At 72.2% G+C, this 54,531-nt stretch carries 56 protein-coding genes; 35 read left to right on the plus strand and 21 right to left on the minus strand.

The genetic code is table 11. The annotated features are described in order from the left end of the window. Window positions 1–104 precede the first annotated feature (104 nt). The 3 genes from AMR74_RS08600 to AMR74_RS08610 form a co-directional block, all read right to left on the minus strand. Window positions 105–845, minus strand: coding sequence for a protein sorting system archaetidylserine synthase (locus tag AMR74_RS08600; protein ID WP_053771661.1), 741 nt, complete (start codon window positions 843–845; stop codon window positions 105–107). Window positions 846–935: 90 nt separating this feature from the next. Beyond that, complete coding sequence (locus AMR74_RS08605) at window positions 936–1,988, minus strand: Brp/Blh family beta-carotene 15,15'-dioxygenase (RefSeq protein WP_053771662.1); 1,053 nt, start codon at window positions 1,986–1,988, stop codon at window positions 936–938. 104 nt (window positions 1,989–2,092) lie between these two features. Continuing rightward, window positions 2,093–2,467, minus strand: coding sequence for a SlyX family protein (locus AMR74_RS08610; RefSeq protein ID WP_053771663.1), 375 nt, complete (start codon window positions 2,465–2,467; stop codon window positions 2,093–2,095). Window positions 2,468–2,645: 178 nt separating this feature from the next. Here AMR74_RS08610 and AMR74_RS08615 point away from each other — a divergent pair, with 178 nt between their 5' ends. Together AMR74_RS08615 and AMR74_RS08620 are read left to right on the plus strand one after the other, a co-directional pair. Then, the gene (locus AMR74_RS08615) at window positions 2,646–3,428 is read left to right on the plus strand and encodes a bacteriorhodopsin (RefSeq protein ID WP_077152273.1); all 783 of its coding nucleotides are present in this window, start codon (window positions 2,646–2,648) and stop codon (window positions 3,426–3,428) included. Between the two features lie 65 nt (window positions 3,429–3,493). Continuing rightward, complete coding sequence (locus AMR74_RS08620; protein WP_053771665.1) at window positions 3,494–3,718, plus strand: hypothetical protein; 225 nt, start codon at window positions 3,494–3,496, stop codon at window positions 3,716–3,718. 40 nt (window positions 3,719–3,758) lie between these two features. Here AMR74_RS08620 and AMR74_RS08625 read toward each other — a convergent pair whose 3' ends face one another. Next, window positions 3,759–5,843 (minus strand): AAA family ATPase, encoded by a 2,085-nt coding sequence (locus AMR74_RS08625; RefSeq protein WP_053771666.1) that lies wholly within the window; start codon window positions 5,841–5,843, stop codon window positions 3,759–3,761. A 294-nt stretch (window positions 5,844–6,137) separates the two neighbouring features. Here AMR74_RS08625 and AMR74_RS08630 point away from each other — a divergent pair, with 294 nt between their 5' ends. From AMR74_RS08630 to AMR74_RS08645, 4 genes are all read left to right on the plus strand, one after another. Then, window positions 6,138–8,141: a bacterio-opsin activator domain-containing protein gene (locus tag AMR74_RS08630; protein ID WP_053771667.1), complete on the plus strand. Its 2,004-nt coding sequence runs from the start codon at window positions 6,138–6,140 to the stop codon at window positions 8,139–8,141. Between the two features lie 31 nt (window positions 8,142–8,172). Beyond that, window positions 8,173–8,661, plus strand: coding sequence for an SRPBCC family protein (locus AMR74_RS08635; protein WP_053771668.1), 489 nt, complete (start codon window positions 8,173–8,175; stop codon window positions 8,659–8,661). A 98-nt stretch (window positions 8,662–8,759) separates the two neighbouring features. Then, window positions 8,760–9,896 (plus strand): SPFH domain-containing protein, encoded by a 1,137-nt coding sequence (locus AMR74_RS08640; RefSeq protein ID WP_053771669.1) that lies wholly within the window; start codon window positions 8,760–8,762, stop codon window positions 9,894–9,896. Window positions 9,897–9,986: 90 nt separating this feature from the next. Then, window positions 9,987–10,598, plus strand: coding sequence for a winged helix-turn-helix transcriptional regulator (locus tag AMR74_RS08645; protein WP_053771670.1), 612 nt, complete (start codon window positions 9,987–9,989; stop codon window positions 10,596–10,598). Between the two features lie 16 nt (window positions 10,599–10,614). Here the strand turns inward: AMR74_RS08645 and AMR74_RS08650 are convergent, their stop codons facing one another. The 3 genes from AMR74_RS08650 to AMR74_RS08660 form a co-directional block, all read right to left on the minus strand. Continuing rightward, a complete protein-coding gene (locus AMR74_RS08650; RefSeq protein WP_053771671.1) occupies window positions 10,615–10,869 on the minus strand; it encodes a DUF7123 family protein in 255 nt (84 codons plus the stop codon). Window positions 10,870–11,034: 165 nt separating this feature from the next. Further along, on the minus strand, window positions 11,035–11,607 hold the full coding sequence (locus tag AMR74_RS08655; RefSeq protein ID WP_053771672.1) for a DUF84 family protein: 573 nt from the start codon (window positions 11,605–11,607) through the stop codon (window positions 11,035–11,037). Beyond that, entirely contained in the window at window positions 11,604–12,401 is a 798-nt protein-coding gene (locus AMR74_RS08660) for a cobalamin-binding protein (RefSeq protein ID WP_053771673.1), read from the minus strand. The genes AMR74_RS08655 and AMR74_RS08660 overlap by 4 nt, the downstream gene beginning before the upstream one ends. Before the next feature lie 238 nt (window positions 12,402–12,639). Between AMR74_RS08660 and AMR74_RS08665 the strand changes: the two genes are divergently transcribed. The 6 genes from AMR74_RS08665 (at window position 12,640) to AMR74_RS08690 (ending at window position 17,011) form a co-directional block, all read left to right on the plus strand. Beyond that, window positions 12,640–13,614, plus strand: a complete 975-nt coding sequence (locus tag AMR74_RS08665; RefSeq protein ID WP_004596489.1) for a transcription initiation factor IIB — start codon at window positions 12,640–12,642, stop codon at window positions 13,612–13,614. Between the two features lie 84 nt (window positions 13,615–13,698). Continuing rightward, window positions 13,699–14,406: a type I 3-dehydroquinate dehydratase gene (locus tag AMR74_RS08670; RefSeq protein ID WP_053771674.1), complete on the plus strand. Its 708-nt coding sequence runs from the start codon at window positions 13,699–13,701 to the stop codon at window positions 14,404–14,406. 56 nt (window positions 14,407–14,462) lie between these two features. Beyond that, on the plus strand, window positions 14,463–14,660 hold the full coding sequence (locus tag AMR74_RS08675; RefSeq protein ID WP_053771675.1) for a hypothetical protein: 198 nt from the start codon (window positions 14,463–14,465) through the stop codon (window positions 14,658–14,660). A gap of 136 nt (window positions 14,661–14,796) precedes the next feature. Continuing rightward, on the plus strand, window positions 14,797–15,780 hold the full coding sequence (locus AMR74_RS08680; RefSeq protein ID WP_053771676.1) for a rhomboid family intramembrane serine protease: 984 nt from the start codon (window positions 14,797–14,799) through the stop codon (window positions 15,778–15,780). Further along, the gene (locus AMR74_RS08685; protein ID WP_053771677.1) at window positions 15,780–16,655 is read left to right on the plus strand and encodes an endonuclease V; all 876 of its coding nucleotides are present in this window, start codon (window positions 15,780–15,782) and stop codon (window positions 16,653–16,655) included. The genes AMR74_RS08680 and AMR74_RS08685 overlap by 1 nt, the downstream gene beginning before the upstream one ends. 86 nt (window positions 16,656–16,741) lie before the next feature. Further along, window positions 16,742–17,011, plus strand: coding sequence for a DUF7385 family protein (locus tag AMR74_RS08690; RefSeq protein WP_053771678.1), 270 nt, complete (start codon window positions 16,742–16,744; stop codon window positions 17,009–17,011). A 33-nt stretch (window positions 17,012–17,044) separates the two neighbouring features. Here the strand turns inward: AMR74_RS08690 and AMR74_RS08695 are convergent, their stop codons facing one another. Continuing rightward, window positions 17,045–18,352, minus strand: coding sequence for an MBL fold metallo-hydrolase (locus tag AMR74_RS08695; RefSeq protein ID WP_053771679.1), 1,308 nt, complete (start codon window positions 18,350–18,352; stop codon window positions 17,045–17,047). A 150-nt stretch (window positions 18,353–18,502) separates the two neighbouring features. Between AMR74_RS08695 and AMR74_RS08700 the strand changes: the two genes are divergently transcribed. The 7 genes from AMR74_RS08700 to AMR74_RS08730 all read left to right on the plus strand — a co-directional run bounded on the left by AMR74_RS08700 (window position 18,503) and on the right by AMR74_RS08730 (window position 26,474). Next, the gene (locus tag AMR74_RS08700) at window positions 18,503–19,270 is read left to right on the plus strand and encodes a nucleotide-binding protein (protein WP_053771680.1); all 768 of its coding nucleotides are present in this window, start codon (window positions 18,503–18,505) and stop codon (window positions 19,268–19,270) included. Beyond that, the gene (locus AMR74_RS08705; RefSeq protein ID WP_240471140.1) at window positions 19,267–20,004 is read left to right on the plus strand and encodes a hypothetical protein; all 738 of its coding nucleotides are present in this window, start codon (window positions 19,267–19,269) and stop codon (window positions 20,002–20,004) included. Before AMR74_RS08700 ends, AMR74_RS08705 begins: the two co-directional genes overlap by 4 nt. Before the next feature lie 76 nt (window positions 20,005–20,080). Beyond that, window positions 20,081–20,848: a DUF7344 domain-containing protein gene (locus tag AMR74_RS08710; protein ID WP_082356861.1), complete on the plus strand. Its 768-nt coding sequence runs from the start codon at window positions 20,081–20,083 to the stop codon at window positions 20,846–20,848. Window positions 20,849–20,981: 133 nt separating this feature from the next. Continuing rightward, the gene (locus AMR74_RS08715) at window positions 20,982–21,611 is read left to right on the plus strand and encodes a hypothetical protein (protein ID WP_053771682.1); all 630 of its coding nucleotides are present in this window, start codon (window positions 20,982–20,984) and stop codon (window positions 21,609–21,611) included. Between the two features lie 560 nt (window positions 21,612–22,171). Continuing rightward, a complete protein-coding gene (ppsA, locus tag AMR74_RS08720) occupies window positions 22,172–24,568 on the plus strand; it encodes a phosphoenolpyruvate synthase (RefSeq protein WP_053771683.1) in 2,397 nt (798 codons plus the stop codon). A gap of 76 nt (window positions 24,569–24,644) precedes the next feature. Further along, window positions 24,645–25,739: a tyrosine decarboxylase MfnA gene (gene mfnA / locus AMR74_RS08725; RefSeq protein ID WP_053771684.1), complete on the plus strand. Its 1,095-nt coding sequence runs from the start codon at window positions 24,645–24,647 to the stop codon at window positions 25,737–25,739. Between the two features lie 96 nt (window positions 25,740–25,835). Next, window positions 25,836–26,474, plus strand: a complete 639-nt coding sequence (locus tag AMR74_RS08730) for a halocyanin domain-containing protein (protein ID WP_053771685.1) — start codon at window positions 25,836–25,838, stop codon at window positions 26,472–26,474. Window positions 26,475–26,513: 39 nt separating this feature from the next. Here the strand turns inward: AMR74_RS08730 and AMR74_RS08735 are convergent, their stop codons facing one another. Next, a complete protein-coding gene (locus AMR74_RS08735; RefSeq protein ID WP_053771686.1) occupies window positions 26,514–27,563 on the minus strand; it encodes a glycosyltransferase in 1,050 nt (349 codons plus the stop codon). A 142-nt stretch (window positions 27,564–27,705) separates the two neighbouring features. Here AMR74_RS08735 and AMR74_RS08740 point away from each other — a divergent pair, with 142 nt between their 5' ends. Further along, entirely contained in the window at window positions 27,706–29,511 is a 1,806-nt protein-coding gene (locus AMR74_RS08740; protein WP_053771687.1) for a S9 family peptidase, read from the plus strand. An 86-nt stretch (window positions 29,512–29,597) separates the two neighbouring features. Continuing rightward, the gene (locus tag AMR74_RS08745) at window positions 29,598–31,043 is read left to right on the plus strand and encodes a PAS domain-containing sensor histidine kinase (RefSeq protein ID WP_053771688.1); all 1,446 of its coding nucleotides are present in this window, start codon (window positions 29,598–29,600) and stop codon (window positions 31,041–31,043) included. A gap of 30 nt (window positions 31,044–31,073) precedes the next feature. On the opposite strand, the gene AMR74_RS08750 is transcribed toward AMR74_RS08745, so the two are convergent. The 5 genes from AMR74_RS08750 to AMR74_RS08770 form a co-directional block, all read right to left on the minus strand. After that, window positions 31,074–31,859 carry an aldo/keto reductase gene (locus AMR74_RS08750; protein WP_053771963.1) on the minus strand — a complete coding sequence of 262 codons (786 nt, stop codon included), beginning with the start codon at window positions 31,857–31,859 and terminating at the stop codon, window positions 31,074–31,076. A 142-nt stretch (window positions 31,860–32,001) separates the two neighbouring features. Beyond that, window positions 32,002–34,548: a heavy metal translocating P-type ATPase gene (locus AMR74_RS08755; RefSeq protein WP_053771689.1), complete on the minus strand. Its 2,547-nt coding sequence runs from the start codon at window positions 34,546–34,548 to the stop codon at window positions 32,002–32,004. Between the two features lies 1 nt (window position 34,549). After that, window positions 34,550–35,386 carry a sulfite exporter TauE/SafE family protein gene (locus tag AMR74_RS08760; RefSeq protein ID WP_053771690.1) on the minus strand — a complete coding sequence of 279 codons (837 nt, stop codon included), beginning with the start codon at window positions 35,384–35,386 and terminating at the stop codon, window positions 34,550–34,552. 139 nt (window positions 35,387–35,525) lie between these two features. Beyond that, on the minus strand, window positions 35,526–35,951 hold the full coding sequence (locus AMR74_RS08765; protein ID WP_053771691.1) for a cupredoxin domain-containing protein: 426 nt from the start codon (window positions 35,949–35,951) through the stop codon (window positions 35,526–35,528). A gap of 92 nt (window positions 35,952–36,043) precedes the next feature. Then, entirely contained in the window at window positions 36,044–36,838 is a 795-nt protein-coding gene (locus tag AMR74_RS08770; RefSeq protein ID WP_053771692.1) for a helix-turn-helix domain-containing protein, read from the minus strand. A 134-nt stretch (window positions 36,839–36,972) separates the two neighbouring features. On the opposite strand from AMR74_RS08770, the gene AMR74_RS08775 reads away from it, so the two are divergent. From AMR74_RS08775 to AMR74_RS08795, 5 genes are all read left to right on the plus strand, one after another. Further along, entirely contained in the window at window positions 36,973–38,505 is a 1,533-nt protein-coding gene (locus AMR74_RS08775; RefSeq protein ID WP_053771693.1) for a phytoene desaturase family protein, read from the plus strand. 203 nt (window positions 38,506–38,708) lie between these two features. After that, window positions 38,709–39,527 (plus strand): bacteriorhodopsin, encoded by an 819-nt coding sequence (locus tag AMR74_RS08780; protein ID WP_053771964.1) that lies wholly within the window; start codon window positions 38,709–38,711, stop codon window positions 39,525–39,527. A gap of 99 nt (window positions 39,528–39,626) precedes the next feature. After that, window positions 39,627–39,965, plus strand: a complete 339-nt coding sequence (gene pth2, locus AMR74_RS08785; RefSeq protein ID WP_053771694.1) for a peptidyl-tRNA hydrolase Pth2 — start codon at window positions 39,627–39,629, stop codon at window positions 39,963–39,965. Beyond that, window positions 39,966–41,465 (plus strand): tRNA pseudouridine(13) synthase TruD, encoded by a 1,500-nt coding sequence (gene truD, locus AMR74_RS08790; protein WP_053771695.1) that lies wholly within the window; start codon window positions 39,966–39,968, stop codon window positions 41,463–41,465. Window positions 41,466–41,569: 104 nt separating this feature from the next. Then, complete coding sequence (locus AMR74_RS08795) at window positions 41,570–42,124, plus strand: GMP synthase subunit A (protein ID WP_053771696.1); 555 nt, start codon at window positions 41,570–41,572, stop codon at window positions 42,122–42,124. A 32-nt stretch (window positions 42,125–42,156) separates the two neighbouring features. On the opposite strand, the gene AMR74_RS08800 is transcribed toward AMR74_RS08795, so the two are convergent. The 7 genes from AMR74_RS08800 to AMR74_RS08830 all read right to left on the minus strand — a co-directional run bounded on the left by AMR74_RS08800 (window position 42,157) and on the right by AMR74_RS08830 (window position 45,535). Further along, the gene (locus AMR74_RS08800) at window positions 42,157–42,582 is read right to left on the minus strand and encodes a universal stress protein (RefSeq protein WP_053771697.1); all 426 of its coding nucleotides are present in this window, start codon (window positions 42,580–42,582) and stop codon (window positions 42,157–42,159) included. A gap of 114 nt (window positions 42,583–42,696) precedes the next feature. Beyond that, a complete protein-coding gene (locus AMR74_RS08805; protein ID WP_053771698.1) occupies window positions 42,697–42,963 on the minus strand; it encodes a DUF3194 domain-containing protein in 267 nt (88 codons plus the stop codon). Between the two features lie 4 nt (window positions 42,964–42,967). Continuing rightward, a complete protein-coding gene (locus AMR74_RS08810; protein WP_053771965.1) occupies window positions 42,968–43,354 on the minus strand; it encodes a prefoldin subunit beta in 387 nt (128 codons plus the stop codon). A gap of 108 nt (window positions 43,355–43,462) precedes the next feature. Then, entirely contained in the window at window positions 43,463–43,714 is a 252-nt protein-coding gene (locus AMR74_RS08815; RefSeq protein ID WP_053771699.1) for a KEOPS complex subunit Pcc1, read from the minus strand. 23 nt (window positions 43,715–43,737) lie between these two features. Further along, window positions 43,738–43,872 carry a DNA-directed RNA polymerase subunit P gene (locus AMR74_RS08820; protein WP_006114270.1) on the minus strand — a complete coding sequence of 45 codons (135 nt, stop codon included), beginning with the start codon at window positions 43,870–43,872 and terminating at the stop codon, window positions 43,738–43,740. 4 nt (window positions 43,873–43,876) lie between these two features. After that, on the minus strand, window positions 43,877–44,143 hold the full coding sequence (locus AMR74_RS08825; RefSeq protein ID WP_053771700.1) for a 50S ribosomal protein L37: 267 nt from the start codon (window positions 44,141–44,143) through the stop codon (window positions 43,877–43,879). Between the two features lie 456 nt (window positions 44,144–44,599). Beyond that, window positions 44,600–45,535: a sulfide-dependent adenosine diphosphate thiazole synthase gene (locus AMR74_RS08830; protein WP_053771701.1), complete on the minus strand. Its 936-nt coding sequence runs from the start codon at window positions 45,533–45,535 to the stop codon at window positions 44,600–44,602. Between the two features lie 349 nt (window positions 45,536–45,884). On the opposite strand from AMR74_RS08830, the gene pyk reads away from it, so the two are divergent. The 9 genes from pyk to AMR74_RS08875 all read left to right on the plus strand — a co-directional run bounded on the left by pyk (window position 45,885) and on the right by AMR74_RS08875 (window position 54,502). Then, window positions 45,885–47,642 carry a pyruvate kinase gene (gene pyk / locus AMR74_RS08835; protein WP_053771702.1) on the plus strand — a complete coding sequence of 586 codons (1,758 nt, stop codon included), beginning with the start codon at window positions 45,885–45,887 and terminating at the stop codon, window positions 47,640–47,642. Between the two features lie 117 nt (window positions 47,643–47,759). Beyond that, window positions 47,760–48,047 (plus strand): DUF7312 domain-containing protein, encoded by a 288-nt coding sequence (locus AMR74_RS08840; RefSeq protein WP_053771703.1) that lies wholly within the window; start codon window positions 47,760–47,762, stop codon window positions 48,045–48,047. A gap of 101 nt (window positions 48,048–48,148) precedes the next feature. Further along, window positions 48,149–48,775, plus strand: a complete 627-nt coding sequence (locus tag AMR74_RS08845; RefSeq protein ID WP_053771704.1) for an NfeD family protein — start codon at window positions 48,149–48,151, stop codon at window positions 48,773–48,775. A 72-nt stretch (window positions 48,776–48,847) separates the two neighbouring features. Then, window positions 48,848–49,591, plus strand: a complete 744-nt coding sequence (locus AMR74_RS08850) for a YIP1 family protein (RefSeq protein ID WP_053771705.1) — start codon at window positions 48,848–48,850, stop codon at window positions 49,589–49,591. Window positions 49,592–49,684: 93 nt separating this feature from the next. Beyond that, window positions 49,685–50,326 (plus strand): dCTP deaminase, encoded by a 642-nt coding sequence (dcd, locus tag AMR74_RS08855; protein WP_053771706.1) that lies wholly within the window; start codon window positions 49,685–49,687, stop codon window positions 50,324–50,326. After that, window positions 50,323–51,237 carry a thiamine-phosphate synthase family protein gene (locus AMR74_RS08860; RefSeq protein ID WP_053771707.1) on the plus strand — a complete coding sequence of 305 codons (915 nt, stop codon included), beginning with the start codon at window positions 50,323–50,325 and terminating at the stop codon, window positions 51,235–51,237. The genes dcd and AMR74_RS08860 overlap by 4 nt, the downstream gene beginning before the upstream one ends. A gap of 86 nt (window positions 51,238–51,323) precedes the next feature. After that, window positions 51,324–51,776, plus strand: a complete 453-nt coding sequence (locus AMR74_RS08865) for a pyridoxamine 5'-phosphate oxidase family protein (RefSeq protein WP_053771708.1) — start codon at window positions 51,324–51,326, stop codon at window positions 51,774–51,776. A gap of 328 nt (window positions 51,777–52,104) precedes the next feature. Beyond that, the gene (gene metG / locus AMR74_RS08870; protein WP_053771709.1) at window positions 52,105–54,228 is read left to right on the plus strand and encodes a methionine--tRNA ligase; all 2,124 of its coding nucleotides are present in this window, start codon (window positions 52,105–52,107) and stop codon (window positions 54,226–54,228) included. A 67-nt stretch (window positions 54,229–54,295) separates the two neighbouring features. Continuing rightward, window positions 54,296–54,502 (plus strand): hypothetical protein, encoded by a 207-nt coding sequence (locus tag AMR74_RS08875; protein WP_053771710.1) that lies wholly within the window; start codon window positions 54,296–54,298, stop codon window positions 54,500–54,502. Window positions 54,503–54,531: the final 29 nt, after the last annotated feature.

Genomic DNA, 54,531 nt, shown 5'->3' on the forward strand with positions numbered 1-54,531 from the left:
AACGCCCGAGCCACCGCTCTATCGCGTCGCCGTCCGTTCGCACGCGAGTCCGACGCTCGACCGTACCGGACTCACCGACCTACCGGATCACTGACCTACCGGACTCACCGCCGGAGCCCCGGCGGCGCGCGGATCCCGTCGCCCCAGTAGAAGCGCGGGCCGAGCAGGAGGTAGCCGGCCGAGAGGAACAGCAGCGCGAACGCGAACCCCTCGCCGATCCACGTCGGGAGCGCGTCCGTCGCCATGTGACCGGCGGGGGTGAGGATCACGGCGGCCTGGACCACGCCCATCACGAGCGCGTCCTGCGCGTGGAGGTCGGGGTACGTCACCGTCGACCCCATCAGCAGCGCGAACGCCGCCGTCGCCGCGACGAGGAGGAGCGGGGCGGTGTAGCCGGCGATGACGGCGGCCGCGAGCACGGTCGCCGCCAGCGTCGTCGGGACGCCGACCGTCTCGCGGGCGCCGTCCTCGTCGACGGTGTAGAGCCCGAGCCGGGCGACCGCGGCTGCGACAAACAGCGCGCCCGCGCCGACGCCGGCCGCGACGAGGGCAGGGTCGGCGGCGAACGACCGCCCGTCGCGAACGACCGCGGCCACGAGGGCGGCGGGCGCCACGCCGAAGGAGGCGACGTCGGCCAGCGAGTCGAGGTACGGGCCGGCGGGCGTCGACCCGCGGTGACGGGCGACGACCCCGTCGAGCCCGTCGGCGACCGCCGCGAGGAGCACGAGCCGGGCCGCGAGCGCGACGTCGACCGTCGCGGCGACGACGGCGAGGAAGCCGACGGCGGCGTTGGCCACGGTGACCGCGTCCGCGAGCCCCAGCCGCTGAGCGAACCGCAGAGGCATACCGTATCGGTCGACGAGCCGGGTTTTAGGGCTTGTTATCTCGTCGACCGCGGGCACGGTCGGCCCGCGCACAGGGACCGGCGCCCGGGCTCAGGGCACGTACCAGATGCCGCGCCCGAAGTCGAGCCACTCGCCGACCACGACGTGCGGCATCGCGATGACGCAGACGAAGATGGTGTAGAAGGCGACGGCGCCGGAGAGGAGCGAGCCGCCGGCCACCGGGTTCGGGGCGACGGTCCACAGGGCGGTGGCGACGCTCGCCGTGACCAGCGCGCCGACGACGAGGACCCCCCACGCGACGACGAGCGAGACGCCCTCCGTCCGGTCCGGCTGCTCGCGTTCGACGACCATGCTCCGCGCCGACTGCCGCATCGAGTACCACAGCGGGAAGTAGAGCCCGATGGCGACGACCACGGGCACCAGGGCGAAGTACGCGACGAGCAGCAGCGTCTCCGCGGCGTCGAGGAGCCACGAGCGGCTCACGCCGCCGGTCGCGCGCAGGCTGGTCACCAGCCCGCCGCCGAGGTGGGCGACCACGCCGAGCCCGAAGACCGCGCCCAGCGCCGTGGTGACCGTCTCTGGGTTCGAGGCGGCCGGTCCGGCCAACTGGCCGTCGAAGACGCCCAGCATGATGCCGGTGAACCCGTAGAACGTCTCAGTCCAGAAGACGGCGGGAACGATCATCACGGCGCCGCCGCGGATCAGGGCGGCGAGCGCCCGCTGCGGCTTGGTCGGAAGGTGCTCGGTCCCGACCAGCGCGTCCATCACGCGGAGGTCGCCGTGCCCGCCCTTCGCGACGGCCGTCCCGAACGCGAGCGCGAGCGCGGGCAGGGGCGCGAACACGAATAGCGCCACGAAGGAGGCGACGAACCCGAGGTACAGCGCCACGTACCGGGCGCCGAACGGGAGCCCCCGCCGTCGGAGGTTCGAGAAGTGTTCGTACCCGCCGTGCGGGAGGTTCAGCGCGACCATCCCGACGAGGTACGCGATCATCTGCGTCCGGAGCGACACGTCGGTGCCGACCGCGGACAGGGCTCCGAACCCGACCGCGAGCAGGAGCAACGCCGCGCGAGAGGCACCGATAGCCGTCCGTTCCGGTTCACCGATGAGTCGCCGCACCGGACTCGCCGTCGACGTCGACATGGACGTACGTAGGGGCGTTACGGGGTTAGGGCCTCGTCGCCATTATTGGGTCTTTTATATACCGTCACGCGGCGCAGCGCGGGACGGAGATCCGAAACGGCGCTTCAGTACGTGTGGATCACTTCGCCGCAGCGCGTGCACTCGATCGTGTCCGCGCGGAACAGCCGCTCCTTCTTCTCGGTCGGTCCGTTACACTCGGGGCAGACGCCGAGGTTCCGGCCGTCGGCCACGCGCGCGGACAGGTCGAGGAACTGGTTCTCCAGCTTGTCGATCTGCTCCGACTGCTCTTCGACGACCGACCGGAGCTCCTCGATGGTCTCGTCGCGCTCCTCGACCGCGGTGGACAGCTCGTCGATGCGCTGCTCGTACTCGTCGATCGCCTCGACGTCGATGGTGACGTCGTCGGTCGCCTCCGCCTCGCGCTCCGCGGTGGTTTCCGTGGTCGATTCCGCTTCCGCCTCGGTCTCTTCGTCTGCCATACGACACCAGTGGGGCCCCAGGGTCATTACTTTCGGGCCGACAACGTCTCCATGCGGTCAGGGTTCGGGGACGATGGCGGGGGCAGATCCGCTCCCGCGACGCACCGCCCGCGGCCCGCGATACCTAACTGGGTTGGCATCGGTCTCAATAGAGTATATACTGTATCAAGATGTGGGTATGGACCCGATAGCGCTACAGGCGGGATACGACCTGCTCGGGGACGGTCGCCCCGAGACACTCTGGTTGGGAATCGGCACACTACTAATGCTCATCGGGACCTTCTACTTCATCGCCCGCGGTTGGGGCGTGACGGACAAGGAGGCCCGTGAGTACTACGCGATCACGATCCTCGTGCCGGGGATCGCATCGGCGGCGTACCTGTCGATGTTCTTCGGCATCGGGCTGACGACGGTCGAGGTCGCCGGGATGGCGGAGCCGCTCGAGATCTACTACGCCCGGTACGCGGACTGGCTGTTCACGACGCCGCTGCTGCTGCTCGACCTCGCGCTGCTCGCGAAGGTCGACCGCGTGACCATCGGGACGCTCATCGGCGTCGACGCGCTGATGATCGTCACCGGCCTCATCGGCGCGCTCTCGCACACGCCGCTCGCGCGTTACACTTGGTGGCTGTTCAGCACGATCGCGTTCCTGTTCGTGCTGTACTACCTCCTGACGAGCCTGCGTAGCGCGGCGAAGCAGCGCTCCGAAGAGGTGCAGTCGACGTTCAACACGCTGACCGCCCTCGTCGCCGTCCTCTGGACGGCATACCCGATCCTGTGGATCGTCGGGACCGAGGGCGCCGGCGTCGTCGGTCTCGGCGTCGAGACCCTGGCGTTCATGGTGCTCGACGTGACGGCGAAGGTCGGCTTCGGCTTCGTCCTGCTCCGCAGCCGCGCCATCCTCGGCGACACCGAGGCTCCCGAGCCGTCGGCCGGTGCCGACGCGCAGGCCGCGGACTGATCGGCAGGTCGCTCCGACGCGACCGAACAGCACGGTTCAACCGTTTCCAGCGTTCATTTTTCGACATGACTGACACTCCCACCGAACAGCCGCCAGTGACGAATACCCGATCCGTGGTCGGGCTGGCCGCGTGCGCCGTGATCGCGCTCGTCGGAATCTTCCTGATCCCGACGCTACAGGAGCCGAGCGGCGGACTGAACGTTCGATTCTGGACGATGGTCGCCTTGGAACTGCTCGCCATGGTCGGGGTCGTCTACTTCGTCCTGAACCTCCACGAGGAGCCGGAGTAAGACGAGGTCCGGGGGCCGGCGAAGGCAGCCCGCCGACCCCTCACTCCGCCGGCGAGTCGCGTCCCACTCGCTCGGCGTCCGCGCGCCCGTCGCTCGTCGACGGCGACGTCTCGCGGAGCGCGCGCTCGAAGTGGTCGCGCCCGACGGTCGGGTCGGCCGGCGGCCCGTCGTCGACGATGGCGTCCTCGATGGCGAGCAGCCCGGCCTCGCGGACCAAGGCGGCGAGGTCGCCGCCGCTGTACCCGGCCGTGCGGTCGGCGAGGGAGTCGAGGTCGACGCCCGACGCCACCGGCATCTCTCGCGCGTGTATCCGGAGGATCTCGCGGCGCGCCTCGCGGTCCGGGAGCGGCGTCTCGACCGCCTTCTCGATGCGACCGGGGCGCAACAGCGCCTCGTCGATGTTGTCCGGGCGGTTCGTCGCCGCGATCACCACCACGTCGGTGAGCGGCTCCAGCCCGTCGAGCTCGGTCAGCAGCTGCGACACCACGCGCTCGCCGGCGCCGGTGTCGTCGCCGCGGCGCTTCGGCGAGATGGCGTCGACCTCGTCGAAGAAGATCACCGCCGGCGCGTTCTCGCGCGCCGTGGCGAAGAGGTCGCGGACCGCCTGCTCGCTCGCGCCGACGTACTTGTCGAGCAGCTCGGGCCCGTTCACCGGGATGAAGTTCGCGTCACTGAGACTGGCCGCGGCCCGGGCGAGCAGCGTCTTCCCGGTGCCGGGCGGCCCGTACAGCAGCACGCCGGAGGGCGGGTCGATCCCCATCTCCGCGAAGCGGTCGGCGTACTCCAGGGGCCAGTACACCGCGCGCACCAGCTCGCGTTTGGCGTCGTCGAGGCCGCCGACCTCGTTCCAGCCGACCGCGGGAAACTCGACGGTGACCTCGCGGAGCCCGGTGGGCTCGACGTCGTCGAGCGCGGCCTCGAAGTCGGCCAGCCGGATCGCGGTCCGACCGTCGCGGCGGACCGCCCGCTCCAAGGCCGCGTCCACGAGGACGGCCAGGTCGGCGAACACGTAGCCGTTGAGCCGCGCGGCGACGCCCTCGAAGTCGACGTCCATCGCGAGGGGCGCGCCCTCGCAGAGCGCTTCGAGCGCGTCGCGCCGCTCGGCGGTCGTCAGGGGCTCGACCCCGATCTCGCGGTCGAATCGCCCGCCGCGGCGCAGCGCCGACGGCACGGCGCTCGGGTCCGTCGTCGCGCCGATCACGACCGTCCGGTCCCCGTCGCGGAGCTCGTCGACGGTCGACCGGAGGCGGTCGGCGAGCGCGGAGCCCCCGCCGTCGTCGGCTCCGAGCGCCTCCAGATCGTCGAGGAGGACCACGGTCGGCTCCCCCGCGGAGACGGCGTCGACGACGCGGTCGAGCCCGTCCGACTGGTCGCTCGCGCGCTCGCCCCGGAGCCGGGCCGCGGAGGTGCGGACGAGCGACGCGTCGGTCGCGGCCGCGACGGCCTCGACGAGCGTCGTCTTGCCCGACCCGCGCGGTCCGTGGAGGAGCAGCCCGAGGGTCGGATGCCCGGCGGACGCGAACGCCTCGGCCGCGTCGAACCGGGTCGCGACGGCGTCGCGGAGGCGCTCGAACGTCGCCGTCGCGACGAACCCGTCGCCGGGGCCGGTCTCCCCGGGGCGTTCGGAGACGACCGCGGCGTCCGCATCGTCGTCCGCGACGGTTATCTCGGTCGCGTCGTCGACGACCGCCGGCGAGGCGGGCGCCACGTCCCGCACGTCGAACCGGAGGGTGAGGGCGCCGCCGAGGCGCGTGACCTCGACCTCGTCGCCGACGGCGACCACGCGCCGGGCGAGCCGCCGGCGGATGGCGTCCTCGCTCCGCTCCACGTCGACCGACTGGCGGAGCCGCAGCGTGACCGACGACGCGACCGGGAGGTCCGAGACCGCCACCGTCGCGGTGTCGCCCGGCTCGACCCCGCCCGTCCGGCGGAGCCGCTCGGGGAGGAACACCGCCCGCGTCCCGTCGTCGACCGCGACGACCGGGGCGGCGACGCGGTGCGCGCCCGCGACGGTCACCGTGTCGCCGCGGCCGATCCCGAGGTCGTCGAGTACGGCCCGGGGGAGCCCGATCCGGTCTCCGGGGACCGACGTGGGCGGTTCTCTGACGGGGACGCGCACGCTCATGCTCCGTGAGTTCGTTCGCGGGACTCTGCGGCGGTGGTCGACACCATACGTCGATCCCACGCCCAGCGACCACAAAGTACCCACGGCCTAACTGGACAGTCGCGGACCGACGGTGACAGGCGGCAGTTGGATCGTATGTAAGGAATATTCGCAAGTAAGCGATCGAATGGATTTATTTCGGACGCAAAACCGCCAATGTACGATCGATTCGGGACACCGACCGCGCAGCCGGCGGCGATTCAGGTCCTCGGAAGACAGGTAAGCATTAACCCGTACGGGTGCGAACTGCTGCTCATGGCGAATGCTCGGGCGCTCCTCGTCCACCCGGAGGAGGGGAGCGATCGAATCGAGACTGCGCTCGGCGCCGCGGGGTTCGACGTGACGCGCACGGACACCGCGGCGTCCGCGGTCGCGAAGGCGACGACGGGCGAGTACGACTGCGTCGTCAGCGAGTACGCGCTGGCCGGCGACGACGGCGTGGCCCTCGCGACCGCGATCGAGGAGTCCGACGCCGGCGTACCCGTCGTGATGTTCACGGCGACCGACGAGGAGGGCGTGCCGGAGGCCGCCTTCGAGAACGGGGTCGACAGGTTCCTCCAGAAGAACGGGTCGGCGTCGATCGACCGGCTCGTCTCCGACGTGTCGACCGTCTGTTCCGGCGTCTCCGCCTCGGAGACCCGCCAGGACGTGTCGGACCACGAACCGACCGCGTCGGAGGTGACGCGGGCCGTCGAGGACGCGCCGATCGGGATCAGCATCAGCGACCCGGACCTCCCGGACTACCCGCTCGTGTACGTCAACGACGCCTGGGAGGAACACACCGGCTACCCGGTCGAGGAGGCGCTCGGTCGCAACCCGCGGTTCCTTCAGGGGCCGGGGACGGACCCGGAGACCGTCGACGAGATCGCGGAGGCGATCGGCAACGAGGAGGAGGTGACCGTCGAGATCCGGAACTACCGACGCGACGGCACCCCGTTCTGGAACGAGCTGACCGTCGCGCCCGTCTACGACGAGGACGGCGACCTCGCCCACTACGTCGGCTTCCAGAACGACATCAGCGACCGGAAGGAGGCGGAGCGGCTCGCCGAGCAGCGCGCCGAGAAGCTGGCGACCGAGCGGCGCTCGCTCGACAGGGTGCTCGGCCGGGTGAACGGCCTCCTCAGCGACATCAGCCGCATCCTCGTCGAGAACCGCGACTCGGGGGTCATCTCCGAGCGCGTCTGCGAGGTCATCGCCGGCGAGCCGGGGTACGCCGGCGGCTGGATCGGCGAGGTCTCGTCGGCGACCGGCCGGCTCGAGATCCGCGCGGCGAGCGGCGTGTCGGTCGAGCCGGGCGCGTCGTACGACGTCGCCGAGACGCCGGCGGAGGTACAGGAGGCGATCGAGACCGAGGAGCTCCACAGCGGGTCGATAGACGACGCCGCCGACGGGCCGCTCGAACCCAAGTCCGCTGGCGGCCGCCGGCTCCTCGTCGTGCCGCTCACGTACGGCGACCGGCAGTACGGCCTGCTGGGGATCTACGGCAACGGGGCGGACGTCCTGGCCCGCCGGGAGCGGCGGGTGTGTGAGTCGGTCGGGAAGATGATCGCGAACGGCCTCCACTCCATCGAGACGACGGAGATCCTCACCACCGACCGGGTGGTGGAGCTCGTGGTCGGGATCCGCGACGAGACCGCGGCGCTCGCGCGGATCGCGGACGCGGTCGGCGGGGAGGTAGTACACCTCGGGACGACGCGGCTCGAAGACGACGAGTGCGAGCTGTACTTCCGCGCCGACGGCGAGGGCCTGGACCTCGACGAGCTCGCGTCGCTCCCGCTCGTCGAGTCGATGCGGACCGTCTCGGAGACGAACGACGGCGTCAGCTTCGCCGTCACCGTCACCGACTCGCCGCCGCTCACCCAGCTGGCCGCTCACGGCGGCGTCGTCACCGAGGCGACGGCCACGGGCGACGAGGCGACCCTCACGATCGAGGCGCCGCCAGAGCACGACGTGCGGTCGATCCTCGACGTGTTCCGCGACGAGTACGAGGGCGTCGAGCTCCGGTCGCGCGTCGAGCGCGAGAGCCGCGACCGCACCGTCGCCGAGTTCGCCGCCGCGGTCGACGAGCGGCTCACCGACCGGCAGCGCGACGCGCTGAAGACCGCCGAGCTGAACGGCTACTTCGAGTGGCCGCGCCCGGTCGACGGCTCCGAGATCGCCGATCGGATGGGGATCACCCGACAGACGTTCCACCAGCACCTCCGCGCGGCCGAGCGGAAGCTGGTCGAGGCGTACGTCGACCCCCGGTCGGACGGATGACCCGAGCGTCGGCGGCCGATCGCGACGGCGCATGACCGACGGGGGCGACGCGGGCGGCGGCCCGTCCGTGGCGAGTGGCGACCCGTTCGCCGCGAGCGACGCGGTCACCGTCGCGGCCGACCCGGGGGCGGTGTTCGCGTTCCTCGACGACCCCGAGAACCACGCGGCGATCACGCCCGGGCTCGCGGACGTGCGGGACGTCGAGCCGCTGGAGAACGGCGGGAAGCGGCTGGCGTACACCTATCGGATGGCGGGCGTCGGGATCGACGGCGAGATCGTCCAGACCGTCCACGATCCGCCCGAGCGTCATCGCTTCGAACTCCGCGGGCGCCTCACCGGCACCATCGACCTCCGGCTCGTCCCCGTCGAGGGCGGGACGGAGCTGACGTACGCCGCGACGTACGGCCTGCCGGAGAACGCGCTCACGAGGGTCGGCGCGCCCGTGATCCGCCGGTTCAACGAGCGGCAGCTCCGCGCGGCCCTGCGGAATGTCGCCGCGGAGTTCGAGGCGGACGAGTGAGGGGATCGACGGGGGCGCCGGGGGCGGACCGGGGGACGGCGTTGCGATCGGGGTGCCGGCGGGCGAACTATTAACCGTTCGATGGTCTAAGTGGCGGTATGGATCCGATCACCCTCCAAGCCGGACTCGGTCTCGGGCTCGTCGGCGTCGGTCTGCTGGCGCTGCTGCTCGTCGTCGTCACGCTCTGGCAGTCGTTCGAGATCGTCGACGCGTACGAGAAGAAGACCCTCACCGTCTTCGGCGAGTACCGCAAGCTGCTCGAACCCGGTATCAACCTCATCCCGCCGTTCGTCTCGCGGACGTACCCGTTCGACATGCGCACCCAGACGCTGGACGTGCCGCGGCAGGAAGCGATCACGCGGGACAACTCCCCCGTGACCGCCGACGCGGTCGTCTACATCAAGGTGATGGACGCCAAGAAGGCGTTCCTCGAGGTCGACGACTACAAGAAGGCCGTCTCGAACCTCGCGCAGACCACCCTGCGGGCCGTCCTCGGCGACATGGAGCTCGACGACACGCTGAACAAGCGCCAGGAGATCAACGCGAAGATCCGCAAGGAACTCGACGAGCCCACCGACGAGTGGGGGATCCGCGTCGAGAGCGTCGAGGTCCGCGAGGTCAACCCCTCGAAGGACGTCCAGCAGGCGATGGAGCAGCAGACCTCCGCCGAGCGCCGCCGGCGCGCGATGATCCTCGAAGCGCAGGGGGAACGCCGCTCCGCCGTCGAGCAGGCGGAGGGTGACAAGCAGTCGAACATCATCCGCGCACAGGGCGAAAAGCAGTCCCAGATCCTTGAGGCGCAGGGGGACGCCATCTCGACCGTCCTCCGCGCCCGCTCGGCCGAGTCGATGGGCGAGCGCGCCATCATCGAGCGCGGCATGGAGACGCTCGAAGAGATCGGCAAGGGCGAGTCCACCACGTTCGTCCTCCCGCAGGAGCTCACCAGCCTCGTCGGCCGCTACGGCAAGGCCCTCTCCGGCTCCGACGTCCAGCAGATGGAGGGGCTCGACGGCAAGGAGTTCGACGCCGACACCCGGAAGATGCTCGGGCTCGACGACATCGACGAGATCCTCGGCCAGATCGAGGAGTCCGCGGAGATGAACGTCGAGGAGTTAGAGAAGGAGGCGGAGGCCGTGAAGGCGGGCGACGCCGGCGCGAACATCCGGTCCGCCGACGAGGTCATCCAGGAGATGGACGACGAGGAGGCGCCCGCCGAGGTCGAGAAAGAGGAGTAGATCGCCGCGAACCGCCGCCGAAGACCGCGTTTTCCGCCGGGGTCCTGTCACGAGCGAAGTGCTTTTGTCGCGGCGTAGGCTACTGGGACTGTGACAGAGGGGTTCGACGGGCAGAAGCGCGAGACGCTCCGACGGTTCGCCGCGGTCGGAGCGGCCGCGCCGTTCGTCGGGACCGCGAGCGCCGACGACGAGGGGAGCGACGGGAACGAGACGCGGGAAGCGATCCGCGGCTACGTGCCGACGACCCCCGGCGCGCACTTCTCGAAGCTCCGCGACGACCTCAGACTCGGCACCGGCGAGGCGCAGTACCACCTCCGGAAGCTGGAGGAGGCTGGCGCGATAGAATCGGTGAAAGACGACGACTACCGGCGGTTCTTCCCCGCCGGCCGGTTCGACGAGACGGACAAGCGGGCGCTCGGCTACCTCCGCCGCGAGACGCCGCGGGGGATGATCCTCGCGCTGTTGCGCGACCCCGACGCGACGGGCGCCGACCTCGCGAGCGCTCTTGGCGTCTCGCGGCCGGCGATAAGCGCGGCGGCGGCCGACTTGGAGCGCGCCGGCCTCCTCGACCGGACCGACGGCTACGCGCTGACCGAGCCGGAGCGGCTGCTCACGCTCGTCGTCCGGTACGCCGACTCCTTCGACGCCGCCGCGGTCGCCGTCGCCGACGACGCGGCGTCGCTGGTCTCGTACGACCCCTGATCCGCGCGGCCGGCCGTCAGGCCGTCACCATCCACGTCGTCCCCGACGAGTAGCCCCACTTCTCGACGTCGATGTCGGTGGCCGCGTCGGCGACGGCGCTCATGTTCGCGCCGACCTCCTTCGCGGAGAGACCGAGGTCGTCGGCGATCAGCCGCGACTTGAAGTACGTCCGGTCGCCCGCGTTCTCGCGGAGGTACCGCAGGATCCGCGACTGTTTCGCGGAGAGGCCGCTCGATTCGACTGCGACCGCGTCCAACTGGGCAGTGCTCATACCCGACCCACGCCGGCGTCCGACATAAGCCGGTTGGTAGACGGGATTAACACGCCGCAGTCGTGCGGTTTCGTCCCGGAACGGGAGCGAGAGCGCCGCCCCGCGACCGCGTTTGGGTACGGTGTTCGAACCGCGCCGACCGCCGGCGGCGGCGCCGCGAGCCGCTCAGTACAGGTCCGAGACGAACGGGCCGAGCGCGCCGCTCACGCCGGCGGCGAGCGCCTCGGCCCGGTCGACGCGGCCGGCGGTGAGCGCGCCCGCGGCGCCGCCCCGCTCCGCGACGCCCTCGGTGTCGAGGAGGTCGTCCATCACGGGGCCGAGCTCGGCCCCGTCGGCGAGGCGGGCGGCGACGCTCGCCGGGAGCGCGAGGCTCGGGCCGGCCCCGCGGCCGACGCGGTCGCCGTCGGTCACCGCCGCCCACATGATCAGGTAGCGGTCGTCGGTCCCGTCGAACCCCGCGACACCGCCCTCGACGCCGACGCCGAGGTCGAACGCCGCGGCCTCGCCGTCGCTCGGCGCCGCTTCGAGGACGGCCGCGGCCCGGTTCTCGGCGCCGGCGATCGTCTCCGCGTGGCCCCGAGGCTGTTCGCTCACGTCGGAGTCGACGGGGACCGACTCGATGGCGACGCCCGTCGGGGCGCCGGGGAGATCGGCGTCCGCCGCCGATCCGATGGCCAGTTCGACCGCGCGCCGCTTCACCGGGTTGCCGCTGCCGACGCCGACTCGCAGGGTCGTCATGGTCGGCCGTCGTCGCCCGGGGTCGAAAACGCGTCGGGATGGAGCAGCCGCGCCAGGCGCTCGACGCCGTCGACGAGGGCGGGGCTCGGCTGGTTGAGCAGGGAGTCGTCGACGACGTGAACGGGGGCGTCGATCCAGTCGCGCGCCGCGACGGCCGCGGGGTCGACGCGGTCGCCGCGCCCGCAGACGTGGACGACAACGTGATCCGGGTCGGCGCGCGAGACGGCGGCGGGGTCGACCTCGCGGGAGCGCTCGCCGGGGTCGACGAACGGGTAGCGCCCGCCCGCGGCGCGGACGGCGTCGGGGACCCAGTTGCCGGCCGCCATCGGCGGGTCGGACCACTCCTCGCAGTACGCGGTCGGGCGGGGGCGGTCGGCGACGGCCTCGGCGATCCGGTCGAGGCGCTCGCGAGCGTCGGCGGCGAGTCGCTCCCCGGCCTCGGGGCGGCCGACGTCGCTCCCCCGGGCGGCGAACCCGTCGAGGGCGTCGTCGAGGGTCGCCGGCTCGCGGTGCGCGACGTCGAGCCCGCGCTCGCGACAGCCGTCGGCGAGGTCGGCCTGGAGCCCGTCGCTCGTGAGGACGACGTCGGGGTCGAGGTCGACGACGCGGTCGAGGTCTGGGTTCAGCCAGCCGCCGACGGCGGTCGGAGCGTCGGCGCCGTGCGCGAACCCGGCGTTCGGGGCCTCGGAGAGGTCACAGTGGGCGGTGACGCCGACGAGGCGGTCGGCCCCGCCGAGCGCGGCGACCGTCGCGGTCGCGCTCGGCGCGAGCGAGACGACGCGGGGGGCGGACATAGGAATCGATCCGGGCGCGACCGTGTCAACGGTTTCGGTCCCGGGGGCCGCGGGAGGCGGGGTTCGAGGGCGCGTGACGGCGCGTCGCCGTCGACTGCGAGAGCGGCGAAAACGCGTGATAGATCGTGTCTTTTCGCCGGGATTCGAGCGACACGTTCCGGTCGTTTTAAGTTGTGTTCTGCCGACGGTAAACCAAGATCGCTCTCGGGCAGTTTCAGTTTCCGGGGGCAACCGAGCTATGAGTGAACGACTACACACACGGGGGAGTCGCTCCCGAACGGAGACGAACGAGGAGGAATCGGAGAGCACCGACGAGACGCTGAGCTGCCCGGAGTGCGGCGGCCACGTCATCAATGACGAGGAGCACGGCGAGACGGTCTGTAGCGACTGCGGCCTCGTCGTCGAGGCGGACTCGGTCGACCGCGGCCCGGAGTGGCGCGCGTTCGACTCCCGCGAGAAGGACGAGAAGAGCCGCGTCGGCGCCCCGACCACGAACACGATGCACGACAAGGGGCTCTCAACGAACATCGACTGGCGCGACAAGGACGCGTACGGCCGCTCGCTCGGCGCGCGCCAGCGGCAGAAGATGCAGCGGCTCCGCAAGTGGAACGAGCGCTTCCGCACCCGCGACTCCAAGGAGCGCAACCTCAAGCAGGCGCTCGGCGAGATCGACCGCATGGCCTCGGCGCAGGGCCTCCCGGACAACGTCCGCGAGACCGCGTCGGTCATCTACCGCCGCGCGCTCGACGAGGACCTCCTCCCCGGCCGCTCCATCGAGGGCGTCTCCACCTCCTGCGTGTACGCCGCCGCCCGGATGGCCGGCGTCCCGCGCTCGCTCGACGAGATCGCCGACGTGTCGCGCGTCGAGAAGGCGGAGATCGCCCGGACGTACCGGTACGTCGTCCGCGAGCTCAAGCTCGAAGTGAAGCCGGCCGACCCCGAGCAGTACGTCCCCCGGTTCGCCTCCGACCTGGAGCTCTCCGAGGAGTCCGAGATGCGCGCGAAGAGCCTCCTGCGCAACGCCAAGGAGAAGGGCGTCCACTCGGGCAAGTCGCCGGTCGGCCTCGCCGCGGCCGCCGTCTACGCCGCCGCGCTGCTCACGAACGAGAAGACGACGCAGGCGGCCGTCTCGGAGGTCGCCGACATCTCCGAGGTCACCATCCGGAACCGCTACCACGAGCTGCTGGAGGCCGAGGACGGCCTCGTCGCGTAACTCGCGCGCTCTTCCTCGATTCCCCGCTCCCGCGGGCTCCCGCCAACCCGACCAGCTAAGTCCCCGCCCGCGGAACGCCCGCCTATGTTCGAGGAGTACGTTCTCGCCGCGAGCACGGCGGACCTCTCGGCGGAGCCGGCCGCCCGCGAGCACGCCGACGCCGTCGAGTTCCGGATGGACCTCGCGAGCGACCCGCTCGACCAGCTGACGGGCTACGACGGCGAGCTCCCGCTGCTCGTCACGAACCGGGCGTCGTGGGAGGGCGGCGAGGCCGAGGGGCTCGGCCGCTACGACGCGCTCTCGGACGCGATCGGTCGCGACGCCGTCGCCGCGGTCGACGTCGAGCTCGCCGCGCTGCGCGGAACGCACCCGGACCCGGCCGAGGCGTCGCACGCGACCGCGCTGCGCGAGGCGGCCCGCGAGGCCGGCGTCGCGGTCGTCGCGTCCGTCCACGACTTCGAGTCGACGCCCGAGCCCGCCGCGCTGGTCGACCTCCTCGCCGACGCCGCGAGCGAGGGCGACGTGGGGAAGCTGGCGACGACGGCGACGGCGCCGGGCGACGCGCTCGCGATGATCGAGGCGACCCACGAGGCGACCGCGGCGGGCCACCGCGTCGCGACGATGTGCATGGGCGAGCCGGGCCGGCACACCCGCGCGGTCACCCCGCTGTACGGGTCGAAGATCGGCTACGCGCCCGTCGACGCCGCGGACGCGACCGCGCCCGGACAGTACCCGCTCGCGACGCTCAGGGAACTCGTCGACGGGCTGCGAGCGGTCGACTCGGAGGCGTAGGGAGTCGCCGCTCGGTCGAACGGGACGAATATTTTTCACCGGCGCCGTCGAACCTGATGGGTGAGACGGCCCTCCTCCGATCGAATCAGTCGCCGCTGGTCTCCGCGTTCGGCCTCCTGATCGCCCTCGTCGCGGTCGTCGGAACCCGCTTCCTCGGCTGGGAGTGGGGGTCCGGCCGGCTCGTCCCGACCCTCGTCGGCGTCGCCGTCGCCGGGGTCGCCGTCGCGGTCGTCGCCGCGCGGCTGCTGGACTGAGCGACGCGCCGCCGACAGGTTCGAGCGCCCGCCAGCCGCCGGCTCGTCGCGCGGTCAGGCGTCCGTCGCGGTCGGGCGTCCATCAGGGCCGGCGCGGAGCCAAACCGCTTTACGACCGCCCCCGTAAGTGCGGGCAATGGCGACGTGCGACGAGTGCGGGGAGTACGAGAACCTCCCGTACCAGTGTAAGCGGTGCGGCCAGACGTTCTGCGCCGAGCACCGGCTCCCGGAGAACCACGACTGCCCGGGCCTCGCCGAGTGGGACGACCCCGGCGGCGTCTTCGACAGCGGGTTCGACGAGAGCGTCGAGGGCGGGTCGGGCGGCGGCTCCCGCTCGGGCGGCGCGTCCGCGGGGGTCGTCGATCAGGTCAAACGGCGGATCGACCACGAGACCAGCACCGGCGGGCTGATCAGCTACTTCCGTAACAACGCGACGTACGCGATCCTCGCGGCGATCTGGGTCACCTTCGCCGCACAGCTGATCGTGTTCTGGGGCCTCGGCGCCCGAGGGCTCCACGACACCCTGTTCGTCCTCCAGCCCGACGCGCTCGGAAACGTCTGGACGGTGATCACTTCCGTGCTCTCACACTCGCCGGTGAGCCTCTATCACATCATCGGGAACAGCGTCGTGATCCTGTTTTTCGGCCCGCTCGTCGAGCGGGCGGTGGGGTCGAAGAAGTTCGTCGCGTTCTTCTTCGCGTCCGGGATCGTCGCCGGGCTCGGCCACGTCCTCTTCGCGATCGCGACGAACGCCCCCCTCGCCGGGATCCTCGGGGCCAGCGGCGCCGGGTTCGCGATTCTCGGCGTGCTCACCGTCTGGCGGCCGAACATGCAGGTGCTCCTCTTCTTCGTGGTTCCGATGAAGATCAAGTACCTCACGTGGGGAATCGCGCTGATCTCCGCGGTGCTCGTGGTCCAGAGCCTCCAAGCCGGCGGCGGCGGCGCCGCCGGCGGCATCGCGCACCTCGCGCACCTGATCGGCTTCGCCATCGGCCTCGCGTTCGGCAAGCGCAACGAGGGGCTCGCGCGCTCCGCGGGCGGCATGGGCGGCGTCTCGATGGGCGGCGCCCGCGGCCCGCGCGGCCCCGGCGGTCCGGGCGGTCCCGGCGGGCGCTTCTGATGGACCTCGCGCGGCCCGAGTTACGTCCGGACCCGTCGCTGTCGCGCGGGGAGATGGAGGCCCTCCAGCGCGACATCGCGGCCGCCGCGGTCTTCGCGGACGACGGCGCGCCCGACCCGGTCGCCGTCGCGGTCGACGAAGGCGCCTCGCTCGCGGACGGGCTCCCCCCGGCGCGCAGCGACGCGCAGGAGCGGCTAGGGGCCGGTGCGGGGCCGGCGGACGCCGAACCCCAAGGAGGCGGCGAGGACGCACCCACCGTCGTCGGCGTCGATCAGGCGTTCCTCACCGGCCGGGGCGAGGGTCGCCCGGACGCCGCCGTCTCCGCCGCGGTCGCGCTCCGAGGCGGGAGGGTGGTCCAGTACGCGAGCGCGACGACGCCGCTGTCGGTCCCGTATATTCCCGGGCTGCTCGCCTTCCGCGAGGGAGAGCCGATACTGGCCGCGCTCGACGCGCTCGACGCCGACCCCGACCTGCTGGTCTGTGACGGCTCGGGCCGGATCCACTACCGGGAGGCGGGGCTCGCGACGCACGTCGGCGTCCTCCGCGACGTGCCCAGCGTCGGCGTCGCCAAGAGCCTCCTCTGTGGCGAGCCCGACGAGCGGACCGACGAGCGGCCCGAGGGCTGGCGCACGCCGATCAGGGCGGACCACGCGGTGGAGACGGCGGAGCCGGGCACCGTCATCGGCCACGCGTTCCAGTCGCGACAGTACCCGAACAGCAGGCGCGTGAACCCCCTGTACGTGAGCCCGGGGCACCGCGTCTCGTCGGAGACCGCGGTCGCCCTCGTTGCGGCCCTGTGCGCGGGGTACAAGCTCCCGGAGCCGACGCGGCTCGCGGACGCCCACGCGGAGCGGGCGAAGCGGGACGCGGAGTGAGCGCCGGACCGCCTCCCGCGCCGAGATGTATGTCAGCAGTTGCCACGGTAGGCGGTTTTTAGGCGGTCGGCCGCGAACGCGGAGACATGACAGACGACGGGAAGAGTCCGATGTCCGCGGAGGAGTTCCGGTCGCTGACCGACGGGTTGGTGCGACAGAGTTCGGGCGGCGGAACGACCGTCTACAAGAACGCGGCAGGGGTCGGCTGTCCGAACCCCGACTGCGACCGCGGCGTCTTCCAAACGCTGTTCGTCAGCGACCACGGCTGGCAGCAGATCGGCGCGACCCGGGACGGGATCGACCTCTGTTTAGTCAACACGGAGTCGAAGCGGCTCGTCTTCATCCACGACGAGTAGGCGGGCCGCCCTGCGGGGCGGCCGCGCCGCCTCTCAGTCGTCGTCAGCGGCGGGCGCGGCGTCGGGCTCGGCCGCGCAGCGGTTCGGGCCGAGTTCGAGTTCGATCGCCGCGGTCTCGTCCGGCGGCGACTCGACGCCGCGGTTGGCCGCGATCACCGACTCGTAGTTCGGCGGCTTCTCCGGCAGCGTCCGGGTGATCCGGTCGACGAAATCGTCGCGGTCGAGGTCGAGGACTTCGATCCCCCGGCGCGCGTCGCCGACCGTCGTGAACACGGGGTCGCCGGGCTCGGCGCCGCCGGTCGTCCCGTCGTTCGCGACGGCGAAGTGACCGGGGCAGACGGCGACGTCGTCCGGCTCGGCGAGCAGCGTCCCGTGGAGCGAGTCGTACAGCCGACGAGCCGCGCCGGCGGCGCCCTCGTCGCCGTCTCCGCCGGCGGCCGACTCGTCGCCACCGCCCGCCGAGAACTGGAGCTCCGTGCGGCCGACGCCCTCGGTGAACAGCGTGTCGCCCGTGAGGACCGCGGCGCCGCCGATCAGGTAGCTCGCGCCGTCGTCGGTGTGGCCGGGCGTCGCGAGCGCCTTCAGGTCGACGCCGCCGACGTCGAGCGTCTCGTTGCGCCCGATCGGTTCGAAGGCGTGCGCCACGTCGCGGTCGGCGGCCGCGGCCGGGAGGTAGTACGGGACGCCGAGGTCGTCGGCGAGCGCGCGGCCGCCGGAGAGGTGGTCGGCGTGGACGTGCGTGTCGAGGACGGCCGCTATCGAGGCGTCGCGCTCCGCGGCCGCCGCGACCCACTCGTCGCCGTGTCTGGAGACGTCGATAGCGACGGCGACGCGGTCGGCGCCGTCGGCGTCGTCAGCGGGTGCGCCCGCTGGGACGTGGTCGGCCTCGCCCGGCTCGCGTCCGCCGACGGCGAGGTAGCCCAGACACCCCTTCGCGCGGCGCTGGACCTGGACGAGGTCGAGCGGCGGGGCGTCGTCGAGCGCGTCGGGGAGCGGGACGTCGGTCCGGTCGTACACCGCGGACCACCCGCGCATCCCGTCGGCGACGACGGTCACGTCCTCGTACCCCGCCGCGGCGAGTTCGGCGGCGAAGTCGTCCGAGGCCTTCCCCTTCGCGCAGAGCGTGACGACGCTGTCGTCGGGCGAGAGGCCGGTCTCGCGCTCGAAGTCGGCGAGGTCGAACTCGTGGAACGGCTTGTAGAAGTAGTGGACGGCGTCCGCCACGCGCCACCCCTCGAAGCTCTCCTCGGGTCGCGTGTCGACCACGGTGAACGACCGGTCGCCGCGCCGGCGCGCGTCGATCCTGTCGCGGAACTCGTCGGCGGAGATCGTCTCGACCATACCGAGGTGGCGTGCCGAGCGAGCAAAAACGCTCGGTGGACGGAAGGCGGAGACGACCGTCGACGGACGGACTGCGGCGGCCGCTCGGCAGGGGGCGCCACCGCGGCCGCGATGGAGAGGATTTATTCGGAGCGCCCGGCGAGCGGGCGTATGGTCGAGGCGTTCGCGGTCGCCAGCGGGAAGGGCGGCACGGGGAAGACGACGAGCACGCTCGCGCTCGGGATGGCGCTCGCGGCCGACCACGACGTGACCGTCGTGGACGCCGACACCGGGATGGCGAACCTCCTCTTCCACGCCGGGCTCGACGACGCGGCGGTCACCCTCCACGACCTGCTCGTCGAGGGGACCGCGACGGACGTGAGCGAGGCGATGTACGAGCGGTTCGGGCTCTCGGTTGTCCCCTGCGGCACCTCGCTGGCCGGCTTCGAGGCCGCGGAGCCGGCGCGGCTCCGCGACGTGGTGGCGGAGCTGGCGCGCGACACCGACGTGCTCTTACTCGACTCGCCGGCCGCGCTGGGCTCGAAGTCGGCCGTCCTGCCGGTCGTGCTCGCGGACCGCGTCGTGGTCGTCGTCGAGCCGACGATCCCCGCGCTCTCGGACGGGCTGAAGGTCCAGGAGTACGCGCGGTCGTACGGTACCGAGACGGCCGGCGTCCTGTTCAACAAGGTCCGGGACGAGGCCGACGACGTGGCCGCGCAGGCGGAGCGCCACTTCGGCGGTCCCGTCCTCGCGAACGTCCCCGAGAGCGACGCCGTTCGGGCGGCGCGCCGGGCCGGCGAGCCCCTGCTCGCGCACGCCCCTGAGAGCGAGGCCGCGGCGCGCTACCGGCGCGCCGCCGACCGGCTCGACGTGCGCGACGGCGACGGCGACGCGGTCGCCGACCGGTTCCGCAGCGCGGTCGTCCCCGACACGCCATGAGCGGGCGCCGGGACGGCGACGGTTCGGAAGGCGACGGCTCGGAGCCGCCCGCGCTCACCATCCCGCGGGGGACGCTGCTGCGCTCGCGGGTGGTCTCCGACGTGGGAACGACGCTCTCGCGCGCGCTCGACCGCGGGCTCACCGGCTACGCGACGCTCGTGCCCCAAGAGACGCTGCTGCTGTCGGGCGAGGCTCGCGGGGTGATCACCTTCGAGGACGGCGTGCCCGTGCTGGCGTACAACACCGTGACCGACAGCGGCGGCCCGGACGCGCTCGCCGAGCTCGCGGTCCCCGGCCCCTACCGCGTCGAACTGTACGCCGTCGACGCGAGCGGGCTGGCGGCGGCCCACGAGGAGGGCGCGCTGCGCGTCGCGCCCGACGCGGCCGCGACCGAGCTGGCCGACGACGCCGCCCTCGCCGAGCGGACCCGCGAGGCGGCACCCGATGAGCGCCTGCGCGACGGCGCCGACGAGGACGACGCCGTCGCCGCCTTCCTCGCCGACGACGAGCGGATCGACGCCATCCGCGAGCAGGCGCGGGCCGAGGCCCGCGACCGCGCCGCCGAGTGGGGGCTCGACGACGCGCTCGACGGATCGGACGACCCGGCGGAAACCGGCGACGAGACGGGGACCGCCGCCGGCGCCGAGCGGGAGACGCGCCGGACCGACGAGTCCGGCCATCCGGCGGACCGCGCCCCGCCGCCCGACCCGCGTTCAGACGGTCGAGGCGCGTGACACGGAGATCAGACGCGCGTTCAAAACGACCGTCTCGCCGGTAATTTTTTGAACGCAGGTCGTGTGAAGATATAACATGTCATTCGGTGGACGAGTGGACGCGGGAGCACGACCGGCCGGAGGGGTCGAGGGGTCGCCCGAGGCGCGGGACCCGACGGACCGCGCCGGGTCGGCCGGCGTGACGGACGCCGGGAGCGGGAGCGCGGCCGACGCCGAAAGGCGGACGGCGCGGCGAACGGGCGGCGCGGACGACGGCGCCGTGGACGGCGGCGGCGAGCCCGACCGCGATCCCGACGCGCCGGCCGACGGCGATCGCGTCTGCGCGAACGAGCTCCTGGAACTGCTCGGGAACCGCCGGCGACGCCTCCTGTGGCGACACCTCCGCGCGGAGGAGGCGGCGGCGCTGTCGGACGCCTCCCGACGGATCGCGGCGTGGGAGAACGGCGTCGACCCCGCGGACGTCGACTACGACCAGCGGAAGAGCGTGTACACGTCGCTCCGGCAGTTCCACTGCCCGAAGATGGCCGACGCCGGGCTCGTCGAGTTCGACGACCGCGACGGGACCGTGCGGCTGACCTCGGACCTGCCGGACGAACTCGTGATCGAGATCGAACCGGACACGGCGAACGTCAGGCGGACCGCCCTCGGCGCGCTCGCGCTCGCGACCGGCGTCGTCCTCGGTGCGTGGGCCGCCGGGCTCCCGGTGTTCGGTCCGCTCTCGTTCGCCGGGGTCGCGTTCGCCGTCGCCTTCGCCGCCGTCGCCGCGGGCGTGGTGTACGCCGTGGCCGTTCGCTCCGACCACGGCGTCTCGCTCGGCGACGCGCTGGCCCGCGTCGACGGCTGACCGACCGAGTTATTTCGGCGGAGCCCCTCCGATCAGTATCACCGTCCTTCGACTCCTGCGGCTGACGGCGCCCACCGACTTCGCCGCCTGGTACGCGGCCGGCCGCGCGTACACGACCGCCGTCGCCGAGGGAATGGGCTTCCCCGGCGTCGACGCGCTCGACGGCGACCGGACCGTCCGTCGCCTCCGGGCGGCCCCGGACGAGCTGACCCCGGCCGAGGCGCGCTCTGTCGCGACGACGCTGCTCGCGGACGGCGCGTTCTCGGAGCCGTACTGCGAGTGGCTGCCGACGTGGTACGAGCTCGCCCTGATCGCGCCGGTCCGGTACGCCGACTGGCGGTTGCGGCGGGTCGCCGGGGCGGTCGCCGAGCGCGCGTCCGTGACCGCGACCGCGCCGCGGTTCTCGCGGCCGACCGACGTGCGGATCGACGGCGCGCCGGCGCTGTCGCGGGTCGACGGCTTCCGCGAGCGGTTCCTCCTCGCCGACTCGCTGCTCCACCTCGAGTGGTTCGACCGCGTCGCCGCCGCCGACGGGGTCGAGGTGCCGGACGGCCTCGTCGCGCGGACCCGCGAGGAGTCGCTGTCCTACTACGGCGGCGAGCGCGACCGGCTCTCCCCGGAGGTCCGGCGGTTCCAGCGACACCTGTTCGGCGACGACCGCTGGGTCCGCCGGGTCGACGAGGCGTACGGCCTCGACAGCGCGCTGTTCGGGCTCTGGGAGCGGCTCCTCCGCGACGAGCGTCGGCGGCTCGGCGGCGACTGATCGGAGCGAGCGGCGCCGGTCGGGGTCGGCGACCGATCGACCGAGTCACGCCGGACGCTTGCGGGAACAGCTGTTACATACTCTGTAACAAGTTACAGGATCCGATCTCAAAACCGAAGGTAAGTATAGACAAGTCCGACCGTTACCGAGTGGTACGAACCGCGTGTCGGTTCGCTGTCCCCGACCTTCGGCCCTTGTTTTCGCTCGCGGCCGCGGCGGTCTCGTCGCGGCCCTGCTCTGGACCCCGACAGACATTGTCGTCCCGTCGGACTCCCGTGTAGCGCTCGTCCGTTCACGTGGTCGCCCAACGAGTGCGGGCAGGGGGATAGAAGGACCGGAGGTAACGTGTGAGCAGCGAAGTATCCATGTCCGGATCTGGGAGGCTGTGACCGGGATTGCCGCAGTCACCGCCGAAGGAGTTCCGAACTGAAGCCGCTGCTCAGCGATTCGGGGTGTCCACTCCGACTCGCGGTGATAACTCGGCGGCGAGTAATCTTTTATTCATCGGTGCGGCTGCCGGAAGCTTCATACGTCGGCTCGCGGATCCTCCGGACACACGAATGGCAGTACGCTTGCTGGAGGACGTCGATGCCGACGACGTCGGGACCGTCGGCGGGAAGGCCGCGTCGCTCGGGGAACTCATCGGTGCGGGGCTCCCGGTTCCGCCGGGGTTCGCCGTCACCGCGGGGACGTACCGCACGTTCATCGAGGAGGCCGGGATCGACGACGAGCTGTTCGAGGCGGTCGACGTCGACCCCGAGGACTCCGCGGCGCTCCGCGAGGCGGAGGAGCGCGCGGAGGAGCTGATCCTCGGCACGCCGTTCCCCGAGCCGGTGCGCGAGGAGATCCTCGACCGGTACCGGGCGATGGGCGAGGACGGCGAGGAGGCGTTCGTCGCCGTGCGCTCCTCGGCCACCGCCGAGGACCTGCCCGACTCCTCGTTCGCCGGACAGCAGGAGACGTTCCTCAACGTCCGCGAGGAGGACCTCCTGCGGCGCGTGAAAGAGTGTTGGGCCTCGCTTTTCACGCAGCGCGCTATCTACTACCGACAGCAGCGCGGGTTCCCGCACTCGGAGGTCGACATCGCGGTCGTCGTCCAGCGGATGGTCGACGCCGAGAAGTCCGGCGTGATGTTCACCAGCCACCCCTCGACGGGCGAGCCGCAGGTCACCATCGAGGCGGCGTGGGGGCTCGGGGAGGCGGTCGTCTCCGGCACCGTCTCGCCCGACAACTACGTGTACGACCGCGAGCGCGGCGCGGTCGACAAGGTAACCGTCGCGGACAAGAAGGTCGAGATGGTGAAGGACGCGGAGACCGGCGAGACGGTCCAGCTCGACGTCGAGGAGGAGCGCCGACACGAGCGGGTCCTCTCCGACGCGGAGATCGGTGACCTCGTCGAGCTCGGCGAGCGCGTCGAGTCCCACTACGGCGCTCCCCAGGACGTCGAGTGGGCGATCTACGACGGCGAGATATACATGCTCCAGTCGCGCCCGATCACGACGATCCGCGAGGACGCCGGCGGCGAAGCGGGCGCGGACGAGGCCGGCGCGGCAACCGCGGACGGCGACGGGAGGGTGACGGACGACGGCCCCGACCGCGGGACCGCCTCGAACGGCGACGGGAGGGTGACGGACGACGGCCCCGACCGCGGGACCGCCTCGAACGGCGACGACGACGCGGACGTGCTCGTCGACGGGCTCGGCGCGAGCCCGGGGGTCGTCTCCGGCGCCGTCCGGATCGTCCACAAGCTCGACCACCTCGATCAGGTCCAGGAGGGCGACGTGATGGTGACGGAGATGACGATGCCGGACATGGTGCCCGCGATGAAACGCGCCGCCGGCATCGTCACCGACGAGGGCGGGATGACGAGCCACGCGGCGATCATCTCCCGCGAGCTCGGCGTCCCCGCGGTCGTCGGTACCGGCAACGGGACGCGGGTCCTCGAGGACGGCCGGCAGGTCACCCTCGACGGCGACAAGGGGACGATCCGGGCCGGCGAGTCCGAGTCGGCCGAGCCCGGCGAGGAGTTCGAGCCGGTGGAGGCCGCGCGTCCCGAGACGCCCGTCAAACCGATGACGGCGACGGAGGTGAAGGTGAACGTCTCGATCCCGGAGGCGGCCGAGCGCGCCGCGGCGACGGGCGCCGACGGCGTCGGCCTGCTCCGGATCGAACACATGGTGCTCTCGCTCGGGAAGACGCCCGAGCGGTACATCGCCGACCGCGGCGCCCGCGCGTACCAGGACGAGCTCATCGAGGGCGTCCGGCGCGTCGCCGACGAGTTCTACCCCCGCCCGGTCCGCGTGCGCACCATCGACGCGCCGACCGACGAGTTCCGCGAACTGGAGGGCGGCGAGGGCGAGCCGGCCGAACACAACCCGATGCTCGGCTGGCGGGGGATCCGGCGGAGCCTCGACAAGTCGGAGCCGTTCCGCCAGGAGCTGGCCGCGTTCGCGCGCCTCTACGACATGGGGTACGACAACCTGGAGGTGATGTTCCCCCTCGTCAACGACGCGGCCGACGTGGAGGGGATCACGGCACACATGCGCGAGGCCGGGATCGACCCCGAGACGCACCGCTGGGGCGTGATGGTCGAGACGCCCGCCAGCGCGCTCCAGATCGAGGAGCTGGCGAACGCCGGCATCGACTTCGCCTCCTTCGGCACCAACGACCTCACGCAGTACACGCTCGCGGTCGACCGCAACAACGAGCACGTCGCCGACCGGTTCGACGAGCTCCACCCGGCCGTGTTGCGGCTCATCGGCGACACCGTCGAGGCGTGCCGGGAGCTCGGCGTCGACACCAGCATCTGCGGGCAGGCCGGCTCGAAGCCCGAGATGGTCGAGTTCCTCGTCGAGAAGGGGGTCTCCTCCATCTCGGCGAACATCGACGCGGTCCGGGACGTCCAACACGAGGTGAAGCGGACCGAACAGCGGCTCCTGCTGGATTCGGTCCGCTGAGGCCGCCAGCGGGGATTCCCTCGGACGCATCCGAGAGCGGAACGGGTAAGAGCCGCCCCCGGCAACGGGAAGGCAGATGCGACAGCCGGAACCGGAGCCGCAGTCGTTCGACCGGGTGCTCTCCTCGATGTGTACCGAGCCGCACCCGGACGCCAGCGCGGCCGCCGAGCGGTTCCTCGCGACGAACCCCGGCGACCCCGCCACCTACGAGTCGGTCGCGGAGCTGGAGGCGCGGGCGGTCGAGGGGCTCGCGAGGCTCGCGGACCACCCGGCGCCGGCCGACGCCGCGGGGTACGTCACCTCCGGCGGCACCGAGGCGAACATCCAGGCGGTGCGGTCCGCGCGGAACCGGCACCGCGGGAGCGAGGGCGGACGCGACGCGGCAGCGGTCAACGTCGTCGCGCCCGAGAGCGCGCACTTCTCGTTCACGAAGGCGGCGGCGCTGCTCGACGTGGAGCTGCGGACGGTCCCCCTCGACGACGGCTACCGCGCGGACACCGACGCCGTCGCGGCCGCGGTCGACGACACCACCGCGCTCGTCGTCGGCGTCGCAGGCAGCACGGAGTACGGCCGCGTCGATCCGATCCCGGAGCTGGCAGCGATCGCTGACGAGGCGGGGGCGCGGCTTCACGTCGACGCGGCGTGGGGTGGGTTCGTCCTCCCGTTCACCGACCGCGACTGGTCGTTCGCCGACGCGCCGGTCGACACGCTGACGATCGACCCCCACAAGTTCGGGCAGGCGCCGGTCCCGTCGGGGGGGTTGCTGGCCCGCGAGGACGCCGCGCTCGACGCGCTCGCGGTCGACACGCCCTACTTAGAGACGCGGTCGCAGGCGACGCTGACCGGGACGCGGAGCGGCGCGGGCGTCGCCGGCGCCGTCGCCGCGATGGACGCGCTGTGGCCCGACGGCTACCGCGAGGCGGCCGAGCGCGCGGCCGACAACGCCGACTGGCTCGCGGAGGGGCTCGCCGACCGCGGGTACGACGTGGTCGAGCCCGAGCTCCCGCTCGTCGCGGCCGACGTGCCCGAACCGACGTTCGCCGCGCTCCGCGACGCCGGCTGGAAGGTGTCGCGGACCGGGGCGGGCGAGCTCCGCGTGGTGTGTATGCCGCACGTGACGCGGTCGACGCTGCGGGCGTTCCTCGACGACCTCGACCGGATTCGCCGGTAACCGGCCGAGCGACCGGTCGAGCGACCGGTCCGGGGCGATCGCTCGCGCCGCGTTCGGATCAACATATTCACTACGGGCCACCACGAACCGCCTCGTATGAGTTCGGACGACGTCTCTCGGCGCGCGTTCATGCGGACGGCCGCCGGTGCGACGGCCGCCGCCGGCGCGGCGACGGCGACGGCGGGGACGGCGGCGGCACAGGAAGTGGAACCCGACTGGCCGAGCGCCGCCGTCGGGAACGTGGGCTCGTACACCGACGCCCGCGGCCAGGACTCGGTGACCATCTCGGTCGGCGCCGGCGACCAGGGCCTCGCGTTCGACCCGACCCTCGTGTGGGTCGACGAGGGGACGACGATCACCTGGGAGTGGACGGGCGCCGGGGGCTCGCACAACGTCAAGACGGTCGACGGCGGCGGCCCGGCCAGCCTCGACAGCGGCGACCCCGTCGGCGAGGAAGGTGCCACCTACGAGTACGAGACGTCGAGCGAGGACGCCGGCATCACCCACTACCACTGCGTCCCCCACACCGCGGTCGGCATGCACGCCGGCCTCGCCGTCGGCGAGGACGTCGCCACCGTCGAGGTGGGCGGTGACAGCGGCTCGAACGCGGTGTTCGTCCCGGACGCCGCGCGCGCGCTCGGCATCGCGACGTTCATCGCGATGGTGAGCACGCTTGGCCTGGCGTTCGTCTTCATGAAGTACGGCGGCACGATCACCGGCCGCGAGCAGGCGTAGCGGCCGGCGACAGACCCTTTGCGCCGCCCTCGCGGCGACTCACTCCCCGTCGACGACGTCCTCGTACAGCGCCACGTAGCGGTCGACCACGGCGTCGTGGTCGAACGAGGCGAACTCGCGGTCGACGGCGCGGCGGTCGAGGTCCCCGACCGCGACGAACTCGTCGGCCAGCTCGGCCGGGCTCGTCACGAGCCGCCCGCGCTCGCGCCCCTCGACGAGCTCGTGGGCGCTGGAGTCGGCCTGGTACTCGACGAGGGCGACGCAGCCGCAGGCGACCGCCCACAGCAGGTCGGTCGCGAACGTCTCCCACGTCGCGGTCGCGACGGCGACGTGCGTCCCCTTGAATATCGGGACCCGCTCCTCGGTCGGGAGGTCGCCGAGGAACTCGACCCGGTCGTCGATCCGGAGGTCGCTCGCGGTCGCCTCGATCCGGCCGCGCTCGGGCCCGTCGCCGATCACCGCCGCCGTCCAGTCGCGGCCGCGCAGCTCGGCGAGCCCGAGGAGGAACGTCTCGACGTTGGCGTGGCGGTCGAGCCGCCGCGAGTACACCGCGTCGAACCGGTCGTCAACGCCCGCGGACTCGACGGCGTCGAAGTCGATGCTCTCCGGGAGCACTCGCACGTCGTCGCCGTCGGCGCCGTGTTCGCGGACGCGCGTCTTGGTCGTCCGCGAGGGCGTCGTCACCGCGTCGGCGCGCCGGGCGAGCGGCCGGTACCAGCGGCGGGCGTCGGCGGGGTGGTCGCGCCACCAGTCGACGACGACCGGGACCCGCGAGAGCGACCCGGCCACCGTGGCGGCGAGCGCCGGCGTCGGCGGGCTGTTGACCGCGTGGACCACGTCGGGGTCGACGCGGCGGACCGCGCCCGGCAGCCGCGCGGCGAAGGCCCCGGGCGCGGGCTCCGCGGTGACCGACCGGTACTCGATCCCGTCCTCGTCGAAGGCGTCGACGTCGCCGCCCCACCACCGGGCGCAGAGCCAGACGACCTCGTGGCCGCGGGCGGCGAGGCCGCGGGCGGTCCGCAGGGTCCGCGTTCGCGGCGGAGTCTCCCCGTGTCCGGGAGCGAAGAGCGAGGCGAACGCGACGCGCATACGCCGACCGCACGGGGGGCGCCGGTAAAAAGACACGGCATCCGGTCGGGAGACGACGCGCTGACGGCGACCGGACCGGCCTCCCCTCGCCCGGGGTTCCGTCACCCGAAGCGGTTTCACGCCGCGCGCGGTACGGGTCCGCATGCGACAGTACGACATCGAGCGCTACCTCAACGTGCGGAACGCGGGCGGCGCGGACCTCGGCCCCGACGGACGGCTGTCCTTCCTCCTCAACACGACCGGCACGGGGCAGGTGTGGTCGCTCCGCGAGCCGGAGTCGTGGCCCGAACAGCACACCTTCTTCGAGGAGTCCGTCTCCTTCGTCGACTCCTCCCCGGAGCGCTCCGAGGCCGTCTTCGGCATGGACGAGGGCGGCAACGAGCGCGCGCAGCTGTACCGGCTCGACTACGAGTCCGGCGCGATCGAGAACCTCACCGACATGCCGGAGGCGAAGCACCGGTGGGGCGGCTGGGACTCGGCCGGCGACCGGTTCGCGTTCGCTTCGAACCGCCGCGACGAGGCCGTCTTCGACGTGTACGTCCAGGGGCGCGACGAGACGGGCGACGACGCCGAGCTGGTGTACGAGGGCGACGGCTGGCTCTCCGTCGCCGGGTGGTCGCCGAGCGACGACCGGCTGATCGTCCACGAGGCGCACTCGTCGTTCGACCACGACGTGTACACCCTCGACCTGTCGACCGGCGACCTGACCCACCACACGCCCCACGAGGGCGACGTGCGGTACAGCAGCCCGGAGTGGGGGCCCGGCGGCGAGGGCGTGTACCTCGTCACCGACCGCGAGACCGACACGCTCCGCTTGGAGCGGCTCGACTTGGAGACCGACGAGTTCGCCGTCGTCGCGGACGGCGGCGAGTGGAACGTCGACGGCGTCGCGATAGACGAGGACACCCGCCGGCTCGTCTACTCCCGGAACGTCGACGGCTACACCGAGCTCACCGCCGGCGAGCTCGTCGCGCCCGACCGGATCGACGAGTTCCCGACGCCGGAGCTCCCGAGGGGCGTCGCGGGCGGCGTGAGCTTCGGGCCCGACGGCGATCGGTTCGCCGTCACGTCGACGGGCAGCACGCACAACGCGAACGTCTTCGTCGTCGAGGCGACCACCGGCGAGGCGGAGCGGTGGACGCGCGCCTCGACCGCCGGCATCCCCGCGGACACGTTCGTCGAGCGCGAGCTGGTCCACTACCCCACCTTCGACGGGCGGGAGATCCCCGCGTTCTTCTCCGTGCCTGAGACGGAGCCGCCGGAGTCGGGCTACCCGGTCGTCGTCGACATCCACGGCGGGCCGGAGTCGCAGCGGCGGCCCTCCTTCGCCTCGGTCACCCAGTACCTGCTGAACAACGGGTACGCGGTCTTCGAGCCGAACGTCCGCGGCTCCTCGGGGTACGGGAAGGCGTACTCCGGGCTCGACGACGTGGAGAACCGGATGGACTCGGTGAAGGACGTCCGCGAGGGCGTCGGGTGGCTCCACGACCACCCCGAGGTCGACCCGGACCGCGTCGTCGCGATGGGCGGCTCCTACGGCGGCTTCATGGTGCTCGCGTCGCTGACGGAGTACCCGGAGCTGTGGGCCGCGGGCGTCGACATCGTCGGCATCGCGAACTTCGTCACGTTCCTCGAGAACACCGGCGACTGGCGCCGCTCGCTGCGCGAGGCCGAGTACGGCTCGCTCGACGGGGACCGCGAGTTCCTCGAGTCCGTCTCGCCGATCAACAACATCGAGCGGATCGAGGCCCCCCTCTTCGTCCTCCACGGCGAGAACGACCCGCGGGTGCCCGTCGGCGAGGCCGAACAGATCGTCGAGGAGGCCCGCGAGCAGGGCGTGCCGGTCCGGAAGCTGATCTTCGAGGACGAGGGGCACGGGTTCGCGAAGCTCGACAACCGGATCGAGGCGTACCGCGAGATCGTCGACTTCCTCGCCGAACACGTCTGACCGGACCGCGCGGTCGCTCCCCCGCGTCTTCACCGCCGTCGAACGGCCGTGACGGTTATACGGGCTCGCCGACGAACATGGGGAGAATGAGTGCCTCCGAGCCGTACGAGCTACTGCTCGACCAGGCGCAGGACAAGGTCGCCCTGTTGAGCGTCGACGGCGAGTACACGTACGTCAACGCGGCCGCGGAGGAGATCCTCGGGTTCGAGCCGGACGAGCTCGTCGGGACGAACGCCTTCGGGTACATCCACCCCGACGAGCGAGAAGCCGTTCGGCGCACCTTCGAGGGGGCGATCCGGACCGACGAGTTCACGGAAGTCACGGCGGAGTACCGCCACCGGGCCGAGGACGGCTCGTGGGTGTGGCTGGAGAGCCGCATGTCGAACCTCACAGACGGGGAGCTCGACGGGTTCGTCGTCAGCTCGCGGGACATCACCGACCGCGTGGCGGCCGAGCGCGAGCGCGAGGAGGCGACCGCGCACCTCCGGGAGATCGCCGCGGTCTCAAGCGACGTGCTCTGGATGTTCGACGCCGAGTGGTCGGAGCTGCTCTTCGCGAACCCGGCGTACGAGGAGATGTACGGGGCCTCGCTCGACGAGCTCCGCGGCGACCCCGCGACGTTCCTCGACGCGGTCCACCCCGAGGACCGCCCCGCCGTGAGGGAGTCGATGGAACGGCTCTCCGCGGGCGAATCGGTCGACATGGAGTACCGAGTAAACGCCGCGGAGAACTACAAGCGGTGGGTCTGGGTCCAGGGCGAGCCGATCGTCGAGGACGGCGAGGTCGTCCGGATCACGGGGTTCGCGAAGGACGTCACGGACCGGCGGCGGCGCGAGCGCCAGCTCGTCGTGATGGACAACCTCCTGCGCCACAACCTCCGGAACGACCTCAACATCGTCCTCGGGGCGGTCGAGGAGCTCGAAGACGAGGTCCCCGAGTCGGCGGCACACACGGCGGTGATCCGGCGGGTCGGCGAGAGCCTCCTCGACACCGCACGGAAGGAGCGGGAGGTGATCGAGCTCATCACCGACCAGCGGGAGACCGACGCGATCGACCTCCGGAGCGTGGTCGAGGAGGCCGTCGAGACCGTCCGCGAGCGGTATCCGGAGGGGTCGATCGCGGTCGGGGAGCTCGACGCGGTCGTCGTCGACGGGCGCTGCGAGCTCCGCTCGGCGGTGATCGAGCTCTTAGAGAACCCGTTCCAGCACGCGGACGACGGGAGTCCGACGGTGACGGTGCGCCTCCGCCGCACCGAGGGGGGCGCCGAGCTCGTCGTCGAGGACGACCTCCGACCGATCCCGGCCATCGAGGCCGACGTGCTCACCGGCGACCACGAGATGAGCTGCGTGTACCACAGCAGCGGGCTCGGCTTCTGGCTCGTCTACTGGAGCGTGGAGCTGTCGAACGGGAGCGTGTCGGTCGCGGTCGGCACGGAGGTCGATACGGAGGCCGGCGAACCCGGTGAACGCGGCGCTGCGGGCGACGACCGCGGCAACAGGATCACGGTGTCGCTGCCGCGCGCGGCGGAGTGAGCGGCGGTCCGCGCGAACGCGGGCCGGCGGTTACCAGTCCGGCCCGAAGTCGGGGTTGAGCTGGCGGTCGGTGCGGCCGAGGTCGTCGATCGCCGCGACGTCCTCGTCGTCGAGGTCGAGGTCGACGCTGGCGAGGTTGTCGCGGATGTGGTCGATCCCGGTCGCCTTCGGGATGGCCGTGACGCCGGACTCGCGGAGCCACGCGAGGCTCACCTGCGCAGCGCTGACGCCGTGCTTCTCCGCGATGTCGACGATCGCCGGGTCGTCGAGGACCTCGCCGCGCGCGAGCGGCGAGTAGGCGACCAGCTCGACGCCGTTGGCGTCGGCGTACTCGCGGAGCTCCTCCTGGCGGAGCAGCGGGTGCATCTCGACCTGGTTCGCGAACGGCGCCTCGCCGAGCGCGTCCGCCGCGGCGTCGAGGTGTTCCGGCTCGAAGTTGGAGACGCCGATGCGGTCGATGAGGCCGTCGTCGCGCAGCTCGGCGAACGCCGGCAGCGTCTCTTCGGGCTCGTACTCCCCGGCCGGCCAGTGGACGTACATGAGGTCGACCGAGTCGACCCCGAGCGTGTCGAGGCTCTCGCGGGTCGACGCGGCCACGTCGGCGGGCGCGAGGTTGTCGATCCACACCTTCGACGCGAGGAAGACGTCCTCGCGGTCGACGTCGCTCTCCGCGATCCCCTCGCCGACGGCCGCCTCGTTGCCGTAGATCTGGGCGGTGTCGACGTGGCGGTAGCCGGCGTCGAGCGCGTTCGCGACCGACTCGGTGCACTGGGCTGGCTCGTCGTTCTCCCACGTGCCGAGCCCGAGGACGGGCATGCCGTTCCGGGTCGGGACCGCGGGCTGCTGCTGTTGATCGGTCATCGCACCCGACTACTCGCGTGAGCCGAAAGTCGCTTGCGGTAGGGGCGGGCGCGGCCGGGTCGCGGCGCGAGGCGCCGCCGCGAGTCGTGTCGGCGGGTCAGTCGTCGAGCAGCGCCCGCGAGGAGTTCGTCACCACGAGCAGGCTCGACGCGCCCATCGCGACGGCGGCGAAGAGGGGGTTCAGCAGGCCGGTCGCCGCCAGCGGGATGGCGACCGCGTTGTAGCAGAACGCCCAGCCGATGTTCCCCTTCACGCGCCGGCCCGCCGCCCGCGCGAGCTCGAAGACGGTCGCCACGGAGCCGAGTTCGTCGTCGACGATCGCCACGTCGGCGGCGTCGGCCGCCATCGCGGTGCCGCCGCCGAGCGCGATCCCGAGGTCGGCCGCCGCGAGCGCCGGCGCGTCGTTCGTGCCGTCGCCGACCATCACGGTGACGCCGCGCCGCTTCAGCCGCCCGACGGCCTCGGCCTTCCCCTCCGGCGGCACGCCGGCGAACACCGACGAGACGGCGTCGTGCTCCGCGAAGACCGTCGCGGCGCGCTCGTCGTCGCCGGTGAGCACGATCACCTCGACGCCCGACTCGTCGAGCGCGGTCACCGTCTCCTCCCAGCCCTCGCGCAGCTCGTCGCCGACCACCACGAACCCCTCCGCGGCGCCGTCGCGGCCGACGGCGACCGGGACGCGCCCCACGTCGCGCGCGGCCGCGACCGCCTCGCGGACCTCGTCGGGGACGGTCCAGCCCCGCTCGTCGAACAGGGCCGGATGGCCGACGACGACCTCGACGCCGTCGACGACGCCGGAGACGCCGCGGGCGTGGCTCTCGAAGGACTCGACCGCGGGAGCGTCGCCCCCGTCTCCGGACTCGCCCACCGCCGCCGCGGCCCCGCCGTCGGCGACCGCCGGCGTCGCGCCCTCGTCGCCCGCCTCGCCGGGACCGGCCTCGGCCGCGTCCGCCGCGGACCGCGCCGCCGCGATGGCCTGCCCGACCGGGTGCGCGGACCGCGATTCGAGGGCGGCCGCGAGCCGGAGCAGGTCGTCGTCGACCTGCCGCTCGATCGGCCGCATCTCGCCGGTCGTCAGCGTGCCGGTCTTGTCGAAGACGACCGTGTCCGCGTCGCGGATCCGCTCGAAGACGGTGTCGTCGAAGACGACGACGTTGCGTTCGAGCGCGTCGCGGATCCCGGCGGCGACGGCGAGCGGGGTCGCCAGCCCGAGCGCGCAGGGACACGAGACGATCAGCACCGTCAGTCCGACGAGCATCGCGTCGGTGGGGGCGCCGCCGAGCGCGAGCGACGCCCCGGCGGCGACCGCGGCGATGACGAGGACCGCCGGGACGAACACGGTCGCGAGCCGGTCCGCGAGCTTCTGGACGCCGTGGTTCCCGCTCTGGAGGTCGTAGACGAGCTCGGCGACGCGGTCGAGGCTGGAGGCCGCGTCCGGCCCGACCGCGACCGTGAGCGAGCCGTCCGCGACGACGGAGCCGCCGACGACCGGGTCGCCGGCGACCTTCCGGACCGCCAGCGACTCGCCGGTGACGACGGACTCGTCGACCGCGGCGTCGCCGTCGACCGCCTCGCCGTCCACGGGGACCCGCTCGCCGGCCCGGACGAGGAGCCGGTCGCCCGGTTCGAGCGCGTCGACGGCGACGGACTCCGTCTCGCCGTCGCCGGTCAGCCGCCGCGCGTCGTCGACCTGGACCGCGGTGACCTCGGAGAGGAGCGCCGTCGCCCGGTCCTTCACCGAGTCCTCGTAGTGGTTCCCGACCGTGACGATGACGACGATCGCGACGGTTACGTCGTAGTATATCGAGGGCGACTCGACGAAGATCACCGCGAGCGTGCTGTAGAGGTACGCGCTCACCGCGGCGATGGCGACCAGGAGGTCCATGTTCGGCGAGCGCGTCTTCGCGCTGACGTACGCGCCGCGGAGGATCGGCTTCCCGGTGAAGAAGAGGACGATGGTGGTGAGGACGCCGATGACGATGAAGAAGTACGTGCCCGAGGTCGAGGCCATCGCCTCGTCGAGGTACGTCAGCGTGCGCTCGTCGTAGAACGGGAACGCGAAGTACGTCGGGTAGATGAGGACGATGTACTGCAGCATCACCGCCATCCCGACGAGGACGCCCGCCGCGAGCCGCGCCGTCGCCATGTTGCTCGCCTGCCGCCTGGAGAAGGCGTCGTCGCGGGCGTACGCGCTGTACCCGAGCCCGCTCACCGTCTCGGTGAGGTCGTCGATCGTGACGGCGTCCGGGTCGTGGTCGATCCGCACCGTGTCGGTGACGTAGCTCGCGCTCGCGCCGCTGACGCCGTCGGCGTCGGTCGCGACCGTCTCGATGAACGCCTCGCAGGTCGCGCAGTGCATCCCGTCCACCTCGAGGAACGCCGCCTCGTGGCCGTCGGGCACGTCGCGGTCGCCGTCGGCGTCCGTCTCGTCGCCCGCGGCACCGTCCCGCGCCCGTCGCCGCTCTCGGACCGCGTCGGCGTCCACGTCGGCGTCCCCGAGGGCGCCGTACACGTCCCGGCAGCCGGTACAGCAGAAGCGGTTCTCCTCGTCGTCGGTCACGTCGACACCCTCGGTCGGGAGCTCGCAGAGGGTACAGGCGGCGGGGTCGTCGCGCGCGCCCGCGGCGCCCTCGGTCGCGCTCATCTCACATCCCTCCCATCATCCCGGCGTCGAGCGGGTTCCAGAACGGGAGCCGCGGGTGGGGCACGTGGATCCCGACCGACATCAGCCCGTGCGCGAACAGCACGTAGCCGAGCGCGACGAACGCGAGGCCCAACAGCCGGTGGATCCGGCGGCGGTGGGCCGGGTCGACGCTCTCGATCAGCGTCCCGTAGGCGAAGACGGCGGGGATCGTCCCGAGCCCGAGGGCGCCGAGCGCGACCCCGCCCGCGACCGCGGAGCCGCTCGCGAGGGCGTACAGGTACGCGGGATAGAGGATCGGACAGGGGAGCAGCCCGTGGACCGCGCCGAGCGCGACGATCCCCGGCCCGTTCGCGAGGCGGTCGACGTGCCCCGTGAGCCAGCCCGTGACGCGTTCGAGCCCGGGGAGGTGGACGCCGCCGGTCGCGCCGCCGAGGAGGTACCGGACGCCGACGGCGATCACGGCCGCGCCGACGAGGAGCCCGACCCCGCCGCGGACCGCCGTCGCGGCGCCGGTCAGCGTCGCCGTCGTGACGAGGACCGCGCCGCCGAGCGCGCCGAGGAGGGTTCCGATCGCCGCGTAGCTCGCGGCCCGCCCGAGGTTGAACAGCGCGTGCTGGCGCACCTCGTAGGTCGTCAGGTGCCCCTCGCGGCCGGCCTCCGCGCCGGCGACGCCGGCCGCGCTCGGCTCGCCGCCGTCCGTCCGCCCGCCGTCGGCGTCCATCCGGCTCGCGTAGACGGTGACGAGCGGGCCGCACATGCCGATACAGTGGGCTCCGCCGAGCAGTCCGATGGCGGCGAACAGCAGCACGTCGGTCCCGAGGAGCGGCGAGAGGGCCATGCGAGTCAGTCACCTCCCGTTCGGTGCGCGGGCGTGAATGGGTTTCGCTGCCGGGGGTCGGCCGAGCGGGGCGCGGTGCGGCGGTCGGCGGCGGGACGGAGCGACGGTCGGCGGGCGGCATCGACGCTGATCACGCCGATCACTCCTCCACGACGACGGTGCCGAACATGCCGCCCTCGCGGTGGGGGATACAGACGTACTCGTAGGTCCCGGGGACGGTGAACGTGTGCTCGTACCGGTCGCCGTTCTCCAGTCGCCCGCCGAAGTCGGACTGCCACGCCGACAGCGCGGCGTCGTAGTCGTCGAAGCCGCCCGAGGCGAAGAACTCGGCGTCGTCGGGGATCCCGCCGTCCGTCGCGGTGACGGTGTGGGCCCGCGCGCTCGTGTTCTTCCAGACGACGGTGTCGCCGACCGAGACCGTGACCTCTCGCGGCTGGTACGCGGCGGCGAGCATTCCGACGTCGTAGTCCGGCTCGCCGCCGACGCCGGCGCACCCGGCGAGGCCCACGGCGGCCGCGGCGCTCGCGACGCCGCCGGTCCGTCGAAGGAACCGTCTGCGATACATACCTTACCTGAGCGCCTGAGGGGTTTCAATACCGCGGTCGACCCCGCCGCGTGGGAACGGATCCGTCCCCGCGGAGCCGTTCGCGGCGGGGCTCACCCGCCGACGAGGTCGTCGAAGACGCGGCGCTGCGCCGCCGCGAGGTGCTCCGAGAACGTCGCGCGAGCGATGCCGATGGCGTCGGCCACCTCCGTCGCGCTCGCCTCGCGGGGGTGTTCGAAGTAGCCGAGCCGCTGGGCGGTCCGGACCACCTCGCGCTGGCGCTCCGTGAGCCGCCCCAGGTCGACCACGACGGGGTCGGACCGGGTGTCGGCGCCGCCGGAGCTGGTGAGCCGTTCGAGCCGGACCGAGCCGCCGGTCGCCTCCAGCGCGTCGATCACGTCGCCGAGCGGGTCGGCCGCGGGCAGCGACAGCCGGAGCCGGACGCGGTCCGGCGCCGTGCGGACCGTGACCGACGAGACGGGGTAGCCGAGCGACTCGACGGCGTCGGACGGGAACTGGCCCGCCGCGCGGCTGCGGCAGCGGTAGACGAACTCGTCGCCGCCGTCGAAGACGAGCTCCGCGTCGACCGCGCGGTCGGCGCGGAACTGCGAGACGACCGCCCCGTCGACCCGGACGCGGTCGACGTCCTCCGCGACCGCGCCCGGCGGGAGCGCCGCCGCCACCGGCGCGGGGCTCGGGTCGTGAACGACCACCTCGACGCGGACTCCGGCGCCGCCGCGACCGCCGGCCCCGGACCGGTCGGCGGCTCGGGACGCGTCGGACCCGCTCCGCGCGGCCCCAGAGCGCGCGAGACCGTCGGAACCGGGGTGGCCGGCGGTACCGGGGCTGTCGGCGGTATCTGGGCTGTCGGCGGAGCCGCCGTCCGACGACCGCGACCGCCGTTCCATGTATCGATCCTGTGCCCGAAGCCGGAAAAAAAGGAAGCCGAACGAGTACGCGTCGCGGCGGCTCGTCGGAGCGCCGAATAAAGAGCCGTCGAGAGTTGGCAATCACACTCAGGGCGCGAGCCCCTACCGACCCCATGAGCGACGAGCCGCTGCGCGGAGCCTCGGTGGGAGTGGTCGGCGGCGGCGTCGGCGGGCTCTCCGCCGCCGCCTACCTCGCGGCCGGAGGCGCGGAGGTGACGCTGTACGAGCGCGCAGAGCGCGTCGGGGGAGTCGCCGGTCGGTTGGAGCTGGACGGGTTCCGGTTCGACACCGGCCCCTCGTGGTACCTGCTCCCGGACCTGTTCGAGCGGTTCTTCGAGGACTTCGGCCGGTCGCCCGACGAGTTCTACGACCTGCGTCGGCTCGACCCGCACTACCGGGTGTTCTGGGACGACGGCGACCGCGCCGACGTGCCCGCCGACCCGGCCGCCGCCGCAGACCTCTTTGAGTCCTACGAGCAGGGCGCCGGCGAGGCGTTTGAGCGGTACCTCGACGACGCCGAGCGGGCGTACGACGCCGGGATGGAGCGGTTCGTCCTCCCCGGGCGGTCGCGGTTCCGCGACTACCTCTCGCTCGACGTGCTCGCGGGCGGCCGCGAACTCGACCTGCTCTCCAGCCTCGACGAACGGGTGCGGTCGTACGTCGACCATCCGAAGCTCAGGCAGCTGCTGGAGTACACGCTCGTCTTCCTCGGGGGGTCGCCCCACAACACGCCGGCGCTGTACCAGCTGATGAGCCACGTCGACTACGGGCTCGGCGTCTACTACCCGATGGGCGGGATGTACGAGGTGGTCGAGGCCGTCGCGGCGGTCGCCCGCGACGCCGGCGCCGACGTTCACACCGGCGTCGAGGTGACGGGCCTCGAACCGGTCGACGGCGGCGTCGAGGTCGAGCTCGGCGGCGACCGCTACGTCCACGACCGCGTGGTCTGTAACGCGCCGCCCGCCCACGTGGAGCGCGAGCTGCTCCCCGAGGGCACCGTCTCGCGGCTCGGCGACTACTGGGAGCGGCGGACGTACGGCCCCTCGGCGCACCTGCTGTACCTCGGCGTCGAGGGCGAGCTACCGGAGCTGGCGCACCACACGCTCGCGCTCCCGACGGACTGGGACCCGCACTTCGCGGCCATCTTCGACGACCCCGCGTGGCCGACCGGCGAGACGGAGCCGGTCGTGTACGTGAACGTCCCGTCGCGGACGGACCCCTCGGTCGCCCCCGACGGCCACGAGGCGGTCGTGACGCTCGTGCCGCTCGCGCCCGGGCTCGACGACACGCCGGACCGGCGGGCGGCGCTCAGGGAGCGCGTCCTCGACGCGGTGGACTCGCGGACCGGCGTCGACCTCCGCGACCGGATCGTCGCCGAGGAGTCGGCGTGCGTCTCGGAGTTCGCGGCGCGGTTCGACCAGCCCGGCGGGAGCGCGCTCGGGCTCGCGCACACGATGCGACAGACCGGACCGCTCCGCCCCGGACCGCGCGTCCGCGGGACCGACCGCCTCTACTACGTCGGCGGGAGCAGCAATCCGGGGATCGGCGTGCCGATGTGCCTGCTCGGCGGGGAACACTGCGCGGCCGCGGTCGAGGCGGACGTCGCCGGCGGCCCGCTCGACCGGCTGCCGCTGGTCGGACGTTGAGCACGGAAAGAGTCGAAACGCGCGTCCAAATACGCGTTCTGGAACGGTAATATATCAAAAAATACGGGGAGAGGCGGGAGACTGTCAGAAAAACCTTACCAGTCAGGTTAGTACATTTAATAAACACGCCACGTGTAATAGAACGTCGCATGATAGAAACAGCAGCGGCCGACCTCCTGGCGCAGAGTACCGTTCCGCTCGAAATGACGCAGACCGAGGTATTCCAGTTCATTCAGAGCAACACCCTCCTGGCCTCGTCGCTCTGGATCAACATCGCCCTCGCGGGGCTGTCGATCCTCCTGTTCGTCTACATGGGACGGAACGTGGAGGACCCGCGCGCCCAACTGATCTTCGTCGCCACGCTGATGGTACCGCTGGTGTCCATCTCCAGCTACACGGGGCTCGTCTCCGGACTCACCGTCAGCTTCCTCGAGATGCCGGCCGGCCACGCGCTGGCCGGCGCGGGCGCCGGCCCCGAGGGCGGGGTGTTCACTCCGTGGGGTCGGTACCTCACGTGGGCGTTCTCGACGCCGATGATCCTCGTCGCGCTCGGCCTGCTCGCCGGCTCGAACCTGAGCAAGCTGTTCACCGCCGTGGTGGCCGACGTCGGGATGTGCGTCACCGGGCTGGCCGCCGCGCTGACCACGTCCTCGCTCCTGCTGCGCTGGGTCTGGTACGGCATCAGCTGCGCGTTCTTCGTCGTCGTCCTCTACATCCTGCTCGCGGAGTGGGCGAAGGACGCCGAGGTCGCCGGCACCGCCGACATCTTCAACACGCTGAAGGTGCTCACCGTCGTCCTCTGGCTCGGCTACCCCATCTTCTGGGCCCTCGGCGCCGAGGGGTTCGCCGTGCTCGACGTGGCGATCACCTCGTGGGCGTACAGCGGGATGGACATCATCGCGAAGTACCTCTTCGCGTTCCTCCTGCTGCGCTGGGTCGTCGACAACGAGCGGACCGTCGCCGACATGGCCGCCGGTCTCGGCGCGGCCTCCCGCGGCGGCGCGGCGCCCGCCGACGACTGATCGGTCGCGGTCGGTCCCCCGCTATTTTCACCGTCGACGAGCGCCGCGGCCCGGCGTCGGAGAGAAAAGCGCTAAACCCGCGGCGGCGGTGGTGACGGTATGAAACAGGCCATCGTCGCCCGGACGGACGTCGGCATGGGCGAGGGGAAGCTCGCCGCGCAGGTCGCGCACGCGTCGCTGTCGGCGTACCAGGACGCGAGCGACCGGGCGCGGAAGAAGTGGCAGGGCGAGGGGCAGAAGAAGGTCGTGCTGAAGGGGAGCTCCGAGAGCCAGCTCTTCGAACTGGCCGACAAGGCCGACAAGGAGGGGCTTCCGTACGCCGTCGTCCGGGACGCCGGCCACACCCAGCTCGAACCGGGGACCGTCACCGCGCTCGCGGTCGGCCCCGCCCGCGACGACAGCGTCGACCGCGTGACCGGCGACCTCCCGCTGTTCTGAATGGCCGACGGCGATTCCCTCCGCGAGGCGCACCCGACGGAGCGCGCGGTCGGTATCGAGTACTACGCCAGCCGCGCCGACGGGATCGGCGGGCGGCTGCGCGAGTCGCCCGAGGACTTCCGGGTCCGGGAGCTGGAGGCGTTCGACGCGGAGCCGCTCGACGCCGACCCCGGCAGCTACCCCGACCTCGTCGTCCGGGCGACGCTCCGCGACTGGGACACCAACGACTTCGCGCGCCGGCTCTCGGACGCGCTCGGCGTCAGCCGCGAGCGCGTCTCGTGGGCGGGGACGAAGGACAAGCGCGCCGTCACGACGCAGCTGTTCACCGTCCGCGGCGCCGACGCCGACGACCTCCCGGAGATCCGCGGCGCCGAGATAGAGCCGCTCGGCCGGGCGGGCCGGAGCCTCTCGTTCGGCGACCTCGCGGGCAACGCCTTCGAGATCCGCGTCGCGGACGCGGTCGACGGCGCCCCCGAGCGCGTCGCCGAGGCGGTGCGGGACCTCCGGGCGTTCGCGGGCGACGTCAACGGAGTAGACGCGGACGGGACGGACGCGGACGGGAGCAGCGGCCCCGGCGGGGACGGGTCGATCGAGGCGACCGTCGGCGTCCCGAACTACTTCGGCCAGCAGCGGTTCGGCAGCCGGCGCCCCGTCACTCACGTCGTCGGGCTGGCGATCGCGCGGAACGACCCCCGGGAGGCGGTCCGGCTGTACGCCGGGAACCCCGCCGCGGCGGAGCCCGACGACACCCGGGCCGCGCGCGACCGAGTCGACGCGGCGTTCGGCGTGAGCGGCGACTCCGGACCCGACGGCGGGCCCGCCGCCGACGGCACGGGCGACGGCGACTGGGCCGCCTGCCTCGACGCGATCCCCGGCAAGCTCCGGTTCGAGCGCTCGATGGTCCACCGGCTCGCCGACCGCGGCGTCGGCCCCGACGCGCCGCCGGACGACGAGGACTGGTGGCACGCGCTGGAGGCGGTGCCCTCGAACCTCCAGCGGCTGTTCGTCAACGCCGCACAGTCGTTCCTCTTCAACCGGATCGTGAGCGAGCGGCTGCGCCGCGGGCTCCCGTTCGCCCGCCCCGTCGCCGGCGACGTGGTCTGTTTCGCCGACGGCGACGCGCCCGAGGGGCTGTACGCGCCGGACGCCGACCGCCTCCAGCGCGTCGACGCCGACCGGGTCGACGTGGTCTCGCGGCACTGCGAGCGCGGGCGGGCCTTCGTCACCGCGCCGCTCGTCGGCACCGAGACGGCGCTCGGCGACGGCGAACCGGGCGAGATAGAGCGCGAGGTCCTCGCGGACGCCGGCGTCGAGCCGGGCGACTTCGCGCTCCCCGGCGAGTTCGACTCGAACGGGACGCGGCGCGCGGTCCTCCTACGCACGGACCTCGACGTGACGTTCGAGGGCGGCGACCCGCGGTTCGCCTTCGCGCTCCCGAGCGGGTCGTACGCGACCGCGCTCCTGCGGGAGTTCACGAAGCGCGGCCCGCTCGACCTCTGATCGATCCGTATTCGTGGATCACTTCGGGGTTCGCAGGGTCGAAACCACCACGGGACTGTGTTCCGTTCCGAGCCGTTTTTGTGCGACAGCCGTCAATCGACGCCATGACTCGGATCGTCGTCATCGACCTCCACGGCCAGTTCACCCACCTCGAACGCCGGGCGCTCCGCGACCTCGGCGTCGACACCGAGATAATCTCGGCGGAGACGCCGGCCGACGAGGTCGAGGCGGACGGGGTCGTCCTCTCGGGCGGCCCGGACATGGACCGCGTCGGCAACGCGCCCGACTACCTCGACCGCGACCTCCCCGTTCTCGGGATCTGCCTGGGGATGCAGCTGATCGCCGCGGAGCTCGACGGCGCGGTCGGCGAGGGCGACTACGGCGGCTACGCCGACGTCGACGTCGAGATAACCGACGACGAGGACCCGCTCGTCGGCTCGCTGGCCCCCGAGACGCGCGTCTGGGCCTCCCACGCCGACGAGGTGACCGAGCTGCCGGACGGGTTCTCCCGCACCGCCACCTCCGACGTCTGCGGCATCGAGGCGATGGCCGACGCGGACGCGAACCTGTACGGCGTCCAGTGGCACCCCGAGGTCGCGCACACGGAGCGCGGCGAGGAGGTCTTCGAGAACTTCGTCGCGATCTGCGAGTCGGCGTAGACCGCGAGCGATTCGTCGACGTGCGCCGCGGGCTATTCGCTGACGCGCGCCGTCAACACCGGGAGTTCGCTGTATCGCACGACCCGCTCGGCGACCGACCCCGCCGCGATGAAGCGCCCGATCCCGGTGCGGCCGTGCGTGCCCATCACGATCAGGTCGACGCCGTAGTCCGCCGCCGCGTCGAGGATCTCCTCGTGCGGGCGGCCGCGGCGGAGGCGGCGTTCGCACTCGACGTCGCGCGTCGCGGCCGCCTCGGCGACCGCGTCGAGCACGCGCTCGCCGCGCGCCTCCTCGCGCTCGACGACCACGTCCCACTCGTCGGCGCCGGCGATGCCCTCGTCGACGACGAACAGCGCGTGGACCCGAGCGCCCGTCAGGGCGGCGAGGCCGCAGGCCTGCTCGGTCGCGGCGGCGCTCCCGGCGCTCCCGTCGGTCGGACACAGTATCGCGTCGTACATGTCGGCCCGAACCACGACGTGCGAGACGTTAACAGTATCCGATACGCGGGCGCCGGACGCGGTCGCGCCGCTCGTCGTCTCGGGGGCACATCGGTCGGAAAAGACGGCCGGCGCCTACGCCTCGAACAGCTCGTCGACGGCCTCGCCCGCGGTCTCGACCGCCTCCTGCGCGACCGCGTCCGGGTCCGGCCCGGCGTCCTCCGGGGCGTTGAGGTAGACGTCGACGTCGAGGACGCCCGCCTCGAACGTGACGGTGACGTCGAGGTCGGTGACCGTCGACTGGTCGTAGTGTTTGAACACGATCCCCTCGGCCGCCTCGGCAGCGGTACGAACGACCTCGTCGTCGCTCGGCTCCGCGGCGGCGTCGGCGTCGTCGGGCACGGCCTTACGCGCCGCCGGCGCCCGGACCGCCCGGTCCCATCGGGCCGCCGCCGCCCGCGCCGCCCTGGAGCATCTGCTGGAGCTCGCTCTGGAGGTCGTCGAACTGCTCCTCGACGCGCTCCTCCTGCTTTTCGAGCTGCTCGACGCGGACTTCGAGCGAGTCGACCTTGTCCTCGAGGTCGTCGTAGGCGGACTCGTAGTCCGTCTCGACGAGGACCTCGCCGATCTCGCGGTACATCCCCGCGTCCTCGTCGACGTCTTCGAGGGCGTCGAGGGCGGTCTTGGACTCGTTGAGCGCGGACTGGGCCTGCTCCTTCTGCTCGGCGACCTGCTGTGCGGTCTCCTGAAGGTCCTGTAGCTCCTCGATCTTCTCCTGTGCCTCGGGCGGCATGTTCCCTTGCATGGGCGGACCGAGGCGGCCCGGACGGAAAAACCCACTACATCTCTCCCGCCCCGACAAGTCGGCAATACGACGGGTCTCGGAAACGCTCGCGTCGGTTTAGGCGTCGAGCCCGCCGACGCGCTCGGCGACCGCGACGACCCGGGACCAGCTGTTGACGCCGGCGCGCAGCGCCACGAGGTCGTCGGCGAGGACGCGGACGCGGACCGCGTCGCCCTCGCGGTCGACGGTCGCGGCCGAGCGGGCGTCGTCGATCTCGCCGACCTCGGGACCGAGCGCGTCGGCCACGACGCGTGCGCGCCGCTCGGAGGGGTAGGTGAACGAGAGGACCGTCTCGTGTGTGCGCGTCACGGTCCGTGGAGGGAGAGACGGCGTTACTCGACGTCGACTTCCTTGATGCCGCCGCCGCGCTCCTTCAGGAGGACGCGGTGGCCGCAGTACGGGCAGCGCACGCCGCCGTACTCGTCGAGGGTGACGTCGCGCTTACAGCGGGAGCACTTGTAGCTCATCGTCCTACTCCTCGTCGGCGAGCGCGGCGCGGATGGAGCGGCGGACGGTGCGACCGCCGGGCGTGTCGGGGCGGTACGCGCCGCCCGTGAACGTCTCGCCGGTCTCCTCGTTGACCCAGATGCCGGTACCCACGCGCTTCACGTCGTCGCCGTCGACGGTCGCGTTGCGCATCTCCTCTTCGATGTCCTGGACCCGCTTGCGGGAGACCCGGCCGTAACGGGCGCCGAATCGGCCCGCGCTGCCGGTGCTTCGAGCCTTGTCCTCAGCCATAGTAGCCACTCCTACCGCCAGCGCAGGTAAAAAGGCTGCGAGTTGCGGCGGTCGGAGCCGCCGACGGCGACGACGAAAGACGGGTGAGCGAGCGCGGCGGCGCGTGCCTGCGAGCGGCCGGAGCGAAGCGGAGGCCGCGAGGCAGCACGCGCGAGGGACGCCGTGAGTGACGGGCGACCGCAGGGAGCCCGGAACGAACGGCGAGGCTGGGGAGGTGTGAGGCTGCTGTGCCGTGCGGCGCGGGGCGGGACTCAAAGGGGCAGCCGGGAGGGCGACGGCGCGCGACGCAAGCACCGCAACGAGGGAGCGGAGCGACCGAGTGCGGAGCGCAGCGAGCGCACCGAGCCCTCCCGGCCGGGGCGTTGGCGGTGTTCGCTACGGATCCCTACGGGCAATTCACGAGTAGACGCCTGAGGATTTGGAGGGGTGCGTTCCCGGAGCGTCAGCGGCGATGTATCAGTCGTCGGCGGGCGCGGGCGCGCCGCCGGTCGACAGCGTGACTTCGGGCGCGTCGACCTCCAGCTCGTCGAGGGCGGCCTGCGCGGCGCGCTTCCCGGAGACGAGCATCGCGCCGAACGTCGGACCCATCCGCGGGAGGCCGTGCGCGGTGGCGACCGCCATCCCGGAGGCGATCAGGCCGTCGTGGACGACGCCGGTGTGCTCGACGACGGCGTCCTCGCTCTCGCCGACCCACATCGAGTCGTGGCCGGGCGAGTCGTGGCCAGGGGCGCCGTACTGGTCGTCGCCCGTCTGGTCCATCCCGGTGTTGTGCTCTTTCGCGTGCTCGATGCCGGGCGCCGAGAGGACGCCGCGCTCGTCGAGCTTGCTGATCGCGACGGCGTCGTGGCCGGTCGCGTCGATGACGAGGTCGGACTCCACCGCGATGGGGTCGACGCAGGTGATCTCCCGGGGGAGCGCGTGGACCGGCGTCCAGTTCATCACGATGCCGCCGACCCGGTGGTCGTCGCGGACGACGAGGTCGGTGAACTCGGTCATGTTCTGGACGCGCGCGCCGGCGTCGCAGGCGGCCTTGATCAGCCCGGAGCAGGCCTCCGGGCCCGCGGCGGTGTAGAGCCCGTCCACGTCCGCGACCGGCTCGTAGTCCACGTCGAGGTCGCCGAGGATCTCCTGGGCGGGGTCCCGGACCGTGACGGTGTTCATCAGGAACCCGCCGAGCCAGAAGCCGCCGCCGAGGTAGTTGTTCTTCTCGACGATCATCACCTTCACGCCGCGCTCGGCCAGCTCCTTCGCGGCCATCAGCCCCGACGGGCCGCCGCCGAGGACGATCACCTCGGAGTCGGTGAAATCGAGGAACCCGTCGGTCCACTCGGTACCGATGGCCTTCGTCACGTCCGTCTCGCTCACGTCGCTGAAGCCGTCGAATCCGTTCATACAACTTGGTAGTATTACTTGGTTGTGAAATGCGTTGCGGTCGACACGGAGTTGTACGTATAAATGCTGTCGGCACCACCGACACGAACATCACCAGAGTCCCAGCCGAGAGGGCTCGGTGCGCTCGCTGCGCTCCGCACTCGGTCGCTCCGCTCCCTCGTTGCGGTGCTTGTCTCGCGGCCTCCGCTTCGCTCCGGCCGCTCGCAGGCACGCGCCGCCGCAGTTCGGACTGCGACTCATCCACGCCGGGCACCGGACTGAACCCGCGGCGCGCCCGTCCGTCACGAACGTTCACTCGGGAGCGACTCAACCGGGTGCCTTTTTCCGGCGCTACGTCGAACCCGGCGGTATGCGAAACGCCAAGATCGTCTGTACGATCGGTCCCGCCTCGGACGACCGGGACACGATCCGCGGCCTCGCCGACGCGGGGATGTCCGTCGTCCGACTCAACGCCAGCCACGGGACCACCGACCACCGGGAGACGGTGATCGAGCGCGCCCGCGCCGTCGACGACGAGATCGACGACCCGCTCGCGGTGATGGTCGACCTGAAGGGCCCGGAGGTCCGCACGGCCGAGATCGACGAGCCGATCGAACTCGCGACCGACTCGGAGGTCACCTTCCTCGAAGCCGACGACGCGACGCCCGAGCGCGTCGGCCTCACCCACTCGATCGGGGCCGCCGGGCCGGGCGACACGATCCTCCTCGACGACGGCCGGATCGAGTGCCGCGTCGAGCGCGTCGACGGCGAGTCCGTGGTCGCCACGGTCGTCTCCGGCGGGAAGCTCGGCTCCCGGAAGGGCGTGAACCTTCCGGGCGTCGCCATCGACGTGGACCTGATCACGCCGGAGGACGAGGCCGAACTCGACCTCGCCGCGCGCACCGACGCCGACTTCGTCGCGGCCTCGTTCGTGCGCGACGCCGACGACGTCTACCGGATCGCCGACGAACTTGAGGCCCGCGGCGGCGGCGACATCCCGATCGTCGCGAAGATCGAGCGCGCCGGCGCCGTCGAGAACTTGGAGGGGATCGTCGACGCCGCCGACGGCGTGATGGTCGCCCGCGGCGACCTCGGGGTCGAGTGCCCGCTGGAGGACGTGCCCGTGATCCAAAAGCGGATCATCCGGACCTGCGTCAACGAGGGCGTCCCCGTCATCACGGCGACGGAGATGCTCGACTCGATGGTCTCCTCGCGGCGCCCGACCCGCGCCGAGGCCTCCGACGTGGCCAACGCCGTCCTCGACGGCACCGACGCGGTCATGCTCTCGGGCGAGACCGCGGTCGGCGACGACCCCGTCAACGTCGTCGAGACGATGGACCGGATCGTCCGGGAGGTCGAGGCCAGCGACGAGTACGCGGAGACGCGCGAGCAGCGCGTCCCGACCGCGGAGGAGGGCTCCCGCACGGAGGCGCTGGCGCGCTCGGCGCGCTACCTCGCGCGCGACATCGGCGCGTCGACGGTCGTCGCCGTCTCCGAGTCCGGCTTCACCGCGCGCAAGACCGCCATGTTCCGGCCGGGCGTCCCGGTCGTCGCCACGACGCCGGACGACCGCGTCCGCCGCCAGCTCGCGCTCTCGTGGGGCGTCCGCCCCGTGCTGACCGGGTACGCCAAGGACATGGAGGCGATTCTCGACAACGCGGTCGACGCCGCGCTCGACCGCGGGGGGGCCGCGTCCGGCGACACCCTCGTGGTCCTCTCCGGCATGCTCACCGAGTTCGAGGGGACGAACACGACGAACACGCTGAAGGTCCACGTCGCCGCCGAGACGCTCGTGACGGGGAAGGCGGTCGTCGCCGGCCGCGTCGCCGCCCCGGTCCACCGGACCGCTGACGGCGACCTCGACGCGCTGCCGGCGGGCTCCGTCGTCGCGCTCGACGCCGGCTTCGACGGGGAGTTCTCCGGCGACCTCGACCGGATCGCCGGCATCATCGACGCCCGCGAGGGGATGACCGGCTACCCCGCCGTCGTCGCCCGCGAACTCGGCGTCCCGATGGTCTCCGGCGCCGGCCTCCCCGACTCGGTCGCGGACGGAACGACCGTGACCCTCGACGGCGAGCGCGGCGTCGTCTACGACGGCGACGTCCTCCGGGCGGCCCGCGAGCGGTAGGCCGCGCCCGATCCCGCCGACGCAGCGTCACCCGACGCGCCGCCATCGCGTGACCGCCCCGGCCCCGCGCCGCTTGCGCCCGCCAGCCATTTATTACGGAGTCGCGTAGGCCCGATCATGAGCGACGAATCCGGCGACGACGCCCGCGACGAGCGCGTGTCCGACGCCGCGGAGTCGACGGAGTTCGGCGACCGCAGCCGGGCCAACGATGCCGGCGATGAGGAGCCGGACGGCGGCGGCGAGTGGCGCTTCTCGGTCGACGACGTGGGGCCGAACGGCGTCACCGAGGACACCGCCACCCCGGCGGACGAGCCGATAGAGCCGGGCGACGTGGACCTCGAACACGCGGTCTTCGTCGTCCTCGGCGTCGCGCTCACCGTCGGGACCCTGCTGGTCGGCTTCTAAACGCGCGCGGTCGACGACCCGGACCGCAGAGGACGCCGCCGACCGACGGCGCCGCGGTCGCGCGTACCACCACTTATCAGGCCGCGGCCGTAGGACCGATTATGAACGCGCTCGCACAGTCCGGGCTCCTCTCCCCGGACACCCTCCCGCTCCTACTCCTGACCGCGGGGCTGCTGCTCTCGATGGCGGAGGCGCTCGCGCCGGGGGCGAACTTCATCGTCGTCGGCATCGCGCTCATCGGCGCGGGGCTCGGCGGCCTGCTCCTGGCGTCGTTCGGCGTCGCCGGCGCGCTCCTCACGCTGCTCATGGCGCTGCTGACGCTCGCGTTCGGCGCCGCCGCCTTCTACGGCTACCACGAGTTCGACCTCTACGGCGGGAAAGGGCAGCAACAGACCAGCGACAGCGACTCGCTGAAGGGGAAGACGGGGACGGTCACGGAGCGAGTGACCCCCACGGGCGGCGAGGTGAAGCTCGCCGGCGGCGGCTTCAACCCCCACTACTCCGCCCGGTCGATGGAGGGAACGATCGACGAGGGCGAGGAGGTGATGGTGGTCGACCCGGGCGGCGGCAACGTCGTCACCGTCGAGTCGATGGGGTACGTCGAGGACGACATCGACCGCGAGCTGGCGGCCGACCGCGCCCGTAAGGCCGCCGCGAACGAGGCGGCGGAGGCGGACGACGCCGACACAGAGGAGGTCGAGCGGGAGACCGAACTCGACCGGGAGTGACGCGGGCGGCCGGGCACGGCCCCGGAGCTGTGAGCGGAAAAGCACTTGTCCGTCGGCGGGGACCACCCGACGATGCCCTCCCCGTTCGCCGCCCTCGCGAGCCTGCCCGGCAGCGTGCTCGACCGCGTCCGCGACGGGTTCGACTCCCCTCACGCCGGGACCGTCGCGGTCGCGATGCTGGTCGTGGCGACGATCGGTACCAGCCTCGGAATCGTCGCGCTCGGCGGCGTCTTCGACGCGACGGTCGACCAGCGGATCACCGTCGACAACCCCGACCGGCCGTCGGAGTCGACCTGCGAGACGTTCGGCGACGAGCCGGGGTCGATGTTCGCCGAGGAGTGCGACGAACCGGAACGGATCGAGGTCGACGCGGGGGAGGAACTGCGCGACGCCGCGACCGGGTTCATCCACTACGGCCTGTTGGGCGTCCCCCTCTGGTGGGTCGTGTTCGCGCTCGCGCTCCACGTCGGGGCGCTCGTCGCGGGCGGCTCCGGCTCCGCCGGCGACTCGTTCGTGATCGCCGGCTGGGCGGTCGGCGCGGAACTGCTCCGGCTCGGGGCCGGGATCGTCGGGATCTGGTACACGCTCTCGAACGCGGACCCCGCAGGGTCGTCGTTCGAGGCGCTCACGACGGACCTCGTCGCGGCGGTCACGGGTCTGACGGGCCCGCTGCTGGTCGCCTCGGCGGTCGCGATCGCTATCCAGTGGGTCATCGTCGTCGCCGGGCTGGAATCTCGGCACGACCTCGGTCGCGGCGCCGCGGCGGGCGTGGCGACGTTCTTCGCCGCGAGCGCGCTGGCGCTGGCAGCGGTCTGAGTCACGCCGGATCGATCGGTCGGGGACGCCGGTCGGACCGCCCGCGACCGCGGTTTCGGGAGTTTTTAATCCGCCGGCGCTCCCCCTCCCGGTATGATCCTGTCCGACGCCGACATCCTCGACCGGCTCGCCGAGGGCGACCTCGCGATCGAGCCGCTCGACGACGTCGACCAGCAGGTCCAGCCCGCGAGCGTGGACCTGCGGCTCGGCGAGCGGTTCCTGGAGTTCCAGCGCACCAACATCCCCTGTATCCACCCGACCGACGCGGGCGAGGTGAGCGAGTACGTCACCGAGACGACCGTCGACGAGGGCGACGAGTTCATCCTCCACCCCGGTGACTTCGTCCTCGGGACGACAGCCGAGCGCGTCGCGATCCCGGACGACCTCGTCGCCCACGTCGAGGGCCGCTCGTCGCTCGGCCGGCTCGCGATCGTCGTCCACGCGACCGCGGGGCTGTGCGACCCCGGCTACGAGGGGCAGATCACGCTCGAACTCTCGAACCTCGGCACCGCGCCCGTGGCGCTCTCGCCGGGCATGCGCGTGTCGCAGCTCACCTTCACGGAGCTGAAACGGCCCGCGGAGCGACCGTACGGCGCCGAGCGGGGCTCGAAGTACCAGGGACAGGACGGGCCGCAGGCGTCGCGGATCGGCGACGATCCCGAGTTCGCGGGCGAGGCGGGCGACCGACGCGAGGGTGGCGGAGGGGCGACGCCGTCGGGCGGTGATCGCGAATGAGGTTCATCGAGGAGGTCGTCGTCGACGAGTTCCTGCCGACCGTCCGATCGATGCTCGCGGAGGACCTCCGCGACCGCGGGTTCACGCAGTCCGAGGTCGCGTCGGCGCTCGGCATCTCGCAGTCGGCCGTGTCGAAGTACGCCGCCGGCGACGTGGCGAGACACGAGCGGATCGTCGCCGACGAGCGCGTGCGCGACCTCGTCGAGCGGGTCGGCGAGGGGCTCGCGAGCGGCGACCTCACGCCGGTGGCCGCGCTCGTGGAGATAGAGGTGCTGATCCGGCAGTTGGAGGAGGGGGACCTGCTCGCCGACCTCCACGAGACGGCGATGCCCGCGCTCGCCGACGCCGACGTCGAGTTCTCCGTCCACGACCCCGACAGCGGGCTCCGGGAGCGCGAGCGGGTCCTCACCTCGGTCCGCCGCGGGCTCCGCACCCTGACGAACGCCTCGGGCTTCGCCGGGCTCATCCCGAACGTCGGGGCGAACGTGGCGGAGTGTCTCGGCGACGCCCGAGCGATCGACGACGTGGCGGCGGTCCCCGGCCGACTCGTCGACGTGAAGGGGCGGGCGATGGTCCCCGGCGAGCCCGAGTTCGGCGTGAGCGAACACGTCGCGACGGTGTTGCTCGCCGCCCGCGAGGGCGGGGCGACCGCCCGCGGCGCGGTGAACGTCCGGTACGACCCCGACACCGTCGAGGCGCTCGCCGAGTCGCACCCGACCGTCGAGTTCGACGCCGAACGCCCGACGCGCGAGGCGGTCGCGGACGCGGTCGCGACCGCCGGCTCCCCGACGGACGGGGACGGGGGAACGCTCGTCCTGTACCAGACCGGCGCGGTCGGCATCGAGCCGATCGCGTACGTGCTCGCTCCGACGGCGTCCGAGGCGGCCGCGATCGTCCGCGACATCCTGTAGGTGGGGCGGTCGCCGTGGCCCGCGACGGTCCGCACGCCGCGCGATACATGAGAGGTATTCATTAACATACAGGGCGTAGGTCCCGTATGACAGACGCGGACGCGGTTCGGATGACGGACGACGAGCGCGACGAGTTCCTCGGGCGGTCGGGGACCGGCGTCCTCTCGCTGTCGACGGACGGCGACGGGCCGCCGCACTCGGTCCCGGTGTCGTACGGGTACGATCCGGTCGAGGGGACGTTCTACTTCCGGCTCGCCGTCGGAGCGGACAGCGGAAAGGCGAACGCCGCCGACCGCGGCGTCACGTTCGTCGTCTACGGGCGGGACGACGAGCGGTGGAAGAGCGTGGTGGCGAGCGGCCGACTGGTGTCGACCAGCGACGACGCCAGCGCGACCGAGTCGCTCGCCGGCCTCGAGCGGACGGCGGAGATCCCCATCGTCGACGCCTTCGGCGAGCCGACGAGCGAGGTGACGTTCGAGTACTACCGGCTCGATCCGGAGCGGCTCACGGGGCGCGCCGAGCAGGCGATGGAGCCCTGAAGACCCCGGCCGAGGGCGCCGCCGACCCCGGGCGACGCTTTTTAGACGGAACCGCCCGAAGCGTGAGGCGTGACACGGCGTCGACGGTTCGGGATGCGGATGCGCTCCTTCTAGCGGCGGGCGGACCCGCCGCGTCGCCGCCGGCCCGTAACGCGGTCGGCGGCGACGCGGCGGCGAATCCCGTCGCCTTCCCGCAGCGCCCGGACCCTCGACTGCCTCGCCGGCGCCGACACCGACGACCGCGCGAGCGCCGGTCTCCCCGCGGTCGCCGGCCTCGAACCAGCGGGCTTTAGACCCGATCGACCGACACACGACACACACGCACCACATGAGCCACGACGATTACCCCACCGACCGGCCCGCGGTGGTGACCTGTGGACTGCCGTACGCGAACGGCGACCTCCACATCGGCCACCTCCGCACCTACGTCGGCGGCGACGTGTACAGCCGCGCGCTCGACCGACTCGGCCAGGAGACCGCGTTCGTCTCCGGCTCGGACATGCACGGCACGCCCGTCGCGGTCAACGCCGAACAGGAGGGCGTCTCGCCCGAGGAGTTCGCGCTCGACTGGCACGAGCGCTACGCCGAGACGTTCCCGAAGTTCAACGTCGAGTTCGACAACTACGGCCACACCCACGACGAGACGAACACGGAGTTGACCCAGGACCTCGTCCGCGACCTCGACGAGGCGGGCCACCTCTACGAGAAGGAGATCATGGTCGCGTACGACCCCGTCGACGACCAGTACCTCCCGGACCGCTACGTCGAGGGGACGTGCCCGTACTGCGGCGCCCACGCCCGCGGCGACGAGTGCGACGAGGGGTGCCAGCGCCACCTCGAACCGGGGGAGGTCGAGGACCCCGAGTCGACGATCACCGGCAACCCCGCGGAGTACCGCGAGCGAACCCACCAGTTCTTCGCGGTCTCGGAGTTCGCCGACTACCTCTCCGGCTTCCTCGACCGCCTCGAAGGCACCTCGAACGCCCGGAACCAGCCCCGCGAGTGGATCGAGCAGGGGCTCCAGGACTGGTGTATCACCCGCGACATGGACTGGGGGATCGACCTGCCCGACGAGAATCCGCAGGACCTCGTCTTGTACGTCTGGGTCGACGCCCCGATCGAGTACATCGCCTCGACGAAGCAGTACTCCGAGCGCGTCGGCGCCGACGCCTTCGACTGGGAGGCCGCCTGGAAGGAGGGCGCGAGCGACGAGCACCCGGAGGGCGGCGAGATCGTCCACGTGATCGGCCGCGACATCATCCAACACCACACGATCTTCTGGCCCGCAATGTTAGAGGCGACCGACCACGCGGAGCCGCGCGCGGTGATGGCGAGCGGGTTCGTCACCCTCGACGGCAAGGGGTTCTCCACGAGCCGCGACCGCGCCGTCTGGGCCGACGAGTACTTAGACGAGGGGTTCCACCCCGACCCGCTGCGCTACTACCTCGCGACCAACGGCGGGTTCCAGCAGGACGTGGACTTCTCGTGGGAGAAGTTCGCCGAGCGCGTCAACACCGAGCTGGTGGGCACGGTCGGCAACTTCCTCTACCGCTCGCTCCTCTTCGCCCACCGCAACTACGAGGACGGCCCCGACGCCGACGCGCCGAGCGACGACGTGGCGGCGCGGATCGACGAGGCCGTCGACGAGTTCGCGGCCGCGGTCAACGACTACTCCGTCCGCGCGCTCGGCGACGCCGTCACCGGCCTCGCGCGGTACGGCAACGAGTACATCCAGCGCAACGAGCCCTGGAAGCTCGTCGACGAGGAGCCTGCCGAGGCCGAGCGCGTCATCTACGACTGCGTCGCGCTCGCGAAGGCGATCGCCGTGCTCTTCGAGCCGCTGGCGCCCGAGAAGAGCGAGCGGCTCTGGGCCCAGCTCGGCGAGCCCGGCTCCGTCCACGAGGCGACCGTCGAGGCCGCCCGCGAGGGCCCCGCCGGCGACCTGAGCGAGCCGACCGAGCTGTTCGAGCAGGTGGAAGACGAGCGCGTCGAGGACCTGAACGAGAAGCTCGAAGCGCGCGTCGCCGAGGCGGAGAGCGACGACGCTGACGACGAGAGCGGCGCTGACGACGAGGGCGACGAGACCGAGACCACCGACGACACCGACATGAGCGACATCGAACCCATCAGCGACGACCGCATCGGCTTCGAACAGTTCCAGGAGCTGGACATCCGCGTCGGCCGCATCGAGGCGGCCGAGGGGATCGAGGGGGCCGACGACCTCGTTGAGCTCACCGTCGACCTCGGCGCGGAGACCCGGACGATCGTCGCGGGGCTCAAACAGCTCCACGAGGTCGACGAGCTGCCGGACACGAAGGTGATCGTGCTCGCGAACATGGAGAAGGCGGAGCTGTTCGGCGTCGAGTCCAACGGCATGGTGCTGGCCGCCGGCGAGGACGCCGACCTCCTCACCACCTACGAGGACGCCGCGCCCGGCACGAAGGTGAAGTGAGGCCGCGGCGCCCCGCGGACGGCGACCGTTCTCGAAGTTTTATTTGACTGACGTGCGACGACGGGGTATGGCCCTCCTGGCGCGGTTCGAAGCCATGTCGTTTTCCGCACAGCTGATCGCCGTCGCGGTCGTCTGCGACCCGATCGGGTTCGCCGCCGGCTACCTCCTCGCGCCCGAGTTCGGCGTTGAGCCCATCCTCGGCGGCGTCTACGGGCTCGTGGCCGCGAGCGTCCCGATGTCGCTGCTCGTGCTCCGCGAGTCGATGTCGGGATAGGCAACACACGGCTCGCGCGAGCGAGCCCC

The sequence above is a fragment of the Halorubrum tropicale genome, from assembly GCF_001280455.1.
Taxonomy (GTDB): Archaea; Halobacteriota; Halobacteria; order Halobacteriales; family Haloferacaceae; genus Halorubrum; species Halorubrum tropicale.

Bases quoted from the DNA above. Each gene is read 5' to 3' on its own strand.
- AMR74_RS08845 (WP_053771704.1), top strand. From the start codon at position 48,149: ATGAACGCGCTCGCACAGTCCGGGCTCCTCTCCCCGGACACCCTCCCG.
- mfnA (WP_053771684.1), top strand. From the start codon at position 24,645: ATGCGACAGCCGGAACCGGAGCCGCAGTCGTTCGACCGGGTGCTCTCC.
- AMR74_RS08705 (WP_240471140.1), top strand. From the start codon at position 19,267: ATGAGCGGGCGCCGGGACGGCGACGGTTCGGAAGGCGACGGCTCGGAG.
- AMR74_RS08665 (WP_004596489.1), top strand. From the start codon at position 12,640: ATGAGTGAACGACTACACACACGGGGGAGTCGCTCCCGAACGGAGACG.
- AMR74_RS08650 (WP_053771671.1), bottom strand. From the start codon at position 10,869: ATGAGCACTGCCCAGTTGGACGCGGTCGCAGTCGAATCGAGCGGCCTC.
- AMR74_RS08800 (WP_053771697.1), bottom strand. From the start codon at position 42,582: ATGTACGACGCGATACTGTGTCCGACCGACGGGAGCGCCGGGAGCGCC.
- AMR74_RS08695 (WP_053771679.1), bottom strand. From the start codon at position 18,352: ATGGTCGAGACGATCTCCGCCGACGAGTTCCGCGACAGGATCGACGCG.
- AMR74_RS08775 (WP_053771693.1), top strand. From the start codon at position 36,973: ATGAGCGACGAGCCGCTGCGCGGAGCCTCGGTGGGAGTGGTCGGCGGC.
- ppsA (WP_053771683.1), top strand. From the start codon at position 22,172: ATGGCAGTACGCTTGCTGGAGGACGTCGATGCCGACGACGTCGGGACC.
- AMR74_RS08840 (WP_053771703.1), top strand. From the start codon at position 47,760: ATGAGCGACGAATCCGGCGACGACGCCCGCGACGAGCGCGTGTCCGAC.
- AMR74_RS08820 (WP_006114270.1), bottom strand. From the start codon at position 43,872: ATGAGCTACAAGTGCTCCCGCTGTAAGCGCGACGTCACCCTCGACGAG.
- AMR74_RS08710 (WP_082356861.1), top strand. From the start codon at position 20,081: ATGTCATTCGGTGGACGAGTGGACGCGGGAGCACGACCGGCCGGAGGG.
- AMR74_RS08825 (WP_053771700.1), bottom strand. From the start codon at position 44,143: ATGGCTGAGGACAAGGCTCGAAGCACCGGCAGCGCGGGCCGATTCGGC.
- pyk (WP_053771702.1), top strand. From the start codon at position 45,885: ATGCGAAACGCCAAGATCGTCTGTACGATCGGTCCCGCCTCGGACGAC.
- AMR74_RS08615 (WP_077152273.1), top strand. From the start codon at position 2,646: ATGGACCCGATAGCGCTACAGGCGGGATACGACCTGCTCGGGGACGGT.
- AMR74_RS08830 (WP_053771701.1), bottom strand. From the start codon at position 45,535: ATGAACGGATTCGACGGCTTCAGCGACGTGAGCGAGACGGACGTGACG.
- AMR74_RS08630 (WP_053771667.1), top strand. From the start codon at position 6,138: ATGGCGAATGCTCGGGCGCTCCTCGTCCACCCGGAGGAGGGGAGCGAT.
- AMR74_RS08620 (WP_053771665.1), top strand. From the start codon at position 3,494: ATGACTGACACTCCCACCGAACAGCCGCCAGTGACGAATACCCGATCC.
- AMR74_RS08715 (WP_053771682.1), top strand. From the start codon at position 20,982: ATGGGCTTCCCCGGCGTCGACGCGCTCGACGGCGACCGGACCGTCCGT.
- AMR74_RS08680 (WP_053771676.1), top strand. From the start codon at position 14,797: ATGGCGACGTGCGACGAGTGCGGGGAGTACGAGAACCTCCCGTACCAG.
- AMR74_RS08765 (WP_053771691.1), bottom strand. From the start codon at position 35,951: ATGTATCGCAGACGGTTCCTTCGACGGACCGGCGGCGTCGCGAGCGCC.
- AMR74_RS08780 (WP_053771964.1), top strand. From the start codon at position 38,709: ATGACGCAGACCGAGGTATTCCAGTTCATTCAGAGCAACACCCTCCTG.
- AMR74_RS08740 (WP_053771687.1), top strand. From the start codon at position 27,706: ATGCGACAGTACGACATCGAGCGCTACCTCAACGTGCGGAACGCGGGC.
- AMR74_RS08735 (WP_053771686.1), bottom strand. From the start codon at position 27,563: ATGCGCGTCGCGTTCGCCTCGCTCTTCGCTCCCGGACACGGGGAGACT.
- AMR74_RS08660 (WP_053771673.1), bottom strand. From the start codon at position 12,401: ATGTCCGCCCCCCGCGTCGTCTCGCTCGCGCCGAGCGCGACCGCGACG.
- AMR74_RS08605 (WP_053771662.1), bottom strand. From the start codon at position 1,988: ATGTCGACGTCGACGGCGAGTCCGGTGCGGCGACTCATCGGTGAACCG.
- AMR74_RS08750 (WP_053771963.1), bottom strand. From the start codon at position 31,859: ATGCCCGTCCTCGGGCTCGGCACGTGGGAGAACGACGAGCCAGCCCAG.
- AMR74_RS08675 (WP_053771675.1), top strand. From the start codon at position 14,463: ATGGGTGAGACGGCCCTCCTCCGATCGAATCAGTCGCCGCTGGTCTCC.
- AMR74_RS08770 (WP_053771692.1), bottom strand. From the start codon at position 36,838: ATGGAACGGCGGTCGCGGTCGTCGGACGGCGGCTCCGCCGACAGCCCA.
- AMR74_RS08690 (WP_053771678.1), top strand. From the start codon at position 16,742: ATGACAGACGACGGGAAGAGTCCGATGTCCGCGGAGGAGTTCCGGTCG.
- AMR74_RS08670 (WP_053771674.1), top strand. From the start codon at position 13,699: ATGTTCGAGGAGTACGTTCTCGCCGCGAGCACGGCGGACCTCTCGGCG.
- AMR74_RS08635 (WP_053771668.1), top strand. From the start codon at position 8,173: ATGACCGACGGGGGCGACGCGGGCGGCGGCCCGTCCGTGGCGAGTGGC.
- AMR74_RS08625 (WP_053771666.1), bottom strand. From the start codon at position 5,843: ATGAGCGTGCGCGTCCCCGTCAGAGAACCGCCCACGTCGGTCCCCGGA.
- AMR74_RS08700 (WP_053771680.1), top strand. From the start codon at position 18,503: ATGGTCGAGGCGTTCGCGGTCGCCAGCGGGAAGGGCGGCACGGGGAAG.
- pth2 (WP_053771694.1), top strand. From the start codon at position 39,627: ATGAAACAGGCCATCGTCGCCCGGACGGACGTCGGCATGGGCGAGGGG.
- AMR74_RS08640 (WP_053771669.1), top strand. From the start codon at position 8,760: ATGGATCCGATCACCCTCCAAGCCGGACTCGGTCTCGGGCTCGTCGGC.
- AMR74_RS08760 (WP_053771690.1), bottom strand. From the start codon at position 35,386: ATGGCCCTCTCGCCGCTCCTCGGGACCGACGTGCTGCTGTTCGCCGCC.
- AMR74_RS08610 (WP_053771663.1), bottom strand. From the start codon at position 2,467: ATGGCAGACGAAGAGACCGAGGCGGAAGCGGAATCGACCACGGAAACC.
- AMR74_RS08875 (WP_053771710.1), top strand. From the start codon at position 54,296: ATGGCCCTCCTGGCGCGGTTCGAAGCCATGTCGTTTTCCGCACAGCTG.
- AMR74_RS08755 (WP_053771689.1), bottom strand. From the start codon at position 34,548: ATGAGCGCGACCGAGGGCGCCGCGGGCGCGCGCGACGACCCCGCCGCC.
- AMR74_RS08745 (WP_053771688.1), top strand. From the start codon at position 29,598: ATGAGTGCCTCCGAGCCGTACGAGCTACTGCTCGACCAGGCGCAGGAC.
- AMR74_RS08810 (WP_053771965.1), bottom strand. From the start codon at position 43,354: ATGCCGCCCGAGGCACAGGAGAAGATCGAGGAGCTACAGGACCTTCAG.
- AMR74_RS08850 (WP_053771705.1), top strand. From the start codon at position 48,848: ATGCCCTCCCCGTTCGCCGCCCTCGCGAGCCTGCCCGGCAGCGTGCTC.
- truD (WP_053771695.1), top strand. From the start codon at position 39,966: ATGGCCGACGGCGATTCCCTCCGCGAGGCGCACCCGACGGAGCGCGCG.
- AMR74_RS08795 (WP_053771696.1), top strand. From the start codon at position 41,570: ATGACTCGGATCGTCGTCATCGACCTCCACGGCCAGTTCACCCACCTC.
- AMR74_RS08600 (WP_053771661.1), bottom strand. From the start codon at position 845: ATGCCTCTGCGGTTCGCTCAGCGGCTGGGGCTCGCGGACGCGGTCACC.
- AMR74_RS08865 (WP_053771708.1), top strand. From the start codon at position 51,324: ATGACAGACGCGGACGCGGTTCGGATGACGGACGACGAGCGCGACGAG.
- AMR74_RS08685 (WP_053771677.1), top strand. From the start codon at position 15,780: ATGGACCTCGCGCGGCCCGAGTTACGTCCGGACCCGTCGCTGTCGCGC.
- AMR74_RS08655 (WP_053771672.1), bottom strand. From the start codon at position 11,607: ATGACGACCCTGCGAGTCGGCGTCGGCAGCGGCAACCCGGTGAAGCGG.
- AMR74_RS08860 (WP_053771707.1), top strand. From the start codon at position 50,323: ATGAGGTTCATCGAGGAGGTCGTCGTCGACGAGTTCCTGCCGACCGTC.
- dcd (WP_053771706.1), top strand. From the start codon at position 49,685: ATGATCCTGTCCGACGCCGACATCCTCGACCGGCTCGCCGAGGGCGAC.
- metG (WP_053771709.1), top strand. From the start codon at position 52,105: ATGAGCCACGACGATTACCCCACCGACCGGCCCGCGGTGGTGACCTGT.
- AMR74_RS08730 (WP_053771685.1), top strand. From the start codon at position 25,836: ATGAGTTCGGACGACGTCTCTCGGCGCGCGTTCATGCGGACGGCCGCC.